The organism is Corynebacterium sp., from assembly GCF_030532715.1.
GTDB lineage: Bacteria > Actinomycetota > Actinomycetes > Mycobacteriales > Mycobacteriaceae > Corynebacterium.
The window spans coordinates 259,766-317,436 of sequence record NZ_JAUNKO010000004.1 but is presented as its reverse complement, the minus strand read 5'-3'; the positions used below and the strand labels follow the sequence as shown (position 1 = coordinate 317,436).

The window sequence follows — 57,671 nt, the reverse complement described above, 5'->3', positions numbered from 1 at the left end:
TTTGCCAATCACCGGCACCGTTCCTAGACCTCGAGCAAAAAGCTTTTCATCTTGGATTTTCGTACCATAAAGCACTTCAATAACGCGCGGTTTTCCAGTTGATGCACTCCGCCAAGTAATTTGCTAACACCTCGGTGAGTCGACATTGCTATCTTCAAACAGAAGCCCTTCCGGAACCATCAAACCTGCGTGAACTGCCAATACAAGAAGATCCCCAGAAACATTCTTTTGTGCCCGATTACCTAACATCAAACAGTGAGGAGTGGAACGGGGCATCCCCAACAACGTCCCTGCCCTTACTACGATTCGTAGCAACAAGCCATTAAGCGACCGCAGCTGCGTCAAAAATCAAAGAGGCATCAAAATCAGCGCGACTCAACGGTGTCGGAAAAGGTGAATCCGAATCAACGCCAAAACGTTTCCGCCACATACTCACCGTCGTTCTCGCAACGCCAGCCAAGCGAGCAATACCTGACATCGAGATATGGTTCGTCATCTGACCTCCTGCCTACATCCAAACTGTATCCACTAAGTGGTTGTGCGCTGATAATTCAACGTTAGATGCACCAAATACTGGGACACAAGTAAGCAAAACGTTAATGGGTGTGATTACCAATTTCTAGATTTTGCTCGCCCTAAAGTGTCGCGGAGACCAATACTTAAGCCTTCGTGCGAACACTGTTTCTACTCAGTGACGAAATAACTCCAAACCACACAACCAAATAGCTCAGCCCCTATGGTTGAGCGCACAAAACGAATAGCAATTTTACAACTACCCCCATTACAAAGTTAGACAAGGAAAAACGTTAGGAGTGTGCAGAAACTCAAATCGGAAACAAGATACTTGAACCGCTCAGCGATCCCCGACAATTCACTAAAACCCAATCAACCTTAATGAAACATTTTACTGAAAACATCCTTCGAACATAGTGATTAGTTCGAATATTGTTTCGATACTTCCATGCACATGTTATCGTTCCACCCTAACGATCTACCAGTATTTGCAGCACACAATAATAATGAAGAGATAAAGCACCCCCGCAAACTTGGGTTTTGCATAAGAAAATTAGACCTCTAGGAAAGTTTCTGCTTAGTTAGATAACTAAGCTCCATGTCTCACAAACTATGGAGTCCACAAGCTCTCAAACAACATCACCACTAGGAATGGAATTCATGAAAATCAAAAAGCTGCTTACTGCGAGCATGGTGGGAATATCATTAACCGCTTTCCCAGCAATCACCGCAATGCCCGCGGAAAGCTTGCCATCGGCATCAACAACGAGCACAACCCCTAGCCTCCATTCCGATAATGGCCCGACGGAGGAAGAAATCAAAGAAGTCATCTTCTCTCACCAAATCAAACGAGATGGCGGGATCGAGTTATTTGATGCCGAATCTGCAGAGCGAGACAATGTTGACCCACGAATTGTTGAGGTGGGGAAGATCTACAACAACATAATCCTCGAGGAGAAAGCCCTCACAGATCCAGGCCTGGTGGAAGAAGTTGTTCCCTTTGAAAACTACGGGAATTGGTGCGGCCCAACTAATTCCGGTCCGGGAGATCCTATTAATTCACTCGATCGAGCCTGCATGGGGCATGATCATTGCTTAAATGTCAATCGTGATACATGCACTTGTGATCAAGAATTTGTGAATAATTTACGTTACCTTCGCGGGGAGTACCCTTGGGGAGTCAGCTTCGAAGGAGATCATGCGCGGGGATACCTTGAGGCCGCAATAATCGGAGTTCCTCTCTATCACGGATGTGGTAACCTATAATATATATTTCAATACTATCTGTTTAAAATTGATGAATGGGATTTGTTCGCATGTTGTTGACAGCACGTAAAGTCGGATGGTCAATGACCTTTCTAAGCTACTTCGCCGCAGGCACGATTATGAGTATCGCTGATAGCAATGTTTCATGGTTGGGATATATTTGCTTACTCATTATTTTTGCCAGTGTGGTGGTTAACGTTTTCTTTGCGATCAAGTTGAAAAACTATGATTTGTGGTCGGCTGCTTTCTTCTCATTGATTTCATTACCAACACTTTTCATTTGGACCCTCCCATTTTTCTCAGAACACAACCGGCAGTGGTGAACTATTCAATGAATTCAGCACATCTAAAAGTCATCATTCAATACGCTAGGCCGATCGGGTGGGGACTCACTGCAATCGCTTTTCTCCCAGCTGCAATTTGGCGGTTTGAACTCTTGGGGCCAGCGCGCTCGGTTCATTTGTTCATGTGGCTGCTTATTCTGAGCATCGTAATACTTACAATCTGTATCATCACATTAAGCAATAAAAGTAAATGCCACGACTTAATTCTGGCAGGTGCCATAGCGTTTAACGCGCCCACAATTCTCCTATTTTTACCCGCCTTTATTCTTGGCGATTAACGGAAAACGACATCAAGTTTGTCTGCTGACATCATCTCGCTCACGTTTAGGGCGTAGAGACCGCTACACCATGGATGGTGTAGTTAGGGACGTCGAGAACTAATAGTGGTCACATGAGTACTTTTGACACAGCCAATATGGGAGGTGCCGAAGCACATGCTTTACGATTCTGGCTCGCCAAGCAGGCACGGTGCTTCATTTTGGGCATCGATATGCGCTTAAACGTGCCAACCGAGGCAGCCAAAGGTCGTCTTCATCGTTTGGCTGCGATGGGCTCAACAGCTTTACAAAACGCCATGTGAGACGACCTAGCCGAAGTCGATGGGGCAGACTTTTAGTGGTCCATCTCATCCGATCGGCCACCCGATACGTGTCCTCCACCGACCGCAGAAGGGGCCACCAAGCAACGCCGGGAAATCTACAACGCCTCCAAGTGCCGATGAAGCCAACACCACATGACAGCGGTTCGAATCCAGCGGCGTTGGGACAAACATATCCCCAACCCGTCAACCTCCGGCGCCACACCTGGGACCGGTTCAACCCGTTCCCACAATTCCGCCATGACGATTCGGCAATCAAAACACTTTCGCTGATGATCTGCACTATCGAAGATCGACGCGCCCCACAACACAAACAAGAACGCAACAACGCGTTGCCGCTACCGCCGGCCGGCTCGTTGAAGCTCGAAAAGTTCCTCAATGAAAACGGGCTATACACCACATGGCAGTGGCCTACCCCGACCGCTACGAACCATACATTGAGCACCCCGAACAACCCCCATTTTCAACTCCCACACACAAACAACTTGACAGACTCCTGTAGCGCCAACATGTGCTGGCACTGTGAACAAGGGACACCTATAAGACGTGACGAATCAGCGAATCCTCACGAAGAGATAATGTGATCCCCGCCATACCGCGGGGGGCCTGCAGGCGCTGTGTAGGATCATCAGCGTGATACCGCTTCCAAAGAAATAGCGGCCAGATTGGAGCGCCCCGATGATTTCCCATCCCAACGTAGCCAACCCCTAAAAGCCCATGTGTGCAACATACGGCCTCGACCCGAACTTGGTGTACGACCTCCCACCACTCAACGAACGGGAACACCACAATGTATTAGAACAGTGGATCGCCCACCATAACGGCACCGCAAAAATTACCGGAAACAAAGCTCGCAACCTCAACCCCTTGATCACCACTGACCAAGACGGCAACCGAACGCTCCAGCTCGCCTGGTGGTGGCTCCACATACGTAACGAACCCGCAAAATTCAGCGCATTTAACGCCCGCGATGACAAACTCTTACGCTCACCAGCGTGGAAAACCCCATTCCGCAATCACCGTGCACTTGCGCCCGCTACCTGGTACGTCGAAAAAGGCACCGTCTTCGCCCTGCCGGACCGCAGTACGTTCGGAATCGCCGCAATTACCACAAACAGCTACCACGGAGACGTCGATACGCTCACGTATGCACTGGTCACGCGCAACGCCGTGGCGCAAGCCGCAACCGTACACCCCCGGATGCCACTAATTTTGCCAGCCGAAATGCACGACGACTGGCTCAACCCACGCATCACCGGCGACGCCGCACTCCTCGCCGAAGCCCTCGCAGCATCCGACGAAATCAGCGAATCAATGGAGATCATTCACGGCTAAGCCACAGGCAAAACCCTCAAAGATCCTCGCGATTACGACGGTTTTTGCAAGGTGCATTCCGTCATGGCGCTATGCCAAATCAGCATGACGAAACTCGGCACCACTAGGCCAACGCTCTCGAATCCTTTACGCTACCTGCCAATCACCACCAACAACCTCACAGCGCACAACACGAAACCTCACCGAACCATTTTTCAGCAGAAGTCCTTATATAACCTTTCTATTCGCAAGACAATTATTCGCTGTATACGCATCCTTATCTGCTTCACTAAGGAAGATCTCCTGTTTTGCCCAAACTGAAGTAACGCTGTCGACGAAAACGCATCCGCCATCTAATTGCTTAAGTTAATTTTTGAAGCAGAAAAGCATGCACCACCAAAACCCTTCGGATTGGTTACTGCGCTAATAGGTTCGAGTTGCTAGCAATCCCAGATCAGCTTTCATCTTTTTTGTCCATTTTTAACACGCGGATCTGACTCCAAGAGGTCAATACATGATCTGCAATACCATAATCAACGGCATCGTGAGCTGAAAACCATCGATCGCGTTCACTATCATTGTGAATTGTCTCAATTGGTTGTCCAATATTAGCTGACTGCTCTTGCTCGAATATCTTACGAGTCAGACGATGCTGCTCAACCTGGATTCGAATGTCTTCCGCTGAGCCTCCAATGCCGGAGGAAGGTTGGTGCATCATAATTCGCGCGGAAGGAAACACCCAACGGCGCCCCTTAGTTCCTGCGCTCAAGAGGAACTGCCCCATTGACGCTGCCAAGCCCATCGCAACAGTATTCACAGGCGCGTCAATAGTCTTGATTAAATCATAAACCATCATGCCCGCCATTAGATTTCCACCCGGGCTATCAATCAGAAGCGTAATAGGCTCATGCGGGTCATCTTCAACCATTGCTAAAATTTGCCCGCAAATCGATTGGCATTGCTCGCTCGTTACTTCACCGAACAGCGTGACAGTGCGACCTTGAAATAGTCCTTGCTGAATTAGCGCTTCAACCGGGGGGGGGATAACGGTGGCACCTTTTTGGTGTCTTCTTCACTAGAAGACCGTACATTCATAGCCATGGTCACAGCCTACCAGGCTACGCAAACCTTGAGGGATGTTCCGATTTTGGTGATCTACCTCATGGTGCGCCACGATAGCAGTGCCAACCCTTCTCCCTTTCCCCTTGTTTCCCTTCGACCAGAAAGAACTTTTATTTGGGCAGCCAGATTGCTTGCTGGCCATTGTTACGGTCGATCGGTTTCCTCTGCTTCGGCAGAGGACTTTCATATGCGTGTCAAGTGCTTGTGCGCGCCCAGGGTGAAGGTGAGTGGGATCTTGTGTGAGCCGTTAGGCGGGGCATATTGTGCGTCGCTGATTTTTACGCTGGCCTCACCAAAGCGTGGCCACATCGCGTATTCGTGTTCCTCAAATGAGTCGATGATCAGACCAGCATTGATAAGGGCCATCATGATGTCCTGCAACGGATGATTCCACCAATGGCTACGTTGATTGACAATGCCCGGTGCCGCATCGGGCATATCCGTATACGTGGCCGCCTCGTCCTCGGAAAACACGCCTGTGTTGAAGTAGTCGTATCCGACGCGTAAGCCGTCCGAGGGGTCATCAGCCAGCATGAGCGAGGCGGGATGATCCTCGCGGATAAAGAAACGCGCCCCAGGGCGCATGAGGCCAGCGACGACCTTGCCCCATTGCGCAAGGTCTGGGAGCCAACCGAGTGCGCCAATGCCGGTGTACACCAGGTCAAAACGCGCCTCGTCGCTATGGGCCCCGAGAACGTCGACAGCGTCGTAGACGTTTGCCTTCACGAACTCCACCTGTGCCTCGGCGCGGCGCGCTATGTCTGCTCCTAGACGCAACGATTCGCCTGAGAGGTCAAGGCCGACCACGCGCCGAGCGCCTAAGCGATCGAAACAGAGAGTATCCGTCCCGAGGTGGCACTGTAGGTGAACGATATCTTTCCCTGCCAAATCGCCTAAACGTTCCCGATCAATCGCAACGCAGGCCTCTATGTGTGTGCGATCTGAAATTAGGGTTTCAACGTCGTACAACTCTGAGAGAACATGCACCTTCGCACGATCATCCCAATTCGCCTCGTTATCGACGAAAAACTGCTCGTAATTTGTCATCAAGGCAAAGACTGTAACACAGGAACACGATTCGCTTCGCCAGCGCTCACTTGGGACGTTTCGGAACGTTCGTTGCACGTGCGACATGACAGTTACGCAATCCCCGATGACGGCGAATGGGGCCTTGAGAGCTAAGTAAAGCAACGTATGGTTCGAGAAAAGCAACTCGAAAACAGCTCGCAGAAATTTTCGGAATCACCGGAGCAACTGCTAGCCGGAAAATCTATGGCCAAAACAGTTGGACGCTTGAAGAACTTTGATTTGTCGCCGACTTCTTCGGTGTCGACATCACCGAACTGCTCCCCCGCCACGCTTCCTCCCTTAGACGCGACGAAACCCCCCGAACCGAAGTTCAGGGGGGCTACGTCAAACGTGGTAGCGGGGGCAGGATTCGAACCTACGACCTCTGGGTTATGAGCCCAGCGAGCTACCGAGCTGCTCCACCCCGCGTTGGGTGATATTCACCGTTGCCGTGTTTCTTGGCAACGATGAGTTACTTTACACACCCGCATGAATTGACGCAAATATGGGGCTTAAGCAGTGGTTTTACTGGTTGTCTTGATAGTCTTTGACGGCTTTATCAAGTTCGTCCAGTGCTTTGCCGAATTCTTCGAAGCTGCCGTTGCGGGCTTGTTCAACCTTTTGCAGGGCTTTGTTGATTGCTTCCACGCGGGCCGCTTGGTCCTTGGTGGTGTCTTTCTTGGCGTCTTTTTGGTCCTTGCTGGTGTTTTCGCCGCTTTCGGGGTCTTTGGTTTCCCCGGCTTCGACTTCGGATTCGGCGAGGTCGGAGGCTTCCTTGGGGTCAATGCCTACTTGGCTTAAGGCTTCGGCGATGGTGGGTGCGTAGCCGACTTTGCCGTCGTAGGAGACGAGGACGCGCAGCAGCTTGGGGAACGCGGAGGTTTGGCCTTTTCGCTGTGAGTAGATGGGTTCTACGTAGAGGATTTGACCGTCGCCAACGGGCAGGGTGAGTAGGTTGCCGTTTTTGATGTCGTTGGTGTCCTGCCAGAGGCTGCGGTCGCGGGCGATTTGGTCGGAGGACATCATGGTGTCCTGCGCCTGCTTGGGGCCTTGGGTTTGGGTTTCGGTGGGCAGTACCCGGACGGTTAACCGGCCGTAGGTTTCTGGGTCGGAGCTTGCGGACATGTGGGCGGCAAGGAATTCGCGTTTCAGCCCGCGGAACGGGGTGATCAGCTGGAAGCTGGGCTTGCCGGTTTCGGGGTCTGCTGCGACCACGTAGTAGGGCGGCTGGTTCGGTGTCCGTTCGTCGTCGGTTTTTTCCTTGGAGTTAGGGTCGCCGGGGACGGACCAGAAAGCGTCGTTGGTGAAGAACACGCCGGCGTCGTCGACGTGGTAGCGGGAGATCATTTCGCGCTGCACTTTGAACATGTCCTCGGGGTACCGCAGGTGTTCCATGAGGTCACTGGAGATGTCGCTCTTGGGTTTCACGGTATCGGGGAATACACCGCGCCAGGCTTTGAGTACGGGGTCTTCGGTGTCGAATTCGTAGAGTTCCACGGTGCCGTCGTAGGCATCTACCACGGCTTTGACGGAGTTGCGGATATAGCCCACTTCTTCGTTGACCACGGGGGTTTGCAATTGCCCGTTGACTGTCTGGGCGTCGGTAATCGCCTGGTTGAGGTTGGTGCGGGAAGCGTACGGCAGGCTGTCGAGCGTGGTGTAGCCGTCGACGATCCACTTAATGCGGCCGTCAATGACGGCGGGGTAGGTGGTGTTGTCGGTCTCTAGCCATGGCGCGACTTTTTCCACGCGAGCACGCGGGTCCCGCTGGTAGAGGATTTTGGAGTCGGCGCCGATACGGTCGGACAGCACCATGTTGATTTCTTGGTAGCGCAGGGCGAAGGCCGCGCGGTTAAACATGTTGGAAATGTCCACGCCGCCGCTGCCGTCATAGGTGAAGTTCGAGCCGTCCGTGTCGTACTCCACGGGCGAACCGCCGGCGGCGCCCACAATGGCGTAGTCCTCCAGCGGGCCAACATTGGAGATCACTGGGCCGTAGTACACGCGCGGCTGGTCCACCTTAATGCCGAGTTTCTCGGCGCGCTCCTTATCGTTTTGCGCCTGCAGGTCAGACACGGTGTACACGGGGTAGCCACCGCGGGTGGAGCCGACGTCGCGCGCAACCTCGTCCACTTTGTTGGCGGGCGCCGCGACGATGCCATTGCCGTGCGTGTACACGGTGTGGCGGTTAATCCAGTTTTTCTGGTTTTCGCTCAGAGACTGCGGGTCGAGTTCGCGGGCGGCAACGACGTAGTCGCGCAATTCACCGTCCACGGTGTATCGGTCCACGTTGAGGGTTTTGGGGAAGCCGTAGAAGTTTTTCAGCTGTTGTTGCTGCGTGAACGTGGCGGACAGGATTTCTGGATCAAGCAGGCGAATGTTTGACAGCGTTGCGGCGTCGTTTGCTACTTGGTCGCGGGCCTCCGTCGCGTCTTTATTCGCACCCCAGTTCTTCACGTAGTTCACTTTGTCGTTGGTAATGCCGTACGCGAACCGGGTCGCCTGAATATTGCGGGAAATATATTCCGCTTCTTTGGAGGCGCGGTTCGGCTTTACCGAAAACTCCTCCACCATGAGCGGCCATCCGTTACCCAGCACCAGCGCACTCAGCAGCATCAGCCCGGTGGCCAGCGCGGGGATGCGCAAATCCTTGAGCACCACGGCGGAGAAAAACGCCACGGCGACCACCAGCGCGATCACCATGAGGATGATTTTGGCTGGCAGGATCGCGTGAATGGCGGTAAACCCGGCGCCGGTGAAAATGTCGTTTCGCACGTTGAGCAGGTCAAAGCGGTCCAACCAATAGGACGCGACCTTTACCAACATCCACAACCCGGCGGTCACGGTCAGCTGGATGCGCGCGGCGTTGGCCACGTGTCCGCGCTGCCCGAGCGCTTGGTTGCCTACCCTGATGCTGCCGAACGCGTAGTGCCCAATCAGCGCGATAAAGAACGCCACCACGAGCAGCGCGGACAGGGAACTGGTGATCAACCGCAGGAAGGGCAGGGTGAAGGCGTAGAACCCGTAGTCCATGTTGAATTGGGGGTCGTGCTGCCCGAAATCACCGCCGTGGAGGAACATTTGCACGGTGCGCCAATTGCTTTGGCCAACCAACCCGGCGAGCACGCCCATCGTCAGCGGCAGGATCAGCAGCGCCCTGCGCAGGCTGGCTTCGGCGCCGGCGCGGAATACTGCGATGGGGTTTTCCGGGTCGATACCGAACACGTGCTCGGGCCGGTTGCGGATGACTAGGTAGCCGGCGAGCCAGGAAATTGCCGCCGCCACCGCGCCGAAGACGACGAAGAGCGCAATGCGGGTGAACAGGACTGTTGTAAACACCCCACGGAATTGCACCTCGCCGAACCACAACCAGTCGGTGTAGTAGCCCACGAGCCATGGGACGATAAAGACCAACAGGAACACTGTTGCGATGAGAATGCTGATCACGCGCGGTGGTCGTTTTACGGGTGGTGTAAGGCCGGTAGCCAACTCCAACTCCTTATTGGGTGATGGTGGCAGGTATCCTCACTACTTTACGCATCAACTGTGAGGCAAGGAATTTGATGAATCCTTCAGACATGACTATTCAAGCACTCAATAAAGCAATGCTGGAAGCTGTGGAGTTTATTCACGCGGAAGGTTGGGATGCCGCACCTACCTTGTTCGCACTCGTCAACACCGAATTACTTGTCGACGCACTACCCACCGACGACGACGCCCCGCTCACCCTGGTTGTGCAGGAGGGGTTGCCGGAGCATATTTCGGGCGGTAGCGATGAGCTGGGCGAATTTGTTTCCCAATTGGCGTGGCCGCCGGAGGTTGCGGGCGTGATTTTGGCGCAGGAGATTATGTTTGCGGCCCCAGACTCCCCGGACGATCCCCGACCCGCACGTTTGTTCTCCGGGGTGTTACGTGGCGGCCCGGATCAAACACTGTTGCAAATCCGGCCCTCGGAGGCGGAATTAGCTGAACCATTCGCCGCGGACCGCGTCGAGTTACGCGGTGGCACAGGTGTGGCCCCTGGGGTAATTGCTGCCCTACGGTACACACTTGAAGAGGGCGAACTGTAGATTTAAGGTACAAGAGTTTGGCTAGCCAGGAGTGAACAACGTGTTGCAGAATCGCTTATGGGTTTCCGCAGTTGCTGCGGGCGCTGTGGTGTGCGCGCTTGCGGGTTGCACGCCCAGCGGAGAACCTGAGCCAACAAGCTCCACCACGTCCGCGGCCACCAGCACCACGGAGGAATCAGCCCCTACCACCGAATCCACCGCTGCGTCTGCGACTTCCACGGGCAAGGTAACCAGCGACGACACCGTGAAAGATGCGTACGAACGTTTCGGTTCGCTCGCGCCGAAGTCGCTGTTCGATCAGCTGGCCACGTGCATGCCCGGCGGCGTGGATAAGTCGCTGCAATGCTCCGGCCCGGAGGTTGGACAGTTCCAGTTTTTCGAATCTGAAAACAAGGCCCTGACTACCACGCAGCTACTCACCGGGTTGGATAGCTCCCGCATCGTCGAACGCGACGGCGACAAGCTTGTCGGCTGGTCCTCGCTCGGTTCCACCGCAGTGATTACCGTCGTGGATTCGAAGAAGGGCCTGGTCATGCAGCAAATGATGAGCGCGGACAAGGAAGAACCGAAGGACCGCATCATCAAGCTCGGCCTAGTCAAAGAAGAGCCGACGGAGACGACATCGACCACGGATCAGGAGCAGGTTTCCACCTCGGAGCCGTCCGAATAGTTTTTCAATTGCTGGATCGCCTGATCCAGGTCTGTGATTTTCAGCACAACCATGTCGCCGGTGCCGCGCCGCACTGCCTCCGCACAATTCGCCTCCGGCGCGAGGAACACTTCCGCGCCGAGGTCGCGCGCGGACCGCACCTTGTGTTCGATACCTCCAATGGGTCCGACTTTGCCGTCTTCGGAAATGGTTCCGGTCCCCGCAACGAACTTGCCGCCGCCCAAATCGCCGGGGCTGAGCTTATCGATCACCGCCAGAGTAAACATCAACCCCGCGCTCGGACCGCCAACCTCCTCCAGGTTGTAGTGCACGCGCACACCGCCCGCCGGCTGCGTCATCATGGTCACGCCAAGCAGCGGCACAGATTCATCGTCCGGGTGTTTGCCAAGCTTGACCTCCACGGTGGTTTCCTCGCCCTGCTCCCCCTCTTGAGCTGCGGAGTCTTTACGCAAGCCCACCTGAACCGTGTCGCCCGGTTTGTGGTTTTGCACGAATGCTCGAACGAGCGCGGGTTTGTCGGCGGGAATACCGTCGATGCTCGTAATAACATCCCCGCTCGATATGCTTTTCGACGCCGCGGAATCCTCCTGCACCTCCGCAACCGTCACTTCCACCGGCCGCTGTAGGTATTGCATTGCGGCGAGTGTGGCAGTGGAACCCGAGGCGGAAAACGCCTGCGAGTTCTGGTCGCGCACCTGCTCTTCCGACAAGTCCGGCGGGAAAATCTGCTCGATCGGAATCAGCGTATCGTCAGTGGTCAACCAACGCACGAGGGCCTGCGACAAGGACATCCCGTGGCGCACCGATACGGTGGTCATGTTCAGATTGCCGTGCACGTCGTCGACGTCGGCGCCTTCGATATCGACGACCTCAACCCCGTCGACGTCGCCAAGCGTATTAAAGCTGGGGCCGGGGCCCTCGGCGGCGTACGGCACCGTCAACGGAATGTCCGTTCCGGGTACGTGGTCCGCCACTACAAGCGTGGCGAACGCGGCGATCGGCAACGCGCCCCACAGGAAAGTACGAAGGAGTTTCACAGGGCACTACCCTACCGTGTTCGCTCACAGCGTCCCGCAGATGCATAGTTTCTGTAGCTCAACCACGGTACGTTGGAAACCATGAATAGCAACGGCTTCGGTTTTAACCCCAACAACGATGACGACGATGAGGAGCGCCGCAAGAACCAGAATCCGTTTAGCATCTTCGGGTTCGGCAGCAACGGTTTCTCCACCGCTGGTTCTGGGCCCGGCGACGGCGGATTTGGCGATATTTTAAACCAGGTGGGCCAGATGCTTTCCGGCTTCGGTTCCAGCTTTGCCAACCAGGAGCCCGGCAGCCCCGTCAACTACAGCATTGCCGAACGCACGGCCGAACGAAGTATTGGTAGTGTTCCGGACATTAAAGAGTCCGACCGCGCCGCCATGGAGGAAGCTGTCCAATTAGTGGAACTGTGGCTCGACGACGCCACCATTTTGCCCACCTCCGGCAGCCGCGTAGAAGCCTGGAACGCGCTGGATTGGCTCCACAAAACCCTCCCCACGTGGAAACGCATGGTCACCCCGGTAGCGGAGCGGATGAACGAATCCCAATTAGACAACGTTCCCGAAGAGGCCCGCGACATGCTGAACGCGGCGGCCAGCATGATGCAACAAATGTCCAGCATGCAGGTCGGCGTGGAGCTCGGCCGCGACTTGGGCGAACTTGCAACGCAGGCGCTGTCCGGTTCGGACTTCGGCGTACCGGTGGCGCCCCCTGGGACGATCGCCATCCTGCCCGCGCACATGGCAAAGATGACCAAAAACCTGCCGGTGCCGCCGCAGGATGCGATGGTGTACTTGTGCGCCCTCGAGGCGGCACGCCAACGACTATTCAAACACGTCCCCTGGCTAGTCGAACGTTTAATCGCTTCCGTGGAGGAGTACGCCGCAGGGCTGGAGATGGATTCCTCCCACGTGGAGGAAACGCTGCGCGACATTAACCTTGATGGTGATTTAAACCAGATCCAAGAGATGATGGCGCAGCTGCAAAACGTGGACTTCTCGCCCCGGATTTCCTCCCGCAATGTGGGCGCAACGTCTCGTTTGGAGACGCTTCTCGCCCTGATCGAAGGCTGGGTCGAATATGTGGTCACCGAGGCGCTGAGCAAGCGCATCCCGTCCACGGTGGCGATGAACCAAGCTTGGCGACACCGCCGCGCCACCGGCGGTTCCGCCGAACACGCGTTTGCAAAGGTGGTTGGCATCCAGTTCGCCACTCCGAAGGTGAGCGAAGCGCTCGAGTTGTGGCGCCGCGTCACGGTGGCTGTCGGTGCGGAACGCCGCGACAAAATCTGGGATCACCCCGACTTCCTGCCCGTGGCAACAGACCTGGATAACTCCGCCGAGTTCATTGATAGCCTGCTTGCCGAGGCCGACAATTTCGACCCCATCGCCGAGATCGACGCCTTGGAAAAGATGCTCGCGGAGGAAGCTACCAAGAAGTCCGACAGCGCCGACACCACGGACGACGCCAGCGCCACCGACACCACCGAGGGTTCCGACAATTCCGAGGACTCCAACGGCACTGACGACGATTCCGGCTCCGACGACACCCCTGACGGCGACACCCCGAAAACCTAACCCGTCTAAGCGACGGTTTGCGCGGCCCGCACCCTTCACTGGGGCGCGGGCCGTTGCGCTTGATGGGGTTAGGCGAGTTGCCGGTTGCGACGACGCGCGGCAGGCAATTTCCCCAAGACTGAAGACAGCAAAATGGCCAGTGCGTTAATAAAGCCAAAGAGGTGAATACACAGCCCAATCAAGCCGAGCCCAATGTTCGCTCCGCCAGTGCCGGAAGAGACGAAATGCACCACCAACATCACAACAAACGCCAGAGCAAACAGCAGCACAATAACGGACATGCTTCGCATGAGTTTGAGTAGGGGTTTCGGGTGCCGCCACTGGATACACACGATGATGGCGCACAAGGCGGCGCAGTTGACCGCCACCATGGAAAGCGTGGCGAGGTCGATCGGCCCCTGAAATTCCCCTTCGGGGATTGCTAGGACCCAGGTGAGTGCCACTAGGACGAGCACGCATGCAGCGGAAATGTAATTGACTATTCCGAGAACTTTCACGGTAGGGGACCTTTCTTCCGGCGAGGTGGTGCGCGTGGTGGAGTACCGCTTGTGCTGCGGCCGTTTTAGCTGCGACTATAGTGCAATTTGCCTCGTGGAGACGGCCCCACCGCCAGCCCCGTCGTGCGGCCCTCCCGCCCGGATCTCCCGCGTGATAGTTATCCGCGATGAGTATATTCTTTTTATTTTCTTATTCCCATGAACGCTTTCGGCAAAGGCGCAGCTCACCTTAACATTTTGCGGAATTCCACCCCGGCGCGGACCCCATCGCCCCACATTCACCGCACGCTACGCTCACCGGCGCTACCCCCTATCGAACCAAGCCGAAGGCTCCCGCAAAAAGGGGGCCATGCGGACGCGATGTTGAACCCCTAGGTAGGTTCCCGCCAACATGGCCCCAGCGCGAGCATCAGTAGAACCTGTGCATGAGGCACTAGCATCCGGGGTAGATCGTAAACACAGGTTTCGTCGGTTGGTGCATGCTTGGTGCGCAGAACGGCGAAATGGTGGTCCAATAATCACCTGGACAAGCGGGTTTGGTGCCCTCAGCGAAGTCGAAGTCGTAGTCAGCCATGGTGTCCTCCTGTCAGAGCGGTTGAGCACGTTTCCGGAATGTAACGCTATCGGATGTGCTGCCAACTGAGGAGCCCAAACCGGCTCAAATGCGCCCAAATTGTTGCTGCCTGTCGCCGCACAAACCCAACCGGCACCCCGAGTGAATGTGGGTTCATGGCAATCTAGCGCACTCCTTAAGTCTCGCCGGATCTGCCATACCGCTGGTAGGCCTCCAAGTATCCTTTGGCGCGTTCGGCGTGCGGCACCCGATCCGCCCAGGACCAAAATTCCGCAGTGTGGCCGCTAATAAAGGTGTGCACGAGTTCGTGGACAACCACCGCCGCGAGTACGTACTCTGGTACCTCCTGCAGGCGATGTGAAATGCGAATATCGCCGGTGGCGGGGCTGCAGGATCCCCAACGCTTGTGTTGGTTACGCACCCACCGGATGCTGCGGAATTGAGCTTGGCCTTGGAGGTGTGCGGCGTTGAGGTTGTGCGCGAGGGCGATCAGATCGGCGTCGCTACGCGGGGTGTTGCGTTGCAGTTTCGCTACCACTCGGGCGACTACAGCTTCCTCCTCGGCGGCGCTCATGGCGGCGGGTACGCGGACTTGGATGCGGCCATCCACAAACTGTGCTTGTACGCTGCGTCGACGCCGCGCGGAGCGGATGATTTCAACCTCGGGGGTAGCCATGGTCACCGATCCTATACACTCGTGGCATGCACGGGGAGGGCGGAGGCAACGTTCAATTATCCGCGGCGGTTCAGGTATGCATCCGCCCCGGCCCCACCATACAATTTGGTGTGGATTCGGCGCGGGCGGGGGTGTTTGACGCAGTCGCCGCAACCGCTGTGCAACCGGTGGCGTTGGCGTTGTTAACTGCCCGGCATGCAGTGCCGGTGCGCACGGTGTCCGCGGGCCTCGTGGCGGCGGGTTTAAGTGACGCCGCCGCCCGCAGCTTGATTGAAGACCTTCTAAATTACCGCGTCCTGCACCCCGTACCGGCGGAGCCGATGGCGGCGGTGTGCGGTACCGGCGTGCTTGCGGAACGCATTGCTGGCATGCTGCGCCAATGCGGGGTGACGGTACGGTTGCCGGTGCCGGGCGAGTCCGACGCCGCGTTTGTGGCACGCGCCACCGCCGATCACGCTCTGCCTGTGGTGGCGGTGCACCCGTCCGCTGCCGCTGCACACGCCTTAGCTGGCCACGCTTCCACCTGGTTTCCGGTGCAGCTTATCGACGGCCGCGGCCACCTCGGCCCCCTCCACATCGACGGTGTCGGCGCGTGCCCAATGTGCCTCGAGTTGTGGCGGGCAGCACTTGACCCCACGTGGGGTGCACTAGATCCATGGGAGCCTGCCCCTGCCCCGGACCCGCCGGTGGTGGCGGCCACGGTGGCGCGGGTGGTTGCCTGCGTCGTGGCCTATTTAAGGTACGGCCCAGAACCACCGGGAACCCAGGCGGTGGCGCTGGCACCTGGAGATGTGCAAGAGATCGACGTGTATGCGGAAGGCATCCGCCATTGGCATGTGGCGGCACACCCGGGGTGCCCGGCGTGTTGGTCGGCCACAGGCTAGCGAGACAGCCCGGCGATCACGGCAAGCAACCCAGCACCGTAGCGCTCAACCTTCACGGGCCCGATGCCCGCAATATCCAAAAGTTCCGCCTCGGTGGTGGGCATTCGCTCCGCAACTGAGGTCAAGGTGGCATCTGAAAACACAATGTAGGCGGGCACCTGCAGCTCGCGGGCGACTTCGCTGCGCCAGGCGCGCAGGGCGTCAAACGTGGCGGCGTCGGCCTCCGAGGGGCAATCCTCACAACGGCCAAGAACTTTCGCGGTGGTGGATTCCAAGGGCATGCCGCACACCCGGCATTTTTTTACCCGCGTCTTTGTTGCCGCTGCGATGGGCTCCGGCTCCGGCGCGATGCCGTCGAGGAAGCGGGACCTCGTGCGGGATTTGCGGCCTCCTTCTTGTCGGGCCAACGCCCAGGAACAGTGCAGGTATTCCCGCGCGCGGGTCACGCCAACATAGAACAGGCGTCGTTCCTCCTCAATGTTTTCATCCCCCGCTTTGATGGCGTGCGTGATTGGTAGCGTGCCGTCCACCAACCCCACGAGGAAAACCGCGTCCCATTCCAGGCCCTTGGCGGCGTGTAAGGACGCGAGCGTCACGCCCTCCATGGTGGGCGGGTGTTTCGCCTCGGCGCGTTCCTTGAGTTGCTGCAACACGCCATGAATATCCAGATCCGGGGTGGCTTGGCCGAGCTCGTCGATGAGCTCCACCAAGGCGGTTAACGATTGCCATCGTTCCCTGGCTTGCGCACCGGAAGGTTCGGTGGGGGTGAGCCCCATGGGCGCGAGCACCGCCCGCGCCACGCGGTGCAATTCTTTGCCCACTGCCTCCGGCGGGAAGGTGGTGGTGTTGGCGGCGCGGACCAATTGGGTGATCGCTTGCCGCACCTCGGGCCGTTGGAAAAACCCCTCGCCACCGCGCACCTGGTAGACAATGCCGGCATCCGCGAGCGCTTGTTCAAATACCGCGGATTGAGCATTGATGCGGTAGAGCACGGCGATCTCGGAGGCGGGCACCCCGCGCTGCAGCAGCGTCAGGATCTTGCCCGCCACTTCGCGGGCCTCACTCGGCTCATCGTCGTAGGCGCGGAACTCGGGGTCCGGTCCGGCGGGACGCATGCCCACTAATTCGAGGCGGGTGCCAGCCACGCGGCCACTCGCCTGGCCGATGATGGTGTTGGCTAGGCGGGTGACCTGCGGGGTGGAACGGTAGTCCCGCTGCAGTCTTGTCACCACCGCGTCCGGGTAGGTGCGGGAAAAATCCAGCAGGTAGTGCGGGGTGGCGCCGGTAAACGAATAGATTGTTTGGTTGGCGTCTCCCACCACAGTGAGGTCGTCTCGCTCCCCCAGCCACGCCTCTAACACGCGCTGCTGCAACGGGGTGACATCTTGGTACTCGTCGACCACGAAGCTGCGGTATTGGGCGCGGAATTCCTCGGCAACGGCTGGCGAATTCTCCAACGCCCCGGCGGTGTGAATCAGCAAGTCATCAAAATCCAACAGCACGCCCTCTGGGGCGATCTTGGATTGCTCGTAGCGCTGGTAAATCCGCGCCACGGTTTCGGCGGGCAACGGCGGCGTGCGATGGGTGCCGTTGATGCGCTCCGCGTAGGCTTCGGGGGCAATCAAAGAGGATTTCGCCCATTCGATTTCGCTCAGCACGTCGCGCACAGTTTCCGTGGTGGATTCAACTCCGGCGCTGCGCACGGCACGGCCCACGAGGGGGAATTTATTGTCCACAAGTTGCCACGGCAAATCGCCCGCCACCTGCGGCCAAAAGTAGCGCAATTGGCGGCGGGCCGCCGCGTGAAATGTGCGGGCGTGCACCCCGCCGATGCCCATGAGGCCCAGCCGGTGGCGCATTTCTCCGGCGGCGCGGGCGGTAAACGTCACGGCGAGGACGCGGTTGGGGCTCACAAACCCCGAACCAATCAAATGGGCGATCCGGTAGGTAATGGTGCGGGTTTTTCCAGTCCCAGCGCCCGCCAAAATGCACACGGGGCCGCGAGGCGCGGTGGCGGCGATGCGTTGGTCGTCGTCGAGCTCATTAAGGTTGATCATGCGTGCTTGCCCACTTGGAAATCATGCGGTGCGCCAGGGAACCCAGCGGCGCTAATGGCAGGGTGTTGCCCGAAATGTCGGCGGCGGTGATCCACCGTATCTCGGCGAGTTCACCGTCGCACTCCCCAACCGGGGTGTCATCGGTGGTGGTGGCCCGCACCCCGAACATCAACGAACTTGAGGTTGGCCACGGTTGACTGGCCACATAGGAAATGTTGCTCACCCTACGCCCTGTTTCCTCCCACGCCTCCCTCGCGAAGGCTTGCTCCATGGTTTCACCGGGTGCGATATAGCCGGCGATTAAGGAGAAGTAGTCGCGCCGGATGTTGCGGCCCACGAGGAGGCGCGGCCGCTCCGCGTGCTCAATCAGCCCGATGACGGCGGGATCGATGCGGGGAAACAATTCGCGGCCCCCTGAACCAAACACCCTGGTGTTGTCCTCGGACCACACCAGCTCCTCGCCGGTGCATGGATCAAAGGCGAAGGCTTCTCGGTGGCGTACCAGCGCCACGGCCTGGCTGATCGTAAACGCGTGCGGGGTGTCGAAGAAGGCGCGCGGCTCCACGCTCTCGGGGTGCACGGTAGGCAGGCGCGCTGCCCAGTGCGCGGCGTCGATACGCACTTCGAACAGGCAGCCGGGGGCGGTGGGCCACAAGGGGCTGCCTTCGGGGGTTGGGAGGATGCGATCGGCGGCGTCGACGAGGATGTAGGAGGTCACAATTCGCGCACTTCTTCGTTGAACACGCGGCGCACATACAGCAGGCGGTCACCCGGCTCAACAATTTCCGCCTCCGCCGAATCAATGCGGTACAGCTCACCGGAACGCACCACGCCCAACACAATATCGGCTAGGTGGCGGGGGTTGGCCCCCACCTCGTCCTCCCGCACCACCCGCTCGGCAATGGAGAACCCCTCATCGGGCGACAGCAAATCCTCCATCATTTCCACCACCGACGGGGTGACGGTGGCAAGCCCAAGCATACGGCCGGCGGTTTCGGAGGAAATCACCACCGAGTCCGCACCGGATTGCTTCAGCAGGTGCAGGTTTTCCGACTCGCGCACGCTCGCCACAATCGTCGCACTGGGGGCGATTTCGCGCACGGACAAGGTGACCAGCACGGCGGTATCGTCCTTGTTTGGCGCCACCACCACGGCGCGCGCCCGCGTCACGCCGGCCAGTTTCAACACGTCCGCTTTCGTCGCGGACCCCTGCACCGTGACCAGTCCCTGGCTGGAGGCCATATCGAGGGCAAGTTGGTTGGTGTCCACCACCACGATCTGGTTGGGTGGGGTGCCGTCGGCAAGCAGCGCCGCCACGGCCGACCGACCCTTGGTGCCATACCCGACAACAACAGTGTGATTGCGCATCTTCTTTCTCCAACGCTGGATTTGCAGCGCCCGCCGAGTTTCCTCAGTGAGCACGGACAAGGTGGTGCCGACCAACAGGATCAGGAACGCGATACGAACCGGAGTGATAATCGTAATGTTGATCAGCCGGGCATGCTGCGTCACCGGAGTGATATCGCCGTATCCGGTGGTAGACAAGGACACTGCCGCGTAATACACGGCGTCAATAAACGTTAAGTCTTCGCTGTAGCCGTCCTTATCCACATACACCAAGGCGGACACGGCGGCCATAATGAGCAGCGCGTACGCCACCCGCCGCGTAATCAACGCCCACGGGCTGTAGGTGCCCTGCTCGGGGATCCGAATGATATTGAGCAGCGCGTGATCAGGCAGATCATCCAGCTCGGGTTCGACCCGGAACCGTTGACGGAACGACTTGCGCATGCCGCCTACTCCTTCGTGCACTCATGGGAAACGAACTCAACCATAACGGCTACCTCAGCATTGCTTCCAGTTCCTCTAATTGTGGCAGGTGATCCGGCTCAAAGGTGTGATTCCAACCAACATAGTGGAATGCGGCGCGCACCGTCGCCGGATCCACGCCCCGCAATTTCGCCCACGCGTGCCGATACACCGACAGTTGCACCATCGCCGCGCGCATCGCCGCCCCCTTCGGCGGGGCACCGGTTTTCCAGTCCACCACCAGCCAGCCGTCACCGTCACGGAACACCGCGTCCATGCGGCCCCGAACCACGTGCGCACCAACGGACACCTCGAACGGGTGCTCCACAAACTCTGGGCGTTTCGACGCCCACCCACTGGCCAAAAACTGTTCCTTCAGCCGTTCCAACTCCGCGCCCCCCACGTCACACTGATCATCCTGGTCAAGCTGGTCGGCATCGCTGCAACTACGCATCCCGTAGCGGTCTTCGATCCACTGGTGCAACGCCGTCCCCCGCTTGGCAAACGTGTTTGGTTTCAGCGGCACGGGCCGGCGCTGCCGGCGGGCGAACTGCTCCGGGCTATTGCGCAACGCCACCATGTCGCTGGCGGTGAGCTCAACATCGATGGGCACCGACACCACAGGGTTATTCGCACGCTCGTGCTCTGCAATGAGCGCGTCAACTTCGCGGCCCCACTGGGCCGCCGCCTCGTCCGAGTCGAGCGGCGGCTGCTCGGCGCGGAACGCTTGGCGCACCAACTCCGCCCCTTCCGCGATGCCTTCTCCGTTGGCGGTAAACGCCGGCGCGGGGAACGAGCCGCTGGGCGGGGCGGGGGGTTCAATATCCGACACGCCTGCGCCTTCGAACCACTGGTCCACGCATGTCGGGGCGAGGTCTTTCAGCAAGCTGAGGCCGTGATAGGGCGCGCCTTCGGTGCCGGTGTCCGTGAGCATCGAACCTGTCACGTACAGCACCCGTTCCGAACGCGTCAGCGCCACGTAAAACAACCTGGTGGTTTCCTCAAACACCCCAAGTTTGAAGTCAGTGCGGTGGGCTTGGATCGCCTCCTCCAACTCCTTGCGGTTTTCCGCGTGCGTGACGTCCAACACCGGTGCGCCGCCGGCCCCCTCAAAGTCCGCGTCCCCGCGGAGGGAAGATGGGATTTCCGCCACCTTGGTCACCCACGTGTCCACCTTCACCCGGCTGGTGCTGGCGTCCTCATAGGTGGTGTTCGCGGCGTGGAGCACACACACCACATCCCACTCCAACCCTTTGGCGGCGTGGGCGGTGAGGATCTGCACCCGGTCCGCCGTGACCTGCACCTCGCCGCGCGCGAAGCCCTTGTCCTTCTCCTTGGCCAAGTGAAAGTACGCCAACAAGCCTTTCAGGGAGGCGCCCGGCACACTGGCATACGCGGTGACTTCCTCGGCGAGGCGGTCGAGGTGGACGGTGCCGGACGCGCCGTCGGCACGCGGATCCTGGCGGGCTAGCACCTCCGTGCGCACGCCCATCACCCGCTCAATTTCCGCAAACAAATCCGGCAGCGGCTGCCCCAAGCTGCGGGCGCGCACGTGGCGCAGTTCGTCGGCAAGCACGCTGAGGCGCTCATAGCCGTCCGGGGTGTAGGCCTGGGGGTCGCCCAAATCCGCCACCGCGTCCGCAAGCCCAACCTGTGCCTCCGGCTCAGCCCGCATCGTCTCCGCCACAATCTGGTGCAACCGCTCAAGCGGGTCCGCGGCCACCGGCGGCAAGTCCTCCGTCGCACGCCCCGCCAAGCTCCGCACCCGGCGCCCCAGCTCCAGCAAATCCTTCGCGCCAACCCCCACGTGCGGGCCGGCGAGAATACGCAACGCCGACGCCGTATCCATCGGGTTGACCAGCATCGCGGCGAACGCCACCACGTCCGCCACCTCCGGCACCTCCAGCAATCCCGAAAGGCTCACCACCTCCACCGGGATGCCGCGCTGCTGCAATTGCGCCGCCATGGACGCACTGTGGCGGTTCTTGCGCACCAGCACCGCGCCGGTAAATTCCTTGCCCTGCTCTTTGCGGGCGTGGTACTCGGCGGCCAGCCGGTCCGCCACCCACGCTTGTTCATTGGCTGCCGTGTCAAACCAACCAAGATGCACCTCGCCGGGGGTCGCGCCTGGGCGTGCATCGAGTGGCTCCACCGTGCGACTCGGCGCGCCGGCGGGACCCAACACTTCGCGTGAAACCCCGTTGGCCAAATCCAGCACCTCCGCCGGGTTGCGCCAACTCACGGTGAGTTGCTTCTTGGGGGCGGGGCTGGCGTTACCGTCGGGGGCCGTGCGCGGAAAATCCGTCATAAAGTGTTGGAGGTTGGCGGCCGTGGCGCCGCGCCACCCGTAAATGGATTGCATGGGGTCCCCCACCGCGGTGACCGTCAGCTCGGGGTCCGTGCCATTGCCAAACAGGTTGCGTAATAGCACCCGTTGGGCGTGGCTGGTGTCTTGGTATTCGTCCAGCATGACCACCCGGAAGCGTCGACGCAGCGTCTCCCCCACGCTCGGGCAGCTTTGCGCGAGCCGGGCTGCCAGCGACATTTGTTCCCCGAAGGTCACCACGTTTCGCTCCGCCAGGGTGGTTTTCAGGGCCCGCACCAGCGGTAGGTATTCCAACCGCAGTCGTTGGCGATCGCAAATGTTCTGGCTTTCTTTGCTGAGGTTATCCCGCTGGCGCGGCGCTTTCGGCAACTCTTGAAACAGGCGGAGTAGCGGCTCGGTTTCCTCCACAATGTCGTTCAAACTCACCATGTGGTTATCAATGCTGCCGGTGAGATTCAGCAGCGTATCCGTTACTGACGCCGGACTGGCGGTGGTGGTCAACTGCCCGCCGTAATCGCGCACCAAATCCCACGCAATTTGAAATAGCTCCGTCTGGCTAATCACCCGGGCGGACGGCTCCACCGGCAACAATAAGCCGAACTCCCCCACCACGCGGCCAGCGAAGGAATCGTAGGTGGACACGGTCGGGGTGATGGCCTGCAACGCTTCCTCAACCTTCCCGTCGGGGTCAAGGTCACGCAGGCCGTCGATGGCAGCGAGGGTCCCCAGCCTGTTTCGGATGCGTTGCGAAAGTTGTTGCGCAGCCTTGCGGGTGAACGTTAACCCCAGCACCTGCTCCGGAGTGGCCAGGCCATTGGCCACCAGCCACACGACGCGCGCCGCCATGGTTTCGGTTTTGCCGGCGCCGGCGCCGGCCACCACCAGCATCGGACCGGTATCCGCGCCAATCACGGCGGCCTGCTGCTCGGTCGGCGGGAATTTCTGGTTAAGTGCTTGAGACAGTGCAACGGGTGAGATGCGGCTACACATGGGTGGTCATTCGTCCTTCGGGTTGCAGGGGGCACACGGGGCGCAGGCTACAGTGCGTGCAGGTTTCGTTGACGCGCACGGGCAGCTGCGGGCCGCGGATCTCCAGCGCGAGGTGCGGCAGTGTTGCCGCTAGTTCGTCAAGGTTTTCGTCCGACAGCGGGGCTTGCATCCGCACCGGCACTTTTGCCTGCACTGGTGCGGGGAACACGAGCAGCCCACCGCCAACCGGCGCGGGTTTCTCCTCGGTGCGGGCCGTGCGGACGCGAGCGCCGTCCACCACCCCGCGTGACAACGCCAGCTGATAGGCCGCCAGCTGGGCGTGTTCGCTCATTGTTTTGTTCGACGGCATAGTGGTGCCAGTTTTCAAATCCACCACGACGAGAGCTCCGGAAGCTTCACGCTCCAACCGGTCCATGCGGCCACGAATGATCACCGGTTGCCCGTCCGCAGTGGCGCCCACTTCCACCTGTAACGGAATCTCCACCCCGACCTGCGTGTACACGCTGCGGCTCGTAGCAAGCCAGAGGTTGGTGCGCGAAAGCAGATGATCCCACTCCTCCAGCGTGGACGGCAGCTTCCAGGCGGGTTCGTTGAGCAGTTGGCTGTACGCCTGCGTGACAATGTGTTGGGCTTGCTGCGCATCCACCCCCCGCGCCACCGCCTCCGCGAACGCATGTACGAGGGTGCCGCGGAGCAGGTGAATGGGCGTATCTTCCTCCGTTTCCAAGTTTCCGAGCGTAGCTTTCAGCGGGCATTGCGCGATGGCCTCAATGCGCGACGGGGAGAGTACCGCCGGTTCGCTTGGGTCGACGAGGGCGGCGTCGATAGGCGGGCATTGGCCCCACCACTGCTCGGGATGAGCGCCGAACACACCGGCGTGAGCTAAGCGCGCCAACTGCCACGCCGCTTGCCGACGCCTCCCCTCCCGCAGCCCGCCGTCCGACACCGCGCGCCGCAACTCCGCAATCACCGACGGCACCGACAGCACCCGCACTTGGTCCCCCGGCTTGGCCACCGGCACCCCCAGTTCTTCCAGGAATCGGGAGGGCTCCATCACATCATGCGAATCCGGGCTTTCCACTGCGGTGACCAGCAACTTCTTCTCAGCCCGCGTGCACGCCATGGCGAACAAGCAACGCTCCTCGTTCAAATGCTCGACGGCGCGGCTCCGCGGGTGATTCGGATCAATGTCATCGTCGACGAGGGCCACAAGTTCCTCTTGCCCGAACAATCCACCCATCGTGCCGAGCTGGGGCCACACCCCCTCCTGCACGCCCATCACGCACACCGTGTGCCAATGCCTGCCACCAGCGGCGTGCACCGTAAGCAACGGCACCGCCTCCGGCTGCCCACCGCGGCGCTGACGCACCCCGATCGCAGACTCCTGCTCCTGCACCTGCTGCACAAATTCCGCGATCTCCGCCCCCGGATCGTCAGTATCGGATTCGGCGCGATCGTGCACGCGGCCGGAAAATTCACTGGCGGCATCGAACAATGCCATCACCACGTCAAGGTCACGATCCGCCCGCGCACCACGCGCACCGCCGTGGAGCGCCTCCCTCGACAGCCGATGCTCTAGGCCGGTCGCGTCCCACAGCGCCCACAACGCCTCCTCCACCGGCTGGTTACGCGCGGAAAAACCGGCTCGCAGCACCGTGCGAATCCGATCCAATACCGCCAACTCCCCCTCCGACAACCGTTCAATCACGGGGTCAGCGGGCGGATCTTGAGTATCCGCCTGGGTCGAGTCCTCCCAAGACGACGCGCGGGACGGCAGCACAAGATCAGCAAACACCTCCAACGCGCGACGTTGGCCGCCACTGGCCAATTCACCCTGCCGCAAGCCGCGGAGCAAGCGGCGCAACGTCACCGGATCCGCGCCCCCGACTGGGCCGAGCGCCAGCTCCTCCAACTCCTCCCCCGTCAGCTCACGGTGCAGAGCGCACAACCCCAACATGAGGGAGGTGACCACGCGTTGTTCCGCGAGCACCACATCCCCAGGGTCAAGATGCACCGGCACCCCGGCGGCGAGCAAGCCGCGGCGCGCCCCACCCAATTGGCCGGGCGTCCGCACAATCACCGCCATGTCCTGCCACGGGACTCCCTCCAAGAGATGAGCGCGCCGCAGGGCATCCGCCACCACGGAGATCTGCGTACCGGGCGTATCCGCCACCACCGCAAACTTCTCTGGAGCCAACAGCGGTTCCGTCACGGTAATTTCATGGTCCACCTCAATCGTGTCCAACAGATCGGGGCGGGCCCCGCGGGACCGAAACACGGACTGCGCCGGATGGCCAGCAAGCACCGACAACCCATCCGCGGGCATGAGCAACCGCACAAGCTTGGCTGTATAGGGGTCGAGGTGCTGCGCGTCGTCGATAAGCAAGGCGCGAAGCGGCGCACGCACGGCGGCCAACAACTCGGAGTCGGCCTCAAGGGCGCGCACCGCGGCGGGCACCACCTCAGCCGCGCTATAACCTCGAAAACCCGCCTCCCGCATGGTCTGGTCGTATTCGCGCAAAAACTCACCCGCGGCGCACCACAACGGGCGCTCATGGGTAACCCCCAACTGATCAAGCCGCTCGGGCGTTAACCCGCGCTCGTGGGCACACCGCACAAAATCCCGCAACGCCCGCGCAAACCCCACGAAACCAAGCGCCTCCCGCTGCGCCGCCGGCCAGGACCCACCATCACGCGCCGCGTGATCCTGCAACAACGAACGAATCAGCTGGTCCTGCTCCGCGCCGCTCAACATGCGGGCTTGGGCGTCCGCCTGCCGAACAATCGCAAGCGCAAATGCCTGCACAGAACGCACCAGCGACCCCTGAGAAACAAAACCCACGTGCGGCAATTGGTGTGCAATTTCCCGCCGCAGTCGAGTCGCCGACTCGTTCGAATGGGTGAGTACGGTGATGCCGCGCGGGTCGGCGCCCCGACGCAAGGACTCCAGCACCACATCCACAACGATGCGCGTCACGCCTGTCGCCTCTTGGCCAGTCACGCGCCACCTACTGGCCGCCGCACCAGCCGCATCCACAATTCGCACCGCATGCGGGCTTGGGGCGCGCGGCGGCGAAAACTGCTGCGTTACCAGCGAAACCTCAGGCTCAGCGGCCTGTTGAAACCTCCGAGCAGGCTCGAAATCAGTCATGAATACTAGTGTGGCAGACGGGCCTAACACACAGCGGCGGGGGTTCTCCGCTGGGTTCGTTGCGGCGCAGGTTGGTTACAAGCCTCGGACGAGGTAGCTCACGAGCGCTTCCATGTGAGTGCGTACGGCCGGTTGCGCGCTGGGGTGCAGCGTGTGCACGAACAAGCGGTAAAGCGTGGCCCGCAACACCAACTGACCGATGTCAGGGATGTGCGCGAAACGGCGAATAATCTTAAAATCCACCGCGTCGGCGATCATGCCATCAACCATGACCTGAACGGCAGTGTAGCCGTGTGGGCGCGACACTGGGACGATATCCGTCACCACCGGCATGGCAGTGCCCTGATACAGGGTGGTTGCCAACATGTCCGCATGGCCGACCTGACGGCGGGAGGAAAGCTCTTGAAGGTGCGGGGTGATTTTCGCCGCGAGGTGCAACGCCGCAAGCTGTTCCTCCTTGGGCGTAGCGGTGATGTCCAGGCCAGACTCAAGCACACCGGCGGGGTTGCCGGACCATGCGGCACGGTCCGCCACCGCGAACAAGTCGTGGGGAGACCACGGGGGCCGAATATTCGCCGTGGCGCAATCCGGCACGGGCAAGTCCGCAAGGGCGTCGGCGAGGCGCAAGGCGGCGCACACCGTTTCGTCCACACGTTTGGCTACCTCACCCTCGGCATAGGCGGAGGCGCGCCAACCCGACACCACGAGGCGACCGTCCGTGGCGCGCACCGGCCGCACCATGCGCACCCCCAGCGGTTGCAAAGTTTCCCGAACTTTCGCAGACCAAGATGCTTGCACGGGGTCAACAACCTGCGAGAGCACCGTGTGGTTGATGCGCACTCCGTGGTCCCAAGCTTGGCCCAGCACTTCGGCTGGGCCGGGGCCCACGTGGAACGCGCTTCGAACACGTTCGGGAATTAGATCCATGGCGGACATTTTAATCACGCATCCACCAAGCTGTAATCCCTCCATCGAGGGAAGTAACGTCTGAAAAACCCGCCTCTTCCAGCAGAAGAGCCGCTACCCTCGAGCGGGCGCCGGCCGCGCAATACACCGCGATCGGATGCTTACGATCCAGTTGCGCAACACTTGAAAAGTCATCGTTACGCAGGGCAGACAGGGGGGCGAACACCGGCTGCCCGAGCGCACCGCCGCGCCATTCGTGGGGTTCGCGAACGTCAATCAGGGTGACCCCGGATGCCACCAACTCCTGCCACTGCTCCACGCTGACCGCCCGCACCGATGTGGGGGATTCCACCCCACAGGACAACTCCGGCGGCTGCGTGTGGCGCAGCGATTCGCTTGCCTCCGAACGTTCAAACCGTACCGTGCGAAACGTCGCCCGAGCGCCGTCCCAAATGCCGATGCGACCAACCAGCGGCTCCCCAACCACGGTGATTAGTTTGATCACCTCGCCGGCCATCATCGTGCCGATCACGCCGGGCAACACCCCCAACACTCCGGCGTCCGCGCAACTTTGCGCCTCGGTGGGCGGTTCCGCATACACATCACGCAGGGTGTACCCCTCAGCGAAGACCGATACTTGGCCCTCGAACCGGTACACCGCGCCCCAAACCACCGGAATGCCCAAGTCAGCGCAATGATCGGAAATCAAGTATCGGGTGGCAAAATTATCGGTGGCGTCGACGACGATGTCGTAGCGGGAGACGATCTCCACAATGTTGCCGTCCGTTAAGCGCAGGTTGTAATGATCCACGGTCACATCTGGGTTCATGCCAGCCACCCATTGCGCCGCGGACGCGACCTTGGCTTTGCCCACGGCCTGCATCGAGTGCACAACCTGGCGTTGCAGGTTGGATTCCTCCACGGTATCGCCATCAATAATGCCGAGTGTGCCCACCCCCGCAGCGGCGAGGTATTGGATCACCGGCGAACCAAGGCCACCTGCGCCAACGCAGAGTACCCGCGCCCCGAGAAGTGCGCGTTGCCCCGCTACACCGATGCCGGGAAGCGTGACGTGCCGCGCGTACCGATGACTATTAACCGGCGTGGGGGAATGGCCACGGGTTTCGCGCGCAGGTCGCGTTGTCATCGGGGTAAACCTCCTCGGGGTTAATCCCATACAACTCGGAATTATTCACACTCAACGTCTGCTGCATCATAATGGGCGCCAATTCGCCTTCCTTGGCGCACGGCTCGTGGCTGGAAAACCCAATGCCATGGCCAACCTCATGGTTGACCATATATTGCCGGTACGAGCCCAAATCGCCTTCGAACGGAATTGCACCTCGCACCCAGCGGGATTCATTGAGGATCACACGATTGCCAGCCGGGGTAAAACAGCTTGTTTCCATCTTAATATCAAAGCCGCAGTTCGTGTGGGTGGTTTCAGCGGAGGCGAGTTGGATCCGCAGATCCGGCTCCTCGTCGGGCCCCGCGTGCCGGAACCCAAACTTCGGATCAGCGATCCATCCTTTCGGATTAGCCAAAGTCGCATCAATCATGGCAGCGAAGCTGTCGTCGCCCCCGTAGGAGGACGTGTCGATGCCGTCTTCAATCTCAACCACATAGGTGAATGTGCGTTCTTGGCCCTGGCCGATCTGCTCGCCTGGGTTGCCCACCATACGAAACGTGCCGAGGCCCGCTTGCGCGTACGGTGCCCCCGGCGGCAGATCACCGGTAGCCAATTCTGGTTTCTTCGAATCTGCAGGGTTCGGTCCGCCACCCCGGCTCGTCACCGCCGAAGTCACCACGGACGTCGCTGCCGTCTTGTCGGCTGTAGTGCTGGTCGTGCCGTCCGTGGCGTTGCCTAAAAGGACATCCACAAACACCCAAATAGTAATCACAAACAGCACCGGAATCGCATACGCACGCCACCCAAATTCGCGGGCGAATCGTACGAGGATCGGTTCTGCCTCGGTTCGGCGTTGCCTAGAAATGGCTTACTCCCTTGAACGAGCCTGCATGATGAACGAAAGACTTACATTCACCCCTGGGGAAGGGTTTTAACCAGCGAAACCAACCTGCCTTGCTTTATTGGTTCCGACCTCTACATAGGCAATACGGCTGTTGCGCACCACGTACTGGCGGCCTTTATCGTCGGATAGCTGCAGGACGCCGGATTCGTCCGCCAACGCCGCTTTGACCAGCGCCAGAACCTCGTCCTGCGTCTGGTTGGACACCACCAAAATCTCCCTGGCGGAATCACTAAAACCAATCTTAACGTCCATTTACTCCACTCTTTCTGGTAAACAATGCACGAAAACTTCGCACCCAATATTTGCTTGCGCACCGCATTGCGCTGTGGCTTCAAATACTGGACTACTGCATGCTTTCATACTTTGCCTATGCAGTACTCATGCTATGTGCTTCTGGCTGGAAAGCCGTGCACTGACGCGCCCTGAATCGAGGGCCCTGCCCCATCATAGACACCAGACAACTAGTATCAATGGCGTGTCTGCTCAAGTTCACGGTACCTCAGGTTCAGTCGGCCCGACCTTTGCGGAACTCGGCGTGGCAGTCGAAATTACGGACGCTCTTGCTGCCGCCGGGATCACGCACACATTTGCAATTCAGGAGCTCACGCTTCCGGTTGCGCTGGATGGCACGGATATTATCGGCCAGGCGCGCACCGGGATGGGCAAGACATTAGGGTTCGGCGTCCCCTTGCTCGACCGCGTTTTCGACTCCGCAGATGTGGAAGAAATCGACGGTACGCCCCGCGCGCTCGTGGTGGTTCCCACGCGCGAATTAGCCATCCAAGTGGGCGAGGATCTAGAGGTCGCGGCTAAAAACTTGCCCCTAAGAATCCTTACCATTTATGGGGGCAAGCCCTATGAGGAGCAGATTAGTGCGCTGCGCAAGGGCGTAGACATCGTTGTGGGCACGCCGGGCCGGCTCATCGATTTATATCAGCGCAATAATCTTGCCCTCGACCGAGTGGCCATCCTCGTGCTGGATGAAGCTGATGAAATGCTGGACCTAGGCTTCCTGCCGGACATTGAAAAACTGTTAAAGGCGTTGACGCACAAGCATCAAACCATGCTCTTTTCCGCCACGATGCCAGGCCCAATTATTACGTTGGCGCGGAGTTTTATGGACAAGCCAATGCATATTCGCGCAGAGGCTCCGAATGCCGGGCAGACGCATTCGACAACTCGCCAGGTAGTGTTCCAGGCACACCGCATGGATAAGACGGCGATCACGGCGCGCGTGTTGCAAGCCCAGGGGCGGGGCCGGACGATTATTTTTACCCGCACAAAACGCACTGCAGCGCAGGTGGCCGAGGAGCTTGCCGCGTGCGGGTTCACCGTGGGCGCGGTCCATGGGGATATGGGCCAGGTGGCGCGGGAAAAGTCGTTGGCGGCGTTCCGCGACGGCACGATCGACATTTTGGTGGCTACGGATGTTGCGGCCCGCGGCATTGACGTCACCGACGTCACCCATGTGATCAATTACCAAACTCCGGACGACGAGATGACGTACGTGCACCGGATTGGGCGCACGGGGCGGGCGGGGCAGTCCGGCACTGCTGTTACGTTGGTGGGCTATGACGAGCTTCCGAAGTGGCAGGCGATTAACGCTGAGTTGGGGTTGGAGCAGCCGAACCCTCCGCAGTGGTTTTCCACCTCCCCCGAGCTTTTCGACGCCCTGGCCATCCCCGCCTCAGCCACCGGCAAGGTTGCTCCCCCACGGAAGGTATTCGGCGGCGTGGGTGCAATCCGTAATCAGCATCCGGCGCGGGGGTCTCGCCGCCCGAGTTCTCGGCGGCGCCGATGAAGCGTAACCTGCTGATCTCCGCGGCGATTGTGACCTGCACGCTGCTCGGTATTGGGGTGGTGTGGTGGAATGCCCCGGCCCGCCAGGTGTCCTTAGGGCCTGCCACCGGGGAATTCAAGGCTGCCTCCGCTCCGCTCGCCCCGCCGCGTGCGTTGCACCAGGCGTGGGAGCATTCGGACACGTCCGGGGTAGTGCGCCCCGTGACAATTGACGGCATCGTCGTCGGCGTCGACGGTGGCGCCGTGACCGCACTGGACCCAGCCACTGGCGAAAAGGTGTGGTCATATACCCGCGACCTTGAGGTATGTTCCCTCGCGGCCTCGTTTCACGCGGTGGTAATCACCTACCGAAACTCCGCTGGCTGTGGCGACGTCACCGCCATTCACGCCACCTCCGGCACCTACAGCGCCACTCGGAGCGCCGAGGCTCCGAACAATGTCTGGGCCATCAGCTCCAACGATGCGGTGGGTACCTACAACGAGGAGCGGTTGGAGCTGTGGCGCAGCGACATGGTGCGCACGGTCGAGTACGGTGACAAGCCAATTAAGGCGGAGCCGAACTTGCAACCCCACGAGGATTGCACCATTCAAAGCGCCGGCACCCGCAAGGAGCTGGTGGCCGTGGTGGAAACCTGCCCCGAGACTATGCTGCGCTACCAGAAGCGTGTGCCGGAGGATTCCCGCGAACCAAAAATCACCCGCGACATCAATATCCCAGGTACCGACGCCCAACTGGTTGCCGTCGGCCAAACCGGCGCGGCGGTGTACGTGGCACAACCAACGCCGCGAATCTTGTCGTATGTAACTGAGCACCCCGTGGTCAAAGAGGTTGATCGGGCGCCGTTACCTGATTCCCGGGAAATGGCAGACTTACCGCATCATATGACTTGGTTCGACGGCGCACGGCTTTACTTGCTAAAACCTGAGGATTTAAGCGTCACCCACGTGCTGCCGGACGCGTTGGGAACCGGTACGGCTGTTGGTGACCGTCTTCTCTACCCCACCGCCCAAGGCATCGCGGTGGCCAATTGGGGCACCGGGGAAATCGAATATACGATCCCAGTTGATCGCGGCGGCTACACGGGCCGAGTTTCCGTGGCGCTGGCTGGCGACACGATCGTCGAAAAGCGGGGCGAACAACTGGTCGGTCTTCGTTAATCTTGGTAGCGTTCGGTGGCCCACTGCACGGCCGTCTTGCTGAACAGTTGGCTTAGACCAGCCACGCCGAGCGCCGCCACCCCAATCGCCCAAACCCACTGGCCAGCACTGAACACGTAGTACGCCAGCGGCAACAAGAAAATGTTCCACATCACCACCGGGCCCCGACCCCACCGGTAACCGCGCGACATCATCCACGCCCCACCGCCGACAACACCGAACACAATAATCAAAAACAATGGGGTGCCGAGGATCAGGTAGGCGCCACGGGAATCCTCCGCCCACACCTTGCCAATGTCCTGGTGAAACAGCAGAAATACCGCGAACACAATACCGATCACAGATTCCCCTAGCGTCAACCATCCGGCGCGACGCACAGTCATCGGCGGCAAATATTTCGAATCAGTCACGCCAATCAACTTTACCGTTCCGCCCCTGTGACGCCGATGCTCAGGAAACACACCCACCCGTTACCCCTCCAGCGAAACTCGCGAATTGACGGAGGGAGACACAATATACTCACCGTCACACAACTTATATTTCAGCAGGTCAGAAGCCTTGAATTGCGCACTTCAAAGCCCATAATTTTAACGTGCACCACCTATATTGCGCGTACGGCCCGCCACCCTCCAGTGTGATTTCCGGCACATTTTGAACCTAAACTCTAGCCAAGAAACTCGTAGCGTGCCATTATTTTGCAGTAGCCGGAGACGTCATACGATTCCAAATACGGAACCTGAAAACGTCCTCCTCCCCCAGATTCACCCAAACTCGTGAGTATGCTCACGCACCCTTGCGAGTATCAATCATGCAGCGTAATTTTAAGCTGAGAACAACCTGACACGAGAAGGAGAACAAACATGGATTGGCGCCACAAGGCAGTGTGCCGCGATGAAGACCCCGAGCTCTTCTTCCCGGTCGGCAACTCGGGACCCGCACTCGCACAAATTGCAACCGCTAAGGTTGTGTGCAACCGTTGCCCCGTAACTTCCCAATGCCTCGCATGGGCTTTGGAATCCGGCCAGGATGCTGGCGTTTGGGGCGGCATGAGCGAAGACGAACGCCGTGCACTCAAGCGCCGTAAGAACCGTGGACGTACCCGCACCCGCGCAGCAGTCTAAAATTTCATCCCACGCTCAGAAGCGACTACAGTGGTGAGCAGTTTTCACCCCGATTTCCAAGGAGAATCGTATGAGCAAGCGTGGACGTAAGCGCAAGGACCGCCGCAAGGGCAAGGCCAATCACGGCAAACGCCCCAACTCCTAACATTTCAACTGGAGTTCAAAAAGCCGCTGCTCCCCCACCAAAATAATCGGGGGACCAGCGGCTTTTGCGTGGTTGGCGGCCGCGAACGGCGCCACCCCACCAGCCCCGCTTAGCCGCGGCGCTGCTCAATTCGAATCGCTACGGTAATGCGCTCGCGGAGGGTGACGGGCGCGTGCACACCACAGCAACGACGAACTAGCGCGCGAACTTCCTGTTCGATTCCGAGTTTTTCAAAGCAGGCGGGGCAGGCAAGTACTTGCTCCTTTAACCTGCGAGCTTCCGCCGGATCCATGTGGCCGTCAAGCAACAGGAACAGCGCCTCATAGACGTCCTCGCAATCGCAAAAGCATTCGTGTGCGTCTGTCATTTTGCCGGTGCCTTCCGCTTGGTCGGTTTCGCCTGAGTATCAGTGAGTCCAATGCCGTGTTCGTGGGCCACATCCTTCAACACACTTCGGAGTTGTTTTCTTCCCCGATGCAATCTGCTCATCACTGTGCCCAGCGGCGTGCCCATAATTTCGGCGATCTCTTTGTAGGCGAGCCCCTCAACGTCGGCGTAGTACACGACCATTCGGTAGTCCTCTGGAAGATCGTTGAGCGCTTGGGCGATTTCCGAGTTTGGCAAAAGTTTCAGCGCTTCAACTTCTGCGGATTCCAACCCAGTAGAGAGGTGTTGCGAGGATTGCAGCAGCTGATGATCGGTGATTTCATCGGTGGGCAGCTGGGAGGGTTGCCGTTGTGCTTTGCGGTAAGAGTTGATGTACAGGTTGGTCATAATGCGGTACAACCAGGCTTTCAGGTTGGTGCCTGGTTTGAAACTGTCGAACGCTTGGTATGCGCGCATATATGTTTCCTGCACGAGGTCTTCGGCGTCTGCGGGGTTGCGGGTCATGCGTAGCGCACCGCCGTAGAGTTGGTCGAGAAGCGGGAGGGCTTCTGCTTCGAACCGGGCGGAGGAATTTTCCGTCATGAGCCATTATTTTAGGGCTTGTATCGTGTTTTTATGGCAAAGAAGAAATCGCATGCCGCCGCTACTGCCGCATTGCAAGCGCTTGTCGACGCCGCGGTCCCCCACCGCAGCCACACCTTCGACGCTGGCGACGGGGACTATGGGGCCCACGCCGCCGAACAGCTCTACCAGTTATTGAACATCAATTCCAATCAAATCTTCAAGACCCTAGTGATCGATCTCACAGCCGGCAAGGGTTCGCGGCGTCGCCTCGCGGTCGCAGTCATCCCAGTCACGCACTCGCTGAGCCTCAAAAAAGCGGCCGCCGCGTTTGGCGTCTCCAAAGCCACCATGGCCGACCCCGCCGATGCGCAACGATCCTCCGGATATATCCCGGGCGGTATTTCCCCCATCGGGCAAAAACGCGCGCTGCCCACCATGATTGATAGCAGCGCGCAAAATTTCGCCACGATCTTCGTTTCCGGCGGCCGACGCGGTTTGGATATTGAACTTGCCCCGAGTGACCTCGCCAGCGTCACCGGCGCGGGATTCGCCGACTTACTGGCGGCAGGCGGGGCGTCGAAAAGCAACGGGAAGCCTTTATCATAGGGGCGTGAGTGAATTAATATCGTCGGCAACACCGTTATGGAACGCCCCCACGGCGCGCGGCCCCATCGCATGGGAACAACGCGTGCCCGGTTCGAAATCAATGACGAATCGCGCGCTAGTACTCGCAGCATTAGCGCACGGGCGTTCCACACTGGTGGGGGCGTTACGCAGCCGCGATACCGACCTAATGATGGACGCGCTACGAACCTTAGGCGCAGAAATGAACGTGGCGGGCACCACGGTGGAGGTTCAACCTCAGCGGCTCCACGGCGGCGACATTGAGTGCGGCTTGGCAGGCACCGTCATGCGTTTCGTGCCCCCCGTGGCGGCACTCGCGGAAGGCAACACCCACTTCGACGGCGACGAACAAGCGCGCGTGCGCCCCATGGACACAATGTTGGATGCGCTGCGCGATCTCGGGGTAACCGTCCTTGGCAATGCGCTGCCGTTTAGCATCAGCGGCGGCGCACCCACCGGCGGCGAGGTGACAATCGACGCCAGCGCTTCTTCGCAATTCGTTTCGGGCTTGTTATTGGCCGGCGCCAGCTACACCGACGGCTTGTGTGTTCGACATGAAGGCAAGCGGATTCCCAGCACCCCGCACATCGACATGACGGTGGAGATGCTGCGCGAGGCGGGCGTGGAAGTCACCACTGGCGACGCTTGGTGGCGCGTGGAACCGGGGCCCATCGCGGGACGCACGTGGCATATCGAGCCGGACCTTTCCAACGCGACGCCATTCCTCGCGGCGGCGGCAGTCACCGGTGGAACCGTGCACATCCCGCAGTGGCCGAGCCGCACCACCCAGCCCGGAGATAGCTTCCGCGACATCCTCACCACCATGGGTTGTTCGGTCACGCTTTCGGATGACACATTGACCGTCACCGGCCCACCGCACCCACTGCGGGGCATCAGCATCGACCTCGGCGATATCGGCGAACTCACTCCAACCATCGCGGCGCTGGCTACGCTTGCGGCTGGCGAGTCTCGCCTCACCGGCATCGCGCACCTGCGCGGGCACGAAACGAATCGCCTCGCGGCCCTCACGCGGGAAATCAACAATCTTGGGGGCCGCTGCACCGAACTTTCCGACGGTTTGCTCATCGAACCGCAACCACTCCACGGCGGCATTTGGTGTAGTTACGCCGATCACCGAATCGCCACCGCCGGCGCAATCATCGGCCTGTGCGTACCCGATGTCCAGGTGGAAAACATCGCCACCACGGACAAAACACTGCCGGGGTTCGCTCACATGTGGGAGGACATGGTGCGTGGCGAGGCCGGACAGCAACGGGGAGACGCCGCCGATGGCTAGGCGTTCGTGGGACGAATCAGACGTTCGAATCCGCCCGGGGAAAGGCTCGCGCCCGCGAACGAAGGACCGTCCCGCGCATCACGAAGCCGAGGTGGGCATGGTGGTCACCAAAGACCGCGGGCGGTGGGGGGTGATTCTCGACGGCGCGACCGAACCGATTGTGTGCATGCGCGCCCGCGAACTGGGGCGCACGGCGATTGTGGTGGGTGACCGTGTCGCCGTGGTGGGCGACACATCGGGCCGACCAGGCAGCTTGGCCAGAATCGTCCGGCTGGAGGAACGCACGAGCGTGTTGCGCCGCACAGCGGACGATATCGACCCCTACGAACGCATCATCGTTGGCAACGCCCAGCAATTGTTGATCGTGTCCGCCATCGCCGATCCCGAGCCACGCTCCGGCTTTGTCGAGCGCGCCTTAATCGCCGCGTTCACCGGTGGCGTGCGCCCGATCATCTGCTTAACCAAATCCGATTTGGGGGATCCGGCGGAGTTCGCCGCAGAGTTTCGGGAACTCGATGTTCCCGTGGTGGTGTGCGGCATTACTGACCCCATCTCGCGGGTAGAAGAATTCGTCGATGGCCACATCACCGCCCTCATCGGACATTCCGGGGTGGGGAAATCCACGTTGGTGAATCGCCTCGTGCCGGATGCGGACCGCGCCACCGGGGAGGTATCCGGCGTGGGCAAAGGCCGACACACCTCCAGCCAGTCGGTGGCGCTGCGGCTGCCGCATGGCGGCTGGATTATTGATACCCCTGGTATTCGTTCGTTCGGACTCGCCCACGTCGAGCCGGATACAATCATTAACATGTTCGACGATCTTGCGGTGGCGGTTCAGGAGTGCGCGCGCGGCTGCGATCACCTCACCGACCCGGATTGCGGCCTCAACGCGCTCACAGACACGAGCGCGCGGCGGGCCACGGCGGTGCGGGGCCTGTTGCAAGCGCTGCGCAGCAACGAGGATTGGTCCTAGCATGGGCTGGTGGGTTGGTAGTGGTCATTCCCGCAGCCATGACAGCTCCGGCCAAGGGCTCACCGAACGCAAGCTCATTGACGCACACCACGACCGGATAGCCACTGAGCCACCCATGCTGCCCGCCGTGGACCGGGGCACAATGACAGAAACCCCGCTGAATCGGTTGGCGGTAATTGCAGTGCTGGCGGGGGCGGTCACCGGCTTGTTGGTGGCAGGATTGAACTACGCCATCGTGGTGACGGAGGAGTTGGTGTATGGCACCAACCACCTCGTCACCTTGGATCCGGGTTCGGCGGTGTCCCCCGCACGGCTGGCAATCAGCTTGATTTTCGTCGGCTTTACCACTTCGTGGGCGTGGTACCTGCTGGGCAAACTCGGCCGCCCAATGGTGTCGGTGCCCGGCGCGATGCAGGGCCGACTCATGCCCACGGTTGAAACCTTATGCAGCGTGTTTATCCAAGTGATTTCCGTGGCTGCTGGCGCCCCCGTCGGCCGGGAAAACGCGCCCAGGTTGGCGGGCGGCTTGTCCGCCGCGAGCATCGCCACCTGGTTCCACCTCGACTTGCATTCTCGGCGCATTGTCATCGCCTCTGCCGCCGGCGCAGGCTTGGCATCATCGTTCCACCTGCCGCTGGCGGGCGCGTTGTTTACGCTCGAGTTGTTACTCGTGGAAATGTCTACCCGCACCGTAGTGTCTGCCATGCTCACCTCCGCCACCGCCGTAGCGACCACAGGGCTCTTTATCACCCCGCACCCTATCTATCACACCGTGCCGCTCACGGAAGATTTCCACAATGTGGTGGCCGCGATCATCGTGGGGTTCGTAGCTGGTATGGCGGGCCATTGGTTTGGCATCGCAGCTCGAGCAGCAGCCGCCTCGCGGCCGCTGGATTGGCAGATCCTGTGGCAAATGCCCCTCGCGTTTTGCGGGGTCGCAGCCGCCGCATACTTCATCCCCGGGGTGAGCGCCAACGGCCGCTGGGCGGCGGACACCATTTTCACGTTAGGCTTGCCGCTTGGCACCCTGGTGGTCCTCGGGGTGGCCCGGGCATGCATGGTGCTGGTGTGTTTCCGAGTGGGCACCGTGGGTGGCACGCTCACGCCGGCGTTCTCGCTCGGTGCGATCATTGGGGCCATCATCGGCCTCGCAATCGATCCCCTGTTTCCGCAAGTGCCGCTTGGTGCATGCGCACTCATGGGCGCTGCGGCATTTTTGTCCACCACGATGGCGGCCCCCATGTTCGGCATGATCGCCGCCATCGAGTTCACGGACATGCAAGCGCAGGGCTATCTGCCCATGTTTGTAGCGGTGGTTGTCGCCGCCCTCGCGGTGCGACTGTGGGGTCTACTTACCGATAAGGAGCAGCGCATCCAGCCGTTCACCTCGGCGACGTGGACGAAAGACACCACCCCCGCCGCCTAGGCGACTACTTCTTGTTACGGCGGATCAGGAACACACCCACGGCCACGGCGATCGCGGCGAGCACCACCACGCCGAGCACGGAGGCGCCGGTGCTAGCCAGCACACTGGGGCGCGCCGACTCCCCCACCGTCTTCGCGTTCACAGCTGAGGCAGGTTGCACATCGTTGTGGGTGGCAGCCGCCTGCGGTGCCGCACCAGCTGGGGTATCACCACCACCCGCAGAACCGCCGCCGCTTTCCGTAGCACCGCGCGCGAGACCGCCGAGCAGCGGGATCCCCAGAATCCACCACGGCAGGCTGGAGTGCTGGCGCAGTACGGAACCATCGGGGCGGGTGTACGTGTTCGTCACCGTAGCGACGTCGCCCGCGGCGACCTCGCCGGAAACCTTCAACGTCCAGTCCGCGCCGTCGATACTCGCGTCGCGTTCAGTGACGGTGCACTGATAGCCCTCCGGAATTCGCGCGGAAGAGCCGGTGGCGCCCGCCTTCACGCCGGTGACTTTGCCCAAGATGTCCTGCTCGCCGGGCTTAGTACACCGGTAGTCGAAGTGGAAGGTGTCCGGCACGTTCATGCCGGGCTCCGCCTTCACAATCTTCTTTACGGTAAACGTACCGTCCAGAGGCACAATGCGCTTGTACACGTTGGTGATAGTGATGTTCTCACCAACCTTGACGGTGCCGGGGTTGATGAGCTGCAGGTCCGCCCCCTCGACGTCGGCGTTCATCTCCGTGACGGCGCAGGTAAAGCCTTCCGGCACACCGGGTGACTGCGCAGGCGTATTCGGGGCAACCTTTTCCAGCTTGCCGGTAAACACATCGTCGGTGTCGTCCCGCTCGCAGCGGTAGGCGAAATCAAAGGTGGATGGGACGGCTACGCCGGGCTCGGCCTCCACAATCTTGGTGAGGGTAAAGTGCCCAAGGTTGCCGTGATCGCGCACATAGGTGTTCACAAATTGAAAGGTGTAGCCCTCCCGCGGGATCTCCACGGTTTGCGTTACCGGCTTGTCCCAACGGTAGCCCTCTGGGACCGTGCTGTCCTTCTCCGTGACGGTGCACTTTTTCCCCACCTCGAAGGTCCCCACTCCGGTTTCCTTGTTCACCTGCACGCGCACATCGCGGTCGGGTGAACCTTCGCATTGGACTAGGAAATCGAAAAACTGCGGCGGGTTGGGCAGGTCACCCTCCACCTTCTTAAAGATCTTCACCGGTGCGGTATCACCGGTAACCTTTTGGATGCCGTTGACCAGCCGCGCCTCGGTGGTTTCCATGCTGACAATATCGAAGCGCTGCGGCTCGATGATCGGCGCTTTCCACACAATGCCCGCGACGCGGGGCAACACTTCCACCAGCTCCACGGCCGTCCCAGCCGGCAGCATGCCCGCCAGTTCGCCCGCCAGTGTCCCATCCTTGCCCACCAGAGTGATCAGCGCCTCCCCACCGGTCCCGTCAGCGTTGAGCGTGCCCGGTGCAGCGTACGGCCGACCTTCCACCTGGTAGTCCGCTGCATGGCCACCAGCCGGAAACGCGTACTTCACTTTCACCTGGTATTCCGCGTCGAGGTATTGCTCGGCGGGCACATTATCGGGATTGTCAAACGTTTTGGTCACCTTCACGGAACCAAACCCGGGTGCCAGGGTGATACGGCCACCCCCAGCATCCCCGCAGCGCACCGCTGCGGAAGTAGCCGCCAAATTTGGCCCGAGCAACGTGACATCGTTGCGGTAATCAAACCCGCAGACCTGATCGTGAAATTCCTCCCGGATGGGCATGTGCGCGCTCATCGTGTAGTTCGCGTCCGCACGAAAAGGTCCGGTGAGGGTGATGATCGCAGCCTCGTCACCCGCGAATTTCACATCCATGGTGAAGCCATCCGCAAGGGAAGCCCCCACCTTGGCAAGGGCGCGTTGCTGCTGCGTCGGCTGCTCTTCGGTGTTGGCTTCCGCCAGCGCCCAAGAACCCAGCACGTTGCGGTAATTCTCGGCTGCGGGTAGCACTTGCCGCGCAGGGTCCGGCCGATCCTCAAATTCAATGGTATGCACGGTGCGCCCGTCAAACGCCACGCCGTGCTCTTCGGCGATGGTGCCGCCGTTGAAGCGCACGGACCACGGGATAGACCGATGCTGTGGGGTAATTGGGGTGGACACCTTGTCAAAGCGTTGCGGCTGATAGCCCCGCACACGCTCCTTCACACCCAACGGCACAGCAGCGGCGGCGGCCGCGTCATTGACCTGGAAAACAAACTCGGTGGGCTCCGCAAGCTGCGCGACACTCACCACGAACCAAATTTCACCGTTTGCCTGGTCCCCGGCGCGTTGAGCGAATTCTTCGTTTGCGGTGCACACGATGGCGCGCTCCTCAGGCTGGCAGATAGCAACCTGGGTGGCCGCATCCCGGTCCAAGTACATTGCAAACGGAGCACTCCGATACTGGTTGACCTCGTCCGGCAAGGTAACCGTCAGCGTGTCCCCGGCCTGCACCTGCATAGGTTCAAGGACACGGAAGCTGATGGTTGCACGGGCGAGGTCGCCGACGTATAGCTGCGCTTGTTCGCCTTCCCGGGCAACAACGCCGTTGGCGTTTGACTTCACGAGACTAGCCGAGGTGACCTCCACGCCCATAGGGGTTTGCGCGTGGGCGGGTGGAACCGTAAGCGCGAACAGTACCGCAACGATCGCAAGAAGCGTCGCCGCCGCTCGTGCGCGCAGTCTCAGCTGCAACATAAAGCTTTGCCTTCCGTATTTCATGGCCACCGCGATGGCTCTCGAAGCTCCCAATATGCCATTTTGTCACTTTTCCTACAAACAACTCAGGTTCACTACCCCCAAATGGTAAAAGGTATTGAAAGTGAGCGAACCTGCAGGTGAACGCATACAGGAGAATTACGGAAAGCTCAGCTTTTTCTCAGCTAATTAAGTTTTGCTCAATTTTTCGGGTTGCGACGCCGCGACCGACTCCGTTCCACGAACACCCCGGCCAAGGTAGCAATTCACTACTTCGCGCGCGCCCGGACGAATCGCCTTCAACAATTTCAGGCCCTTCTTCAACCCGCGGCGCACACCATGCTCATCAGCCCCAACATGCAACTGCTGCTCAATCTGAGGATTTTCTGTAAACGCCTTATTGGAGCGCACCTCCGGCGCATTATGCGGGGAGGCGACCAAGAAGCGGTTCGGCAACGTGAGCTTGAGCAGCGTGCGCTGCACCTTCAAAAACTGCATGGGGAAGGAATCCACGTTGTACGGCAAATCAAACTCCTCCGCCAACTGCTGCACCTGTTTGCCTACCTCGGCCAACCGGTTCGACGGCATGTCGGGGAACAAATGATGCTCAATCTGGTAGTTGAGGTTGCCAGACAAGATGGTTAAGAGCTTGCCGCCATGGAAATTCGCCGAGCCGAGCATTTGCCGCAGATACCATTCCGCGTGTGATTCGGTGCGTAGTTGCTCCTTGGTAAAGGTTTCCGCCTCATCAGGGAAATGCCCGCAGAAGATCACCGCATACGCCCACACGCTGCGCAGCCAGTTGGCGGTAGCGTTCGCGGCCACGGTATTGAAGTAATTCGGCCCGGACAACGCGGGGTACAGCGCGTAATCCTTGAGCACCTGATTGCGGGATTTCCGCACCGCCTCCCAGAACCGCGGCGCCGTCTCCTCCCAGGTTTGCTTGCCGGCGAAATAGCGGCCCAGCTCCACGTCGTAGAAGGCGATCGCCCATTGGAACAGCGAGGCCAGCACCACGTTAGTCACCGGCTGGAAGGCGTGGGCCGGCGTCCAGGCACGGTCACGGGTCACGCGCAAAATGCCGTATCCCACGTCATTGTCCATGCCAATGATGTTGGTGTACTTGTGGTGCACGAAGTTGTGCGAGTGCATCCACTGGGAACTCGGGCACGTCATGTCCCACTCCCACGTCGTGGAGTGGATTTCGGGATCGTTCATCCAGTCCCACTGGCCGTGGATCACATTGTGGCCGATCTCCATGTTTTCCAGAATCTTAGACAGCGCGAGCATTCCGCTGCCCGCCCAGAAACAGGCCCGCTTGTGGCTAAACAACAGCGTGGCCCGTGCCGCGACCTCCAAGCCGCGCTGGAAACGAATGAGGCCTTTAATATAGGCGACGTCGCGCTCCCCGAGGGAGGCTTCTACTTCCTGCTTGATGGCGTCAAGCCGGCGCCCGATTTCTTCAATGTCTTCGTCGCTCAGGTGCGAATACGCACGGATATTGTCAATTGCCATGATTCTCCTAAAGGCCGATTCGTACGTTCCCCGCCGCAACACATACACATGTGCGAATACGCTCCCCCGGGTTATGGGTTTCCCCGGTGCGTAGATCGTGCGCGTGCCCATCCTCCAACGGGCGGACACACGTTTGACAGATTCCCATGCGGCAGCCGAACGGCAACTGCACCCCGGCGCCTTCACCCGCTTCCAAAATTGTGGTGGCGCCGTCGGCCGTCACCGTGGCACGATCCCCGAACGTAATCTCCCCTCCGGTGGCGTCCGATGCCCGATCTAAAGTGAAACGTTCGGTGCGCACATCCGGCCAGCGGGCTTCGAAATCGTCAAGCATTTCGGCCGGGCCACAGGCGTAGATCACACGCTCGGAAACATCCGGAACTAGTGCTTCAATATCGTCCACGCTGAGGCGGCCGTCTTCGCTGGTCACCTGCACATGCACCGGCACCGGTAGCGCGTCCAGCACGTCCCCGAACAGCAGGTCGCCGCGGTGCCGCACCGAATGCACCACCACCACGTCGCCCAGCTGATCGCGGTCGACCAGGGTCCGCAGCATGCCAATGATCGGGGTAATCCCGGTACCCGCCGAGACAAACAAAAGTTTGTCCGGTACCGGGTCGGTGAGGTGGAAATCCCCGGCGGGGGCCGCCAGGCGCACCACCATGCCGGGCACCGCGGTGCCCACCAGATGGTTGGATAATTTGCCGCGCTCCACCGCGCGCACCGTCACGGTCAATACGTCGCCATCAGGATGGGGAGCGCAGGTTAATGAATAGCTACGCCAGGTGTAGCGGCCGTCGATAGGCACGCCGATGCCAATGTATTGGCCGGCGTGAAAGTCCACGGGCACGCCCCACCCCGGGCGGATGCTCAAGCTCACGGTATCGGGGGTAGGCCTGTCCACACGTTCGATTCGGCCGCGTAGCTCGCGTTGCGACCACAGCGGGTTCACAAGCTGCGTGTAATCGTCGGGCAGCAAAGGCGAAGTAAAGCGCCGCAGCGCACTCCGCAAAGCGCGCAAACCATCGTGGGGGAGGGCTGGTGCCATGTGAGGCTCCTATCGTGTACTGACGTAACGATACCGTAGCTTACGCACACGTAGGTTCATTTGGAAATCCGCCGCCCCGCAAAAATTAGAATAAAGCTACCAATAGCGGAAGCTCTACTGGGTCGTACCAAGCCATCAGGTTATCCAACGCGTCACCGACCGCCAGTTCGGCATCCTCGTCGCCCAAATCCGCCGCGTCCACCGCCGCAATCCCCGCCGCGGTGGCCGATTCGCTTTCCGCAACATCCACGTGAATCGCCGCCACCTGCGCCAACTCCACCTGCGCCGGGGACAACTTCACCACCGACTCCCCCTGCTCCGGCAGCAACGTCACCTGTGAATCCGGCAGCTCGGCAGTCACCACCACGCGCCGATGCGGAAACGGAGACTCCCCGCCCGCCAACAAGCGTAACGACGCCCGCGCCGCCTCATCGAATGCGATATGGGCAATCTCGTCCTCATCCCCGGACGTATAAAAATCCAACAATGCGGGGGTGACGGCGAACCCCCATCCAGAGGTCGCCGCAAACACGCCGGAATCGTGCAGCTGATCAAGAATGCCGAACGTGGCTGGGATATATACGCGCACTAGAACTCGCCCTCAATGCCGAACAAACCCGTGATCTCCACGACCGCACGATCGAACTGCTGGTAATACACCCCCACCAAGCCCGCGTCCACCGCAGCCCGCACGTTCAGAATCTCGCTATCCACCAGCACACAATCGCGCCGATCCAATTCCACCACGTCCGCCGCGATCTGGAACGCTTCCGGCTCCGGCTTCTCAATCCCCGTGTCCTTGGACAACACCACGGCGTCCACCACGCCGTCGGCACGCAGCGCCTGCATCGCCGCAATCTTCGCTGGGTCTTCCTCATTCGAAAGGATAACCGTACCCACGCCCTGGGCGCGGGCGGTGGCTAACAGGTTGCGCCACCTGCGCTGATCTTCGTCCGAACCGTCTAACACGCCGCCATACTCAACGACTAAGCCTCGCACCTTGCATTCTCCTTCGCTCTGAATTCAGCGCGCATCCGCCCGCAATTCGTGTCATAGTAAAACTAGCCCGAATACACACAATTGTCACCGTGCACAATATAAATTCTTGTGGCTTCTTGGGGGAAACACACAGATGCTCACCGCAATACCTGGACTTAACCACCTGAAAATCTGGCAACCCGGCGCGCCGGATCCAGCTTCGCAACCAACCCAAGCAACGCAGCAATCGCCTTCCTCGCACCCGCCCCGCCCACCGCACCCATCGCCGCCGCGCAATGAACAAGTAGTCCACCGGCTCATCATGGGCGCCCTCGACGTAGCAGCCGGACGCAAACCACTATCGTCCTTATCGACGCAGCGCTACTCCCCCGCCGTACTCCGCCACCTCGCCGCCCGCCGCAAGGTTTGGACAAAGCGCGGCAACGCCAGCATCCGGTCGATCCACGCGCACCGCACCGGCGCCAACACGGTGAGCATCTGCGGGGCGTGCAACCTCGCCGGGGAAACCTTCGCCTACGCAGCGAAATTACGGTTCGGTGAAGCCGGCAACATCACGTTGGAGGCGCTCCGCGTCCTGTGACAAGGTGCGCGAAACGCCTCCAAGGCGTGTTGTCCTATTCCTAGACTTCGGCAGGGCCGCTCATGCGCAGGTTCCGGGGGTCTTGGCGGCGAATACCAAGGTCGCTCGCGTCAACCTTGCCGTCGTTATTCACGTCGGCACTACCCGCCGCCTCCATGTCGGGCACGAATTGCTTGCGCAACAAGAACAGCTCACGGACGGTGTCTTCCTTGATGCCGTCTTTCATCGCGTTGAACATATCGCCACCCTCTTTTTGGTATTCCACCAACGGGTCACGCTGCGCCATCGCGCGCAGGCCAATGCCCTCCTTCAGGTAGTCCATTTCGTAGAGGTGTTCGCGCCACTTTTTATCCACCACGTTGAGGATTACCATGCGCTCAATCGCACGCATGTGTCCCTCACCGGCGATCATTGCCACCTGGGATTCCAAGGCCTGGTACTGCTTGTGCGCGTCATCGATAAGCGCGTCGCGCAAATCCGCCGCAGACAATTCGCCCGGGCCGCCGTACTCGGCGCCCTGGAGCATGCTTTCCCAACTCATGGACGGCCCATACAAGCTCTCCAACGCATTCCACAGCGCATCCAGATCCCAGTCCTCCACGTAGCCAGCGGCGGTAGCGCCGTCCACATAGGCCTCGATCGTTTCTTCAATCATGCTTTGGACTTGGTCGCGGACATCGCGGCCATCGAGGATTTCGCGGCGCTCGCGGTAAATTACCTTGCGCTGCTCGTTCATCACCTCGTCATACTTGAGCACGTTTTTACGCATCTCAAAGTTCTGGTTCTCCACCTGGGTCTGCGCGCCCTTGATCGCGCTGGAGACCATCTTCGCCTCAATCGGCACATCATCCGGCACATTGAGGCGGTTCATCATCGCCTCCATGGACTGACCGGAGAACCGCACCATGAGCTCATCACGCATGGAAAGGTAGAAGCGAGTGGTGCCCGGGTCGCCTTGGCGGCCGGAACGACCGCGCAGCTGGTTGTCAATACGGCGGGACTCGTGGCGTTCCGTACCCAACACGTAGAGGCCGCCAGCGGCGCGCACCCGTTCCGCCAACTCGGCGGAACGCTTCTTCATGCGGGTGATTTCCTCATCCCACGCCGCCTCATATTCCTCCGGGCTTTCCACCGGGTCCAAGCCGCGCGCACGCAAGTTCAAGTCGGCCAGGATATCCGGGTTGCCGCCCAACACGATGTCAGTACCGCGGCCGGCCATGTTGGTGGCCACGGTTACCGCGCCTGGCAAACCAGCCTGGGCCACAATTTCGGCTTCCTTGTCGTGGTACTTCGCGTTCAGCACGTGGTGCTTAATGCCCCGACGCTGCAACAAGTGCGACAAGTACTCGGAACGCTCCACCGACGTCGTACCCACCAAGATCGGCTGACCCGCGGCAGAACGCTCGGCGATATCGTCGGCCACGGCCGCGAACTTCGCTTCTTGGGTTTTGTACACCAGGTCGGTGAGGTCTTCCCGCTGATTGGGGCGGTTCGTGGGAATCGGCACCACATCCAACTTATAAATCTGGTGCAGCTCGGAAGCTTCCGTCTCCGCGGTACCCGTCATCCCGGCCAGCTTTTTATACAGGCGGAAATAGTTCTGCAGGGTAATAGTGGCCAAGGTTTGGTTCTCGTTTTTGATCTCCACGCCCTCTTTGGCCTCGATGGCCTGATGCATACCATCGTTGTAGCGGCGCCCGGCCAGCACGCGGCCCGTGAATTCGTCAACAATCATGACCTCACCGTTGCGCACGATGTAGTCCTTGTCGCGGGCGAACAGCTCCTTCGCCTTAATCGCGTTATTCAGGTAACTCACCAGCTGGGAGTGCTCTGGGGCATACAGGTTGTCAATGCCAAGCTGATCTTCGACATACTCCACGCCCTTTTCCTTCACACCGATGGTGCGCTTCCGCTCATCGATCTCATAGTGCAGGTCTCGGGTCATGCGAGGCACGATCATCGCAAACGCGGAATACCATTCGGAAGAGCCGTCCGCCGCGCCGGAAATGATCAGCGGTGTACGCGCTTCGTCGATAAGAATCGAGTCCACCTCGTCGACGATGGCGTAGTTGTGCTCGCGCTGCACCAACTCATCAATAGAACGCGCCATATTATCGCGCAAATAATCGAACCCGAACTCATTGTTCGTGCCGTAGGTAATGTCCGCGTTATAGGCAACCCGGCGCTGATCCGGGGTCATCTCGGACAAAATCACGTCCGTGGTCAACCCGAGGAAGCGGTGCACGCGCCCCATCCACTCGGCGTCGCGCTTAGCCAGGTAATCGTTCACGGTGACCACGTGCACGCCGTTGCCCTCCAACGCGTTAAGGTATGCGGGAAGCACGCAGGTCAAGGTTTTACCTTCACCGGTGCGCATCTCGGCCACGTTGCCAAAATGCAGCGCCGCCCCACCCATAATCTGCACGGGGTAATGCTTCTGCCCCAGCACACGCCACGAGGCTTCGCGGGCAACGGCAAAGGCCTCCAGCAGCATGTCATCAAGGTCTTGGCCGGCGGCCAGACGATCCTTGAATTCTGCGGTCTGACGCTTGAGCTGCGCATCGCTCATCCCAGAGTATTCCGCTTCCAAATCGATCACAGCGTCGGCAATCCTCTGGAGGCGTTTCACGGCGCGGCCTTCACCAATTCGCAGGATTTTGGACAGTCCAAACACGGGCTTTAAGTCCTTACAAAAATTGAGGGTTTTTATCAACAGTCCCGGCCATTCTACTCCCTGGCCCACTCAGCAGCGAACCCGCCTCCACACGGAGGCGGGCCCAATAGAAAGTTCAGTAAAACTTGAAAAATCTTACTCCTCAGCTGCCAGGCTAATCAAGCCGTAATCAAACGCGTGGCGGCGGTACACCACCGACGGGCGGCCCGTTTCCTCATTCACAAACAGGTAGAAATCGTGCCCCACCAGCTCCATCTCGCTGAGCGCATCATCCACGCTCATCGGCGTCGCGGGGTGTTCCTTGGTGCGGACAATTTGGCCAGGCATGACATCAGTGACGGCATCTGCGTAGGGGTCCTCATCGAACTCCCCCTTCGCCTCAACCTTCGGCGCTACCTCGTTGACAAGCTCCGCCGCCAACGCACCCGCACCCAGGGGCGCGCGGTGCCCAGAACGGCTAATCTTTCGGCGAGCCTTCACTTTCCGCAGCGAACGCTCCATGCGGGCAAGGGCGGTTTCCAACGCCGCATAAAAGCTGTCTTCCTTCGCCTCGGCACGGGCGATATGCCCCTTGCCGGTCGCCGTGATTTGAATCTTGTCGCTTTCATCAGCGCGGCGCGGATTTGGCTCGTGCTGAAGCTCCACATGGAAGAAGGTGAGGGTCGGATCGAGGTGCTCGATCTTGGCAAGTTTCTTCTGGACTCGCTCAGCGAAATGCTCCGGCACTTCCACATTCCGTCCAGTGATACTCACCTGAGTTTCGGGGCGCAGAACGTTGCTATCAGCAGGTCTGGTCACGTGCTCTTACCTCCCGGTATCGGGCCACCGCACACTGTGAGCGGATTTACTCACAGCGTCCAACGGTGAACTGCACTTTCAGAATACCTCTGGTCATAACCATCGCGCCACGAGTTATGCCGAACATACAACCAATACACCCGTGACCTGCACACCCGCGCTACGCAGCACGTTTACGGCCGCTTCCCCCGTTGCCCCCGTAGTAACAACGTCGTCCACGAGCAACGCCACACGCGGCAACGTTACGGCCGATTTGAGCCGCACCCCGCCCGCCAGATTCGCCCGCCGCTGCACCGGCGACAACCCCACGGAATCCCGCACCCCAGCACTGTGTTCGAGGCAACAGCAGGTGGCAAAACCGCTCGTTTGGCAGATCGCCGTCACCGGATCCCCGCCCCGAAGCCGCGCGTTTCGACGCCGCGTCGGCGCCGGCACCAACACTGCCCCACCGTCCGCCTCGCCGCGGGCCACGAGAAACCGAACGGCAGCCCCGAGCACCGCCCCAATGTCTGGCCGAATATCCATCCGCCCACGTTCCTTCATCGCCAGGATCACCTGCCGGTGCACCCCGGCGTAGGGTGCCAGCGCCCACACCGGCACCAGTGGGTCCACCTGCGTGGCCACCCGATACGGAGGCTGACGCAACCGCGTTCTACATGCAGCACAGAGACGCGACCCCGCAACCCCGCACCCCGCGCAGCTTTGCGGCAGCAACAGCTCCATTAATTCGCTACCACCGGCGCCGCCCGCGTGCCCTGCAGCGCGGGCACCTCCCGCCAAAAGGCAGTGCCCTCGGCGGAGGTGGGAAGCCGCAGCACAGCGCGGGAATCCGTGATGTACACCGTGTTTGCGGACGCCGCGATCGCCACCACTGGGGCGGTCACATTTCCGGTGGGAAGTGAGGACAACGCGGAGCCATCCACCTCCACGCGCCACACCGGCGCTTCCGAGCTCGCGGTACCGATGAGTAACGAATCGTCGTGCTGCCAATCCAACGTGAGTGCGGTATCGCCAATGGTGGGCGCCACCTCGATCACATCCACAATCTTGCGCTCACCAGCGGTAGGGCGCGCCACGGTGCCCACGTACACCCGGCCACCCATAATCATCGCGACGCGCACGCCGGTTCGAGACAGGCGAAGCACGCTAATCGGTTCCTCCGAATTGTCCAGCTCGGAGGCGTCCACCTCAATCTGAGCCAACTCCCCGGTAGTTGTGGAACGCGCCACCCGGATAATCTGCTTGCCGTCAGACACCGTCCACAACGCCGTCCCATCATGCTCGAAGGTGGGCCGAGACAACGATCGCGCCTGCAACGCCTCGGTCACCTGGCCATCTTGCCGAGCCAACTCCAGCGTGGATTTACGGTCCTCCCCTTCGCCGCGTTTCAGCACGGCTGCGGTCACGCCCGCCGAGGAGGACACATCCGCGGACTCAATCGCACCGGAGGTCCCGAACTTGCCGCTCACCGGTGCCGCCCGCGAGGAATCCACCGTGTAGAGGGAACCGCTGCTCAGCGCATACAGGGGAACAATCGCACCGTCGTCGGCATTAGGGTTAAACTCAGCCACATCTTCGACTGTGATGTCGGTTTCCTGCGAGCCGTCGAAATCCACGCTATACGGCGCGTTGACGCCCGCGGAAGCCAGCGTCCAAGTCAGCTGTGCGGTAAATCGATGGCGCGCTTCCTCGTCGAGCTCACCCAAGCCGGTAAACGTGTATTTGCCTTCATGTTTGCCGGTAAACGCGGCGTTTTTCGGCACCTTCGTCATCACACCCTGAGCGAGCGGGCCCTGCGGGCCTTCCATCAGCAGTGAAATCAGCGCGGTGTCCAGGCTCGCCTGCCCGTTGTACACCCAACGCCGGTCGCGCACCAGAAACTTCTCGGTGGGATCGAAGAAAAACAGGTGGTAGGGCTGGTAATTGTTGCGCATCTCGGAGCGCTCCATAATGACCCCGGCGGGCAGGCCGGAAATACGCCATTCCCCTTCCTCGCGCTGCAGTTCGATCACCGTTTCATAATCGCCGTGGTCGGGACGGTACACCCCACCCGTGCCCAGCGATCCGACCACCGTGCCGCGCACCACGTAGGAAATGGCGTCGTTTGAGGCGCCCGGTTTGGCATTCAGGTCAATGCGATCCAGGATCATCGTCGTGGACTGATCATCCCACTCCTCACCCATACGTTTGGTTAAGAAGGCGCGTGCCGATTGGTGCCGCTGCGTAGGCACCGCCGAAGCCGCGAAAAAGTCGCGCAACAGCAAATCCGGCTCTCTGCCCACCGCCGGACCCGAGGCCGCCGTACTCGTCTGCGCCGGCGTGAAAGAACGCAACGCTTGCGGCGCGGAGTCCCCCGGCACTGTCGTGCACCCCACGAGTATCGACGCCGCGAACACCACTACGCCGATCCTCTTCATACGCTCACTTCCTTCGTCGACGACGGGGCCGCGTGCTTCGGCCCCGGCGGGGGCGGCAACTCCAACGGGATGGGGCTTTCCTTGTAGGGGGCCTGCGGCTGACGCGGCAACGTCAACCGGAACCGCGAGCCTCTGCCCGGCTCACCGACCGCGTCCAACGTACCGCCATGCAGCAGGGCGTCCTCATGCGCAATGGCAAGGCCGAGCCCAGTGCCACCAGAGTGACGCACGCGCGCCGGGTCGGCCCGCCAGAAGCGGTTGAACACTAGCTCTTCCTGGCCGGGTTTGAGGCCCACGCCATGGTCAGTCACGGCGATACCCACGGCGTCGTCAGTGGCCACCACGTCAACCTCCACTGGCTTGCCTTCACTGTGGTCAATTGCGTTCGCAAGCAGATTTCGCAAGATGCGCTCGATGCGACGGGAATCCACCGTCACCGGCACCGGCCCCTCCGGCTGGCGGAACGTCACCGTCACGCCCAGTTTCTCCGCAAGGTGATGCACCTGCTTCCAGGCGGCGGCAACGCACGTTTTAATGTCCGTCTGGCTTTCGGAAAGATCAGCCACGCCAGCGTCATGCCGAGAAATCTCCAACAAGTCATTGAGCAACGATTCAAAACGGTCCAGCTCGCGGACCATAAGCTGGCTAGCGCGCTGCGTGTACGGGTCCAACGAATCCGAATTGTCCGCGATCATGTCCGCCGCCATGCGCACCGTAGTCAGCGGAGTGCGCAATTCGTGCGACACGTCCGAGGTGAACTGGCGCTGCAGATTGCCGTACTCCTCCAGCTGGTGAATCTGCTTGGACAAGTTCTCGGCCATAGTGTTAAAACTCAACGCCAGGCGAGCCATCTCATCTTCGCCTTCCACCACCATGCGTTCCCGCAAATGACCAGCAGAGAAACGCTGGGCAATGCGGCTCGCGGAACGCACCGGGGCGGTGACCTGCTGTGTGAGCAACCAAGCGATGCCCACGATGAGCACCACAAGGACCACACCACCTGCCGAAAGCAAGCCCCGCATCAGCGCGAGCGTCGATTCCTCCGCCTCCAGCGGCATCACTAGATACACCTGCAGGCCGGGGATATCTGAATCTGTCGGGGACCCAATAATCAGCGCCTTATACGGGTTGCCGTCCACCCGGTTAATGGTGGCAAATTGGGAAGACACTTGGCCCTCGCTAACAAAATGACGCAACCGTTCTGGGATTTGGTAACCCTCCGGTGAGGTGATGTCAGAGCCATCGTCAACGATGAGCACTGGCTCGAACACCGTGGACGGGTCCGCAGCGGAACCGTTGCGGTTGGCCAGCGCGGCACGGGCGGAATTCACGCGAGTTTGCAACGAGTTGGAAGAGTCCGTAGCGGCGATTTGCTGCTCCACGGCAATGCGCGCGCGGTCAATCTCCGAGTTCGCGATCTCCAGCTTGGCGTCCACCAACCGCTGGGCAACCACGTTCACCATGAACAAACCAAGCACGGCCACCACCAGCACGGTGGCAGCCAAAATCGAACCGATGACGCGAACCTGCAGAGACGTGCGCCAGAGTTCCACTACTTGGTGGCGGAGAAGGAAAAACTTCCGCCGGACGTCCGCAACCACGATGGACTACTCGCCAAATCCTGTCTTATAGCCCACGCCCCTTACCGTGAGAATAATCTGAGGATTCTCCGGATCCTTCTCGATCTTTGCGCGCAGTCTCTGCACATGCACGTTGACCAAGCGAGTATCAGAAGCGTGGCGGTAACCCCACACCTTTTCCAATAATTCCTCACGGGTAAACACCTGGCGCGGTTTACTCGCAAGTTCTAGCAACAAATCAAACTCCAACGGGGTGAGCTGAATCTCCTCGCCGCCTCGAGTCACCACATGGCCGGGCACATCGACAGTGAGATCACCAATTTCGATCACCTCAGCGGGATTATCCTCGGTCCGGCGCAGACGCGCACGAATGCGGGCGACCAATTCCTTCGGCTTAAAAGGCTTATTCACATAATCATCGGCGCCGGATTCCAGCCCGAGCACCACATCCACGGTGTCGGTCTTCGCCGTCAACATCACAATCGGCACACTTGAGGTCTGCCGAATAGTACGACAAATGTCAATGCCATTCATCCCCGGCAGCATCAAGTCCAACAAGATAAGGTCCGGCTGAACCCGTTCGGCCGTAGACACAGCTTCCGCTCCGTCCATCACCGCGACAATATTAAAGCCCTCAGACTCCAAGATGATGGACAACATCTCCGAGATTGCGGGGTCATCATCGACGACAAGAATAGTTGCGTTCATGGCTCCTATAGTTGCACACTACATTCCAAAACGGTGGAGGATCACCTCTGCTACAGCCCCCGCGTCGGCGTCGTGCGGGGCGATCAACCACTCGGAAACCCAATTCCGCGACGCCAGCCGACGATATGCATCAGCTGTTCGAGACTGCAAGCCGCCATCGACTTCATATGCGTCCTTCGCCCGCGTACTATCCTGCTGCGCACGCGATTCCGCCCGCTCAGCAGCGAGCACGACTGGCGTGTCCAGCAGCACCTGCAAGTCCGGCACGGGTAGCCCCAACGTGCCAAACTCAAGCTCGGACACCCATTCGACTACCGCGTCATCATTCAAACGTGCGGCCGAATACGCAGCGTTGGATGCAACATAACGATCCAACAACAACAGTCCGGCGTCGGCAACTAATTCGCTCTTAGCGCCGAACCGATCGAGTGCGAACAAAGTTGCCATTCCATGGACGCTGTCCAGCAGGTCACCCATCTGGCCGTGCAATGCCTTCGCGGCCAGCTGCGCGTGGATCGAGCAATCGTAGCGCGGAAAGGCGAGCACCCGGGCGTCGATACGCTCAGTTAAGGCGCGGACCAGCGTATTCTTACCTGCGCCGTCAATGCCTTCAATTGCAACAATCATTAGTAGCGGTAGTGCTCCGGCTTATAGGGGCCCGCGACATCGACGCCGATATACTCAGCTTGCTCTTTCGTCAGTTCAGTCAGCGTCCCGCCCAAAGCTTCGACGTGGATGCGGGCAACCTTTTCATCGAGAATCTTCGGCAGGCGATACACCTCGTTGCGGTACTTCTCCCCATTGCAAAACAGTTCAATCTGCGCGATGGTCTGATCCGCAAAAGAGGTAGACATCACAAAACTCGGGTGCCCCGTAGCGTTACCCAGGTTCAGCAACCGCCCCTCGGACAGCACGATAATGGACCTACCGTTCGGCAACGTAAACTCGTCCACCTGCGGTTTAATGGTCAACCGGCTGACATCATCGCGGTGCAACAACGAATGCATATCAATCTCATTGTCAAAGTGCCCGATGTTGCCCAGCACGGCGTGATCCTTCATCTTCAGCATCTGCTCAAAGGAAACGATGCCCAAGTTTCCGGTCGCGGTGATCACGATATCGGCGTCGGCGATCGCCTCATCCACGGTGACCACTGGGAAGCCATCCATAAGCGCCTGCAGCGCGTTGATCGGATCCGCCTCCGTTACCTTCACTCGCGCACCCTGACCAGCCATCGCCTCCGCACAGCCCTTGCCGACGTCGCCGTAACCGCAGATCAGCACGTTCTTGCCGCCCATGAGCATGTCGGTGGCGCGGTTAATCCCGTCGATCAAGGAATGCCGAGTACCGTACTTATTGTCGAACTTCGACTTCGTCACGGCGTCGTTAACATTCATCGCAGGGAACGGAAGCACACCCTCCTCCGCGAAATGGTACAACCTGTGCACACCCGTAGTCGTTTCCTCCGTCACGCCCTTGACGGCCTTACCAATACGCGTCCAGCGGGTCGCGTCTCGCTCTAAGGAAGCGCGCAGCATGCCCAAAAAGGCAATGTACTCATCGGAGTCGCCGTCTTGGACGGGCGGGACTAGTCCGGCCTCCTCGAATTGCGTGCCGCGGATGACCGCCATGGTGGCGTCCCCACCGTCATCCAAAATCATGTTCGGCAGTATTTCCGCGCCATCTTTGTCCACACCCCAGTCAAAAATTTGGTCGAGGCACCACCAGTATTCATCGAGGGTTTCCCCCTTCCACGCAAACACCGGAACACCCTGCGGATCCGCTGGCGTGCCCTTACCGACGACCACCGCAGCCGCAGCCTCGTCCTGGGTGGAGAAAATATTGCAGGAAGCCCAGCGAACCTCGGCCCCCAACGCCGTCAGAGTTTCAATGAGCACCGCGGTTTGCACCGTCATATGAATGGAGCCTGCGATGCGGGCACCACGCAGCGGCTGCTCGTCCGCGTACTCCCGGCGAAGCTCCATCAGCCCGGGCATTTCATATTCGGCGAGGCGGATTTGGTGGCGTCCCGCCTCCGCCAGCGAGAGATCAGCGACCTTATACATTCGTGAGTGTGCTCCTGAAGCGTTGAGAAAACGTACCCTCCCTACTGTAGCCACTGCGGGCACATTCTCAGGAACGAGCACTAGAGTGAATGATGTGACAACAGTGTGCCTAATGTCACAAAGTGACGTGGCTCACTATGGCCGTTTTTGCTGCAATGCGGACTAATTGAGGGCTTCCAAATAGACATCGAGGTCTTCGTCCGCCTCCACGCGCTCCAACACTTCCGCCGCGGAAACGTTCAACTCTTCGCTGCCAGAACCAGCAAGTTCTCGAATAAATGGGTACTCATCCACGACGTCACCAGCGGAATACGGAGCACCCGCCCAAATCGCGGCGATTGTTGCTGCGCAGAAACCATTTTGCATCTCATCCTCGGAGACCTGAGAACTGCCAACCACAAGCTTGCATGCGTCTTCGATTGCCTCGACGATGTCTTCGTTATCCAGACCTGAAAGTTCGTCTAGAAATTCCACATTGATATCTTCGGCGAAGATTTTCATGTCCCAAGTTCCCATGGTATTTCCCCTACTTTGACGGAAGGTATTGAGGTGGATTCGCTGGCCGTGCTAGTGTCAGCGCTGTTACCAGCTTGTTACCTGTCAATGTAGTTGAGGAGCGTCGCCGTTGAAAGCGGAGACCCAAAGCTTTCTCGCCTTTGTCGCTGCGGGATGTTTCGCCGCAGCGGTCATTGGCATTCTTGTGTGGAAGTTTTCTGAGGCCACACCGGGAGAAACTGTGGCGGGCATGCAACACACCACATCCTCTTCTCAATCTCAACTCTCCTATTTTTCAGCACCCGCTCCGGCATCCACGATGCCGACTGCACCAGGTACCACTGACCTTCCACCCATCATTGCCGCCTTGCGTGGAGACCCGTTCCTCGCACCCAACGCCCACATTTCCACCGGCTCCGCGAATACGCCGACGCGTTTGTACCGCCCGCAGCCGGACAACGTGAGCACCACAACGGCAATGACGGTGGTTTCCACGACGACACGGGCGGCCGCTCCTGGGCAACCCGAACCCACCGGCACGGGCACCGGCACCGACCAAAACACGCGCGATCCGCAAGGCGCGGTACCGCAACCGGGCCCCACCAGCACCATTGTTGCCCCGCGTGACGACGTCCCAGGCCAACCCAACGAGCAAAACCCCGGCGCCGAGGCGCAACCACAGCCCCCAGCCCCGAATCCGCCTTTGGGTAACAACACAGACGAACAGCACGTTGAACCGTCCGAATCCAGCACGCCGAGCCCTGAGGCTCCGCGTCCGGAGCCGCCACGGCCGGAACCGCCACGCCCACAGCAGCCCAACGATCCGGATCCCACGACCCCCGCACCAGCTCCTGATCCAGAGCCGGACACTGATCCGCAGCCGCGGCCAAACCAGCCGCTCCCGCCTGCACCCAACCCGCAGCCCGAGCAGCCCGCGCCGAATCCGCAACCCGAGCAACCTGCGCCCGCGCCGGATCCCGAGGCAGACACCGATCCACAGCCGCGGCCGAACCGGCCGGTTCCACCTGCGCCAAACCCGCAGCCTGAGCAACCTGCACCCAATCCGCAACCCGAGCAGCCAGCGCCGAACC

Annotated in this window: 50 protein-coding genes, 1 tRNA gene and 1 pseudogene (1 of these 52 cut by a window edge); 18 read left to right on the top strand and 34 right to left on the bottom strand. The window is 60.1% G+C overall.

The genetic code is table 11. The features are described from left to right. From Q4D83_RS08410 to Q4D83_RS08390, 5 genes are all read left to right on the top strand, one after another. Positions 1 to 70, top strand: the 3' portion of a protein-coding gene (locus Q4D83_RS08410; protein WP_303174657.1) for an SOS response-associated peptidase family protein. It extends 635 nt beyond the left edge of the window; the window shows 70 of its 705 coding nt (coding positions 636-705); its start codon lies off the left edge, out of view; the stop codon is at positions 68 to 70. Positions 71 to 1,173: 1,103 nt separating this feature from the next. After that, entirely contained in the window at positions 1,174 to 1,779 is a 606-nt protein-coding gene (locus Q4D83_RS08405; RefSeq protein ID WP_303174655.1) for a phospholipase A2 family protein, read from the top strand. A 35-nt stretch (positions 1,780 to 1,814) separates the two neighbouring features. Further along, positions 1,815 to 2,102 (top strand): hypothetical protein, encoded by a 288-nt coding sequence (locus Q4D83_RS08400; RefSeq protein WP_303174653.1) that lies wholly within the window; start codon positions 1,815 to 1,817, stop codon positions 2,100 to 2,102. A gap of 412 nt (positions 2,103 to 2,514) precedes the next feature. Beyond that, positions 2,515 to 2,703: a hypothetical protein gene (locus tag Q4D83_RS08395; RefSeq protein WP_303174652.1), complete on the top strand. Its 189-nt coding sequence runs from the start codon at positions 2,515 to 2,517 to the stop codon at positions 2,701 to 2,703. 735 nt (positions 2,704 to 3,438) lie between these two features. Continuing rightward, positions 3,439 to 4,056, top strand: a complete 618-nt coding sequence (locus tag Q4D83_RS08390) for an SOS response-associated peptidase family protein (protein WP_303174650.1) — start codon at positions 3,439 to 3,441, stop codon at positions 4,054 to 4,056. Between the two features lie 433 nt (positions 4,057 to 4,489). Here Q4D83_RS08390 and Q4D83_RS08385 read toward each other — a convergent pair whose 3' ends face one another. The 4 genes from Q4D83_RS08385 to Q4D83_RS08370 form a co-directional block, all read right to left on the bottom strand. After that, entirely contained in the window at positions 4,490 to 5,056 is a 567-nt protein-coding gene (locus tag Q4D83_RS08385; protein ID WP_303174729.1) for a ClpP family protease, read from the bottom strand. 284 nt (positions 5,057 to 5,340) lie between these two features. Continuing rightward, positions 5,341 to 6,204, bottom strand: a complete 864-nt coding sequence (locus tag Q4D83_RS08380; RefSeq protein ID WP_303174649.1) for a bifunctional 2-polyprenyl-6-hydroxyphenol methylase/3-demethylubiquinol 3-O-methyltransferase UbiG — start codon at positions 6,202 to 6,204, stop codon at positions 5,341 to 5,343. Between the two features lie 373 nt (positions 6,205 to 6,577). Continuing rightward, a tRNA-Met gene (locus Q4D83_RS08375) sits at positions 6,578 to 6,654 on the bottom strand. 96 nt (positions 6,655 to 6,750) lie between these two features. After that, a complete protein-coding gene (locus Q4D83_RS08370) occupies positions 6,751 to 9,714 on the bottom strand; it encodes a UPF0182 family protein (RefSeq protein ID WP_303174647.1) in 2,964 nt (987 codons plus the stop codon). Between the two features lie 74 nt (positions 9,715 to 9,788). Between Q4D83_RS08370 and Q4D83_RS08365 the strand changes: the two genes are divergently transcribed. Both Q4D83_RS08365 and Q4D83_RS08360 read left to right on the top strand, forming a co-directional pair. Then, positions 9,789 to 10,295, top strand: coding sequence for a PPA1309 family protein (locus Q4D83_RS08365; RefSeq protein WP_303174645.1), 507 nt, complete (start codon positions 9,789 to 9,791; stop codon positions 10,293 to 10,295). 40 nt (positions 10,296 to 10,335) lie between these two features. Beyond that, the gene (locus Q4D83_RS08360; protein ID WP_303174644.1) at positions 10,336 to 10,965 is read left to right on the top strand and encodes a hypothetical protein; all 630 of its coding nucleotides are present in this window, start codon (positions 10,336 to 10,338) and stop codon (positions 10,963 to 10,965) included. Here the strand turns inward: Q4D83_RS08360 and Q4D83_RS08355 are convergent. Then, positions 10,929 to 12,002, bottom strand: a complete 1,074-nt coding sequence (locus Q4D83_RS08355) for a PDZ domain-containing protein (RefSeq protein WP_303174643.1) — start codon at positions 12,000 to 12,002, stop codon at positions 10,929 to 10,931. The genes Q4D83_RS08360 and Q4D83_RS08355 overlap by 37 nt on opposite strands. 81 nt (positions 12,003 to 12,083) lie before the next feature. Here Q4D83_RS08355 and Q4D83_RS08350 point away from each other — a divergent pair, with 81 nt between their 5' ends. Next, positions 12,084 to 13,583 (top strand): zinc-dependent metalloprotease, encoded by a 1,500-nt coding sequence (locus Q4D83_RS08350; protein ID WP_303174642.1) that lies wholly within the window; start codon positions 12,084 to 12,086, stop codon positions 13,581 to 13,583. 68 nt (positions 13,584 to 13,651) lie between these two features. Here the strand turns inward: Q4D83_RS08350 and Q4D83_RS08345 are convergent, their stop codons facing one another. The 3 genes from Q4D83_RS08345 to Q4D83_RS08335 form a co-directional block, all read right to left on the bottom strand. Beyond that, positions 13,652 to 14,080: a hypothetical protein gene (locus Q4D83_RS08345; protein WP_303174639.1), complete on the bottom strand. Its 429-nt coding sequence runs from the start codon at positions 14,078 to 14,080 to the stop codon at positions 13,652 to 13,654. A 433-nt stretch (positions 14,081 to 14,513) separates the two neighbouring features. Beyond that, positions 14,514 to 14,654 carry a hypothetical protein gene (locus Q4D83_RS08340; protein WP_303174638.1) on the bottom strand — a complete coding sequence of 47 codons (141 nt, stop codon included), beginning with the start codon at positions 14,652 to 14,654 and terminating at the stop codon, positions 14,514 to 14,516. Between the two features lie 175 nt (positions 14,655 to 14,829). Further along, a complete protein-coding gene (locus tag Q4D83_RS08335; protein WP_303174637.1) occupies positions 14,830 to 15,330 on the bottom strand; it encodes a M48 family metallopeptidase in 501 nt (166 codons plus the stop codon). Between the two features lie 26 nt (positions 15,331 to 15,356). Here Q4D83_RS08335 and Q4D83_RS08330 point away from each other — a divergent pair, with 26 nt between their 5' ends. Continuing rightward, positions 15,357 to 16,214, top strand: a complete 858-nt coding sequence (locus Q4D83_RS08330; RefSeq protein ID WP_303174636.1) for a hypothetical protein — start codon at positions 15,357 to 15,359, stop codon at positions 16,212 to 16,214. On the opposite strand, the gene Q4D83_RS08325 is transcribed toward Q4D83_RS08330, so the two are convergent. The 9 genes from Q4D83_RS08325 to Q4D83_RS08285 form a co-directional block, all read right to left on the bottom strand. Continuing rightward, positions 16,211 to 18,271: an ATP-dependent DNA helicase UvrD2 gene (locus Q4D83_RS08325; RefSeq protein WP_303174635.1), complete on the bottom strand. Its 2,061-nt coding sequence runs from the start codon at positions 18,269 to 18,271 to the stop codon at positions 16,211 to 16,213. The two genes, Q4D83_RS08330 and Q4D83_RS08325, sit on opposite strands and share 4 nt — an antisense overlap. After that, complete coding sequence (locus tag Q4D83_RS08320) at positions 18,258 to 18,989, bottom strand: NAD(+) diphosphatase (RefSeq protein ID WP_303174633.1); 732 nt, start codon at positions 18,987 to 18,989, stop codon at positions 18,258 to 18,260. Before Q4D83_RS08320 ends, Q4D83_RS08325 begins: the two co-directional genes overlap by 14 nt. Continuing rightward, positions 18,986 to 20,062 carry a TrkA family potassium uptake protein gene (locus tag Q4D83_RS08315; protein WP_303174631.1) on the bottom strand — a complete coding sequence of 359 codons (1,077 nt, stop codon included), beginning with the start codon at positions 20,060 to 20,062 and terminating at the stop codon, positions 18,986 to 18,988. Before Q4D83_RS08315 ends, Q4D83_RS08320 begins: the two co-directional genes overlap by 4 nt. A gap of 49 nt (positions 20,063 to 20,111) precedes the next feature. After that, positions 20,112 to 23,396 carry a UvrD-helicase domain-containing protein gene (locus Q4D83_RS08310; RefSeq protein ID WP_303174630.1) on the bottom strand — a complete coding sequence of 1,095 codons (3,285 nt, stop codon included), beginning with the start codon at positions 23,394 to 23,396 and terminating at the stop codon, positions 20,112 to 20,114. Beyond that, positions 23,389 to 26,547, bottom strand: coding sequence for an ATP-dependent DNA helicase (locus Q4D83_RS08305; RefSeq protein ID WP_303174628.1), 3,159 nt, complete (start codon positions 26,545 to 26,547; stop codon positions 23,389 to 23,391). Before Q4D83_RS08305 ends, Q4D83_RS08310 begins: the two co-directional genes overlap by 8 nt. 75 nt (positions 26,548 to 26,622) lie before the next feature. After that, entirely contained in the window at positions 26,623 to 27,474 is an 852-nt protein-coding gene (locus Q4D83_RS08300) for a TIGR02569 family protein (protein ID WP_303174626.1), read from the bottom strand. Between the two features lie 10 nt (positions 27,475 to 27,484). Beyond that, positions 27,485 to 28,600, bottom strand: coding sequence for a molybdopterin-synthase adenylyltransferase MoeB (gene moeB / locus Q4D83_RS08295; protein ID WP_303174624.1), 1,116 nt, complete (start codon positions 28,598 to 28,600; stop codon positions 27,485 to 27,487). Continuing rightward, positions 28,548 to 29,414: a DUF3152 domain-containing protein gene (locus tag Q4D83_RS08290; protein ID WP_303174727.1), complete on the bottom strand. Its 867-nt coding sequence runs from the start codon at positions 29,412 to 29,414 to the stop codon at positions 28,548 to 28,550. Before Q4D83_RS08290 ends, moeB begins: the two co-directional genes overlap by 53 nt. Before the next feature lie 99 nt (positions 29,415 to 29,513). Beyond that, a complete protein-coding gene (locus Q4D83_RS08285; RefSeq protein ID WP_303174623.1) occupies positions 29,514 to 29,738 on the bottom strand; it encodes a DUF3107 domain-containing protein in 225 nt (74 codons plus the stop codon). A 223-nt stretch (positions 29,739 to 29,961) separates the two neighbouring features. Here Q4D83_RS08285 and Q4D83_RS08280 point away from each other — a divergent pair, with 223 nt between their 5' ends. Both Q4D83_RS08280 and Q4D83_RS08275 read left to right on the top strand, forming a co-directional pair. After that, complete coding sequence (locus Q4D83_RS08280; RefSeq protein ID WP_303174622.1) at positions 29,962 to 31,287, top strand: DEAD/DEAH box helicase; 1,326 nt, start codon at positions 29,962 to 29,964, stop codon at positions 31,285 to 31,287. Then, positions 31,284 to 32,444 (top strand): hypothetical protein, encoded by a 1,161-nt coding sequence (locus tag Q4D83_RS08275; RefSeq protein WP_303174620.1) that lies wholly within the window; start codon positions 31,284 to 31,286, stop codon positions 32,442 to 32,444. The genes Q4D83_RS08280 and Q4D83_RS08275 overlap by 4 nt, the downstream gene beginning before the upstream one ends. Here the strand turns inward: Q4D83_RS08275 and Q4D83_RS08270 are convergent. Then, positions 32,441 to 32,854: a hypothetical protein gene (locus Q4D83_RS08270; RefSeq protein ID WP_303174618.1), complete on the bottom strand. Its 414-nt coding sequence runs from the start codon at positions 32,852 to 32,854 to the stop codon at positions 32,441 to 32,443. The genes Q4D83_RS08275 and Q4D83_RS08270 overlap by 4 nt on opposite strands. Before the next feature lie 450 nt (positions 32,855 to 33,304). Between Q4D83_RS08270 and Q4D83_RS08265 the strand changes: the two genes are divergently transcribed. After that, a complete protein-coding gene (locus Q4D83_RS08265) occupies positions 33,305 to 33,565 on the top strand; it encodes a WhiB family transcriptional regulator (protein ID WP_303174616.1) in 261 nt (86 codons plus the stop codon). Positions 33,566 to 33,819: 254 nt separating this feature from the next. Here Q4D83_RS08265 and rsrA read toward each other — a convergent pair whose 3' ends face one another. Together rsrA and Q4D83_RS08255 are read right to left on the bottom strand one after the other, a co-directional pair. Continuing rightward, positions 33,820 to 34,077, bottom strand: a complete 258-nt coding sequence (rsrA, locus tag Q4D83_RS08260) for a mycothiol system anti-sigma-R factor (RefSeq protein WP_303174614.1) — start codon at positions 34,075 to 34,077, stop codon at positions 33,820 to 33,822. Then, entirely contained in the window at positions 34,074 to 34,679 is a 606-nt protein-coding gene (locus Q4D83_RS08255; protein WP_303174612.1) for a sigma-70 family RNA polymerase sigma factor, read from the bottom strand. The genes rsrA and Q4D83_RS08255 overlap by 4 nt, the downstream gene beginning before the upstream one ends. Positions 34,680 to 34,712: 33 nt before the next feature. Here Q4D83_RS08255 and ybaK point away from each other — a divergent pair, with 33 nt between their 5' ends. From ybaK to Q4D83_RS08235, 4 genes are all read left to right on the top strand, one after another. Further along, the gene (ybaK, locus tag Q4D83_RS08250; protein WP_303174610.1) at positions 34,713 to 35,267 is read left to right on the top strand and encodes a Cys-tRNA(Pro) deacylase; all 555 of its coding nucleotides are present in this window, start codon (positions 34,713 to 34,715) and stop codon (positions 35,265 to 35,267) included. 4 nt (positions 35,268 to 35,271) lie between these two features. After that, positions 35,272 to 36,582 (top strand): 3-phosphoshikimate 1-carboxyvinyltransferase, encoded by a 1,311-nt coding sequence (gene aroA / locus Q4D83_RS08245; RefSeq protein WP_303174608.1) that lies wholly within the window; start codon positions 35,272 to 35,274, stop codon positions 36,580 to 36,582. After that, positions 36,575 to 37,555, top strand: a complete 981-nt coding sequence (gene rsgA, locus Q4D83_RS08240) for a ribosome small subunit-dependent GTPase A (protein ID WP_303174606.1) — start codon at positions 36,575 to 36,577, stop codon at positions 37,553 to 37,555. The genes aroA and rsgA overlap by 8 nt, the downstream gene beginning before the upstream one ends. Positions 37,556 to 37,697: 142 nt before the next feature. Then, complete coding sequence (locus tag Q4D83_RS08235; RefSeq protein ID WP_303174726.1) at positions 37,698 to 38,981, top strand: chloride channel protein; 1,284 nt, start codon at positions 37,698 to 37,700, stop codon at positions 38,979 to 38,981. A gap of 4 nt (positions 38,982 to 38,985) precedes the next feature. Here the strand turns inward: Q4D83_RS08235 and Q4D83_RS08230 are convergent, their stop codons facing one another. The 5 genes from Q4D83_RS08230 to Q4D83_RS08210 form a co-directional block, all read right to left on the bottom strand. Next, positions 38,986 to 41,700 carry a DUF5979 domain-containing protein gene (locus Q4D83_RS08230; RefSeq protein ID WP_303174604.1) on the bottom strand — a complete coding sequence of 905 codons (2,715 nt, stop codon included), beginning with the start codon at positions 41,698 to 41,700 and terminating at the stop codon, positions 38,986 to 38,988. Between the two features lie 189 nt (positions 41,701 to 41,889). Continuing rightward, on the bottom strand, positions 41,890 to 43,215 hold the full coding sequence (locus tag Q4D83_RS08225; RefSeq protein ID WP_303174602.1) for a fatty acid desaturase: 1,326 nt from the start codon (positions 43,213 to 43,215) through the stop codon (positions 41,890 to 41,892). A gap of 7 nt (positions 43,216 to 43,222) precedes the next feature. Next, positions 43,223 to 44,263: a ferredoxin reductase gene (locus tag Q4D83_RS08220; protein WP_303174600.1), complete on the bottom strand. Its 1,041-nt coding sequence runs from the start codon at positions 44,261 to 44,263 to the stop codon at positions 43,223 to 43,225. An 85-nt stretch (positions 44,264 to 44,348) separates the two neighbouring features. Next, entirely contained in the window at positions 44,349 to 44,852 is a 504-nt protein-coding gene (locus Q4D83_RS08215; RefSeq protein ID WP_303174598.1) for a hypothetical protein, read from the bottom strand. Then, positions 44,852 to 45,262 carry an HAD family hydrolase gene (locus Q4D83_RS08210; protein ID WP_303174596.1) on the bottom strand — a complete coding sequence of 137 codons (411 nt, stop codon included), beginning with the start codon at positions 45,260 to 45,262 and terminating at the stop codon, positions 44,852 to 44,854. The genes Q4D83_RS08215 and Q4D83_RS08210 overlap by 1 nt, the downstream gene beginning before the upstream one ends. Before the next feature lie 133 nt (positions 45,263 to 45,395). Between Q4D83_RS08210 and Q4D83_RS08205 the strand changes: the two genes are divergently transcribed. Next, a complete protein-coding gene (locus Q4D83_RS08205; protein WP_303174594.1) occupies positions 45,396 to 45,842 on the top strand; it encodes an Rv3235 family protein in 447 nt (148 codons plus the stop codon). 40 nt (positions 45,843 to 45,882) lie between these two features. On the opposite strand, the gene secA is transcribed toward Q4D83_RS08205, so the two are convergent. From secA to Q4D83_RS08160, 9 genes are all read right to left on the bottom strand, one after another. After that, on the bottom strand, positions 45,883 to 48,516 hold the full coding sequence (secA, locus tag Q4D83_RS08200; RefSeq protein WP_303174593.1) for a preprotein translocase subunit SecA: 2,634 nt from the start codon (positions 48,514 to 48,516) through the stop codon (positions 45,883 to 45,885). Positions 48,517 to 48,651: 135 nt separating this feature from the next. After that, on the bottom strand, positions 48,652 to 49,314 hold the full coding sequence (raiA, locus tag Q4D83_RS08195) for a ribosome-associated translation inhibitor RaiA (RefSeq protein ID WP_303174592.1): 663 nt from the start codon (positions 49,312 to 49,314) through the stop codon (positions 48,652 to 48,654). 114 nt (positions 49,315 to 49,428) lie between these two features. Continuing rightward, entirely contained in the window at positions 49,429 to 49,959 is a 531-nt protein-coding gene (locus Q4D83_RS08190) for a ComF family protein (protein WP_368502205.1), read from the bottom strand. A 77-nt stretch (positions 49,960 to 50,036) separates the two neighbouring features. Beyond that, on the bottom strand, positions 50,037 to 51,731 hold the full coding sequence (gene lpqB, locus Q4D83_RS08185) for an MtrAB system accessory lipoprotein LpqB (protein WP_303174589.1): 1,695 nt from the start codon (positions 51,729 to 51,731) through the stop codon (positions 50,037 to 50,039). After that, positions 51,728 to 53,332: an MtrAB system histidine kinase MtrB gene (gene mtrB / locus Q4D83_RS08180; RefSeq protein WP_303174587.1), complete on the bottom strand. Its 1,605-nt coding sequence runs from the start codon at positions 53,330 to 53,332 to the stop codon at positions 51,728 to 51,730. The genes lpqB and mtrB overlap by 4 nt, the downstream gene beginning before the upstream one ends. 6 nt (positions 53,333 to 53,338) lie before the next feature. Next, on the bottom strand, positions 53,339 to 54,019 hold the full coding sequence (gene mtrA, locus Q4D83_RS08175; protein ID WP_146323849.1) for an MtrAB system response regulator MtrA: 681 nt from the start codon (positions 54,017 to 54,019) through the stop codon (positions 53,339 to 53,341). Positions 54,020 to 54,037: 18 nt separating this feature from the next. After that, a complete protein-coding gene (locus tag Q4D83_RS08170; protein ID WP_303174584.1) occupies positions 54,038 to 54,646 on the bottom strand; it encodes a dTMP kinase in 609 nt (202 codons plus the stop codon). Beyond that, positions 54,646 to 56,085: an adenosylhomocysteinase gene (ahcY, locus tag Q4D83_RS08165; RefSeq protein ID WP_303174582.1), complete on the bottom strand. Its 1,440-nt coding sequence runs from the start codon at positions 56,083 to 56,085 to the stop codon at positions 54,646 to 54,648. Before ahcY ends, Q4D83_RS08170 begins: the two co-directional genes overlap by 1 nt. Positions 56,086 to 56,247: 162 nt before the next feature. Next, entirely contained in the window at positions 56,248 to 56,601 is a 354-nt protein-coding gene (locus Q4D83_RS08160; protein WP_303174580.1) for a DUF4259 domain-containing protein, read from the bottom strand. Between the two features lie 109 nt (positions 56,602 to 56,710). Here Q4D83_RS08160 and Q4D83_RS08155 point away from each other — a divergent pair. Next, a pseudogene (locus tag Q4D83_RS08155) lies at positions 56,711 to 57,671 on the top strand (hypothetical protein); the annotation flags it as partial.

Coding starts and splice junctions, on each gene's coding strand:
- Q4D83_RS08405 (WP_303174655.1), top strand. CDS start 1,174: ATGAAAATCAAAAAGCTGCTTACTGCGAGCATGGTGGGAATATCATTA.
- Q4D83_RS08400 (WP_303174653.1), top strand. CDS start 1,815: ATGGGATTTGTTCGCATGTTGTTGACAGCACGTAAAGTCGGATGGTCA.
- Q4D83_RS08395 (WP_303174652.1), top strand. CDS start 2,515: ATGAGTACTTTTGACACAGCCAATATGGGAGGTGCCGAAGCACATGCT.
- Q4D83_RS08390 (WP_303174650.1), top strand. CDS start 3,439: ATGTGTGCAACATACGGCCTCGACCCGAACTTGGTGTACGACCTCCCA.
- Q4D83_RS08380 (WP_303174649.1), bottom strand. CDS start 6,204: ATGACAAATTACGAGCAGTTTTTCGTCGATAACGAGGCGAATTGGGAT.
- Q4D83_RS08365 (WP_303174645.1), top strand. CDS start 9,789: ATGAATCCTTCAGACATGACTATTCAAGCACTCAATAAAGCAATGCTG.
- Q4D83_RS08350 (WP_303174642.1), top strand. CDS start 12,084: ATGAATAGCAACGGCTTCGGTTTTAACCCCAACAACGATGACGACGAT.
- Q4D83_RS08340 (WP_303174638.1), bottom strand. CDS start 14,654: ATGGCTGACTACGACTTCGACTTCGCTGAGGGCACCAAACCCGCTTGT.
- Q4D83_RS08335 (WP_303174637.1), bottom strand. CDS start 15,330: ATGGCTACCCCCGAGGTTGAAATCATCCGCTCCGCGCGGCGTCGACGC.
- Q4D83_RS08330 (WP_303174636.1), top strand. CDS start 15,357: ATGCACGGGGAGGGCGGAGGCAACGTTCAATTATCCGCGGCGGTTCAG.
- Q4D83_RS08325 (WP_303174635.1), bottom strand. CDS start 18,271: ATGATCAACCTTAATGAGCTCGACGACGACCAACGCATCGCCGCCACC.
- Q4D83_RS08315 (WP_303174631.1), bottom strand. CDS start 20,062: ATGCGCAAGTCGTTCCGTCAACGGTTCCGGGTCGAACCCGAGCTGGAT.
- Q4D83_RS08310 (WP_303174630.1), bottom strand. CDS start 23,396: ATGTGTAGCCGCATCTCACCCGTTGCACTGTCTCAAGCACTTAACCAG.
- Q4D83_RS08305 (WP_303174628.1), bottom strand. CDS start 26,547: ATGACTGATTTCGAGCCTGCTCGGAGGTTTCAACAGGCCGCTGAGCCT.
- Q4D83_RS08300 (WP_303174626.1), bottom strand. CDS start 27,474: ATGGATCTAATTCCCGAACGTGTTCGAAGCGCGTTCCACGTGGGCCCC.
- moeB (WP_303174624.1), bottom strand. CDS start 28,600: ATGACAACGCGACCTGCGCGCGAAACCCGTGGCCATTCCCCCACGCCG.
- Q4D83_RS08285 (WP_303174623.1), bottom strand. CDS start 29,738: ATGGACGTTAAGATTGGTTTTAGTGATTCCGCCAGGGAGATTTTGGTG.
- Q4D83_RS08275 (WP_303174620.1), top strand. CDS start 31,284: ATGAAGCGTAACCTGCTGATCTCCGCGGCGATTGTGACCTGCACGCTG.
- Q4D83_RS08265 (WP_303174616.1), top strand. CDS start 33,305: ATGGATTGGCGCCACAAGGCAGTGTGCCGCGATGAAGACCCCGAGCTC.
- rsrA (WP_303174614.1), bottom strand. CDS start 34,077: ATGACAGACGCACACGAATGCTTTTGCGATTGCGAGGACGTCTATGAG.
- Q4D83_RS08255 (WP_303174612.1), bottom strand. CDS start 34,679: ATGACGGAAAATTCCTCCGCCCGGTTCGAAGCAGAAGCCCTCCCGCTT.
- ybaK (WP_303174610.1), top strand. CDS start 34,713: ATGGCAAAGAAGAAATCGCATGCCGCCGCTACTGCCGCATTGCAAGCG.
- rsgA (WP_303174606.1), top strand. CDS start 36,575: ATGGCTAGGCGTTCGTGGGACGAATCAGACGTTCGAATCCGCCCGGGG.
- Q4D83_RS08235 (WP_303174726.1), top strand. CDS start 37,698: ATGACAGAAACCCCGCTGAATCGGTTGGCGGTAATTGCAGTGCTGGCG.
- Q4D83_RS08230 (WP_303174604.1), bottom strand. CDS start 41,700: ATGTTGCAGCTGAGACTGCGCGCACGAGCGGCGGCGACGCTTCTTGCG.
- Q4D83_RS08225 (WP_303174602.1), bottom strand. CDS start 43,215: ATGGCAATTGACAATATCCGTGCGTATTCGCACCTGAGCGACGAAGAC.
- Q4D83_RS08220 (WP_303174600.1), bottom strand. CDS start 44,263: ATGGCACCAGCCCTCCCCCACGATGGTTTGCGCGCTTTGCGGAGTGCG.
- Q4D83_RS08205 (WP_303174594.1), top strand. CDS start 45,396: ATGCTCACCGCAATACCTGGACTTAACCACCTGAAAATCTGGCAACCC.
- lpqB (WP_303174589.1), bottom strand. CDS start 51,731: ATGAAGAGGATCGGCGTAGTGGTGTTCGCGGCGTCGATACTCGTGGGG.
- mtrA (WP_146323849.1), bottom strand. CDS start 54,019: ATGAACGCAACTATTCTTGTCGTCGATGATGACCCCGCAATCTCGGAG.
- Q4D83_RS08170 (WP_303174584.1), bottom strand. CDS start 54,646: ATGATTGTTGCAATTGAAGGCATTGACGGCGCAGGTAAGAATACGCTG.
- ahcY (WP_303174582.1), bottom strand. CDS start 56,085: ATGTATAAGGTCGCTGATCTCTCGCTGGCGGAGGCGGGACGCCACCAA.
- Q4D83_RS08160 (WP_303174580.1), bottom strand. CDS start 56,601: ATGGGAACTTGGGACATGAAAATCTTCGCCGAAGATATCAATGTGGAA.